At 43.0% G+C, this 47547-nt stretch carries 55 protein-coding genes, 1 pseudogene and 1 riboswitch (1 of these 57 only partly in view); of the genes and pseudogenes, 34 read left to right on the top strand and 22 right to left on the bottom strand.

Going from position 1 to position 47547, the window contains the following annotated elements:
- Together thrC and thrB are read left to right on the top strand one after the other, a co-directional pair.
- On the top strand, positions 1-234 hold the final stretch of the coding sequence (thrC, locus tag CU633_RS01030) for a threonine synthase (protein WP_101657863.1). Its footprint begins 828 nt before the window's first position; 234 of the gene's 1062 nt are visible here — the last part of the coding sequence; its start codon lies beyond the left edge, outside the window; the stop codon is at positions 232-234.
- Positions 231-1151, top strand: coding sequence for a homoserine kinase (gene thrB, locus CU633_RS01035; RefSeq protein WP_101657864.1), 921 nt, complete (start codon positions 231-233; stop codon positions 1149-1151). Before thrC ends, thrB begins: the two co-directional genes overlap by 4 nt.
- A 39-nt stretch (positions 1152-1190) precedes the next feature.
- Here the strand turns inward: thrB and CU633_RS01040 are convergent.
- Positions 1191-1521 (bottom strand): annotated as a pseudogene (locus tag CU633_RS01040) (NifU family protein).
- Between the two features lie 58 nt (positions 1522-1579).
- Between CU633_RS01040 and CU633_RS01045 the strand changes: the two are divergent.
- Positions 1580-1903 (top strand): YuzD family protein, encoded by a 324-nt coding sequence (locus tag CU633_RS01045; protein WP_101657866.1) that lies wholly within the window; start codon positions 1580-1582, stop codon positions 1901-1903.
- A gap of 25 nt (positions 1904-1928) precedes the next feature.
- Here CU633_RS01045 and CU633_RS01050 read toward each other — a convergent pair whose 3' ends face one another.
- A complete protein-coding gene (locus CU633_RS01050; RefSeq protein ID WP_101657867.1) occupies positions 1929-2996 on the bottom strand; it encodes an NAD(P)/FAD-dependent oxidoreductase in 1068 nt (355 codons plus the stop codon).
- 344 nt (positions 2997-3340) lie between these two features.
- Between CU633_RS01050 and CU633_RS01055 the strand changes: the two genes are divergently transcribed.
- Positions 3341-3580 (top strand): YuzB family protein, encoded by a 240-nt coding sequence (locus tag CU633_RS01055; RefSeq protein WP_101657868.1) that lies wholly within the window; start codon positions 3341-3343, stop codon positions 3578-3580.
- 95 nt (positions 3581-3675) lie between these two features.
- Here the strand turns inward: CU633_RS01055 and CU633_RS01060 are convergent, their stop codons facing one another.
- The gene (locus tag CU633_RS01060) at positions 3676-4374 is read right to left on the bottom strand and encodes a DUF2225 domain-containing protein (RefSeq protein WP_101657922.1); all 699 of its coding nucleotides are present in this window, start codon (positions 4372-4374) and stop codon (positions 3676-3678) included.
- 226 nt (positions 4375-4600) lie between these two features.
- On the opposite strand from CU633_RS01060, the gene CU633_RS01065 reads away from it, so the two are divergent.
- The 4 genes from CU633_RS01065 (at position 4601) to CU633_RS01080 (ending at position 6001) form a co-directional block, all read left to right on the top strand.
- Positions 4601-4963: a HesB/IscA family protein gene (locus CU633_RS01065; RefSeq protein WP_101657869.1), complete on the top strand. Its 363-nt coding sequence runs from the start codon at positions 4601-4603 to the stop codon at positions 4961-4963.
- Between the two features lie 83 nt (positions 4964-5046).
- Positions 5047-5196, top strand: a complete 150-nt coding sequence (locus CU633_RS22640; RefSeq protein WP_180954814.1) for a hypothetical protein — start codon at positions 5047-5049, stop codon at positions 5194-5196.
- Between the two features lie 102 nt (positions 5197-5298).
- Entirely contained in the window at positions 5299-5478 is a 180-nt protein-coding gene (locus tag CU633_RS01075) for a hypothetical protein (RefSeq protein WP_142383385.1), read from the top strand.
- Positions 5479-5677: 199 nt separating this feature from the next.
- On the top strand, positions 5678-6001 hold the full coding sequence (locus CU633_RS01080) for a hypothetical protein (protein ID WP_101657872.1): 324 nt from the start codon (positions 5678-5680) through the stop codon (positions 5999-6001).
- Positions 6002-6049: 48 nt separating this feature from the next.
- On the opposite strand, the gene yumC is transcribed toward CU633_RS01080, so the two are convergent.
- Positions 6050-7048, bottom strand: a complete 999-nt coding sequence (yumC, locus tag CU633_RS01085) for a ferredoxin--NADP reductase 2 (protein ID WP_101657873.1) — start codon at positions 7046-7048, stop codon at positions 6050-6052.
- Between the two features lie 389 nt (positions 7049-7437).
- Here yumC and CU633_RS01090 point away from each other — a divergent pair, with 389 nt between their 5' ends.
- The 4 genes from CU633_RS01090 to CU633_RS01100 all read left to right on the top strand — a co-directional run bounded on the left by CU633_RS01090 (position 7438) and on the right by CU633_RS01100 (position 10542).
- Entirely contained in the window at positions 7438-8655 is a 1218-nt protein-coding gene (locus CU633_RS01090) for an NAD(P)/FAD-dependent oxidoreductase (protein ID WP_101657874.1), read from the top strand.
- Positions 8656-8957: 302 nt separating this feature from the next.
- The gene (locus CU633_RS22645) at positions 8958-9083 is read left to right on the top strand and encodes a YuiA family protein (RefSeq protein WP_180954815.1); all 126 of its coding nucleotides are present in this window, start codon (positions 8958-8960) and stop codon (positions 9081-9083) included.
- A gap of 113 nt (positions 9084-9196) precedes the next feature.
- Entirely contained in the window at positions 9197-9517 is a 321-nt protein-coding gene (locus CU633_RS01095; RefSeq protein WP_101657875.1) for a YuiB family protein, read from the top strand.
- Positions 9518-9825: 308 nt separating this feature from the next.
- On the top strand, positions 9826-10542 hold the full coding sequence (locus CU633_RS01100; protein ID WP_101657876.1) for a 3D domain-containing protein: 717 nt from the start codon (positions 9826-9828) through the stop codon (positions 10540-10542).
- Between the two features lie 22 nt (positions 10543-10564).
- Here CU633_RS01100 and CU633_RS01105 read toward each other — a convergent pair whose 3' ends face one another.
- Together CU633_RS01105 and CU633_RS01110 are read right to left on the bottom strand one after the other, a co-directional pair.
- Positions 10565-11353 carry a cobalamin-binding protein gene (locus tag CU633_RS01105; protein ID WP_101657877.1) on the bottom strand — a complete coding sequence of 263 codons (789 nt, stop codon included), beginning with the start codon at positions 11351-11353 and terminating at the stop codon, positions 10565-10567.
- Between the two features lie 12 nt (positions 11354-11365).
- Positions 11366-11845 carry a divergent PAP2 family protein gene (locus CU633_RS01110; RefSeq protein ID WP_101657878.1) on the bottom strand — a complete coding sequence of 160 codons (480 nt, stop codon included), beginning with the start codon at positions 11843-11845 and terminating at the stop codon, positions 11366-11368.
- A gap of 359 nt (positions 11846-12204) precedes the next feature.
- On the opposite strand from CU633_RS01110, the gene CU633_RS01120 reads away from it, so the two are divergent.
- The 4 genes from CU633_RS01120 to CU633_RS01135 all read left to right on the top strand — a co-directional run bounded on the left by CU633_RS01120 (position 12205) and on the right by CU633_RS01135 (position 15544).
- Positions 12205-13707, top strand: coding sequence for a leucyl aminopeptidase (locus tag CU633_RS01120; protein WP_101657879.1), 1503 nt, complete (start codon positions 12205-12207; stop codon positions 13705-13707).
- A 186-nt stretch (positions 13708-13893) separates the two neighbouring features.
- Positions 13894-14103: a hypothetical protein gene (locus CU633_RS01125; RefSeq protein ID WP_101657880.1), complete on the top strand. Its 210-nt coding sequence runs from the start codon at positions 13894-13896 to the stop codon at positions 14101-14103.
- 422 nt (positions 14104-14525) lie between these two features.
- Positions 14526-15128 carry a DedA family protein gene (locus CU633_RS01130; protein WP_101657881.1) on the top strand — a complete coding sequence of 201 codons (603 nt, stop codon included), beginning with the start codon at positions 14526-14528 and terminating at the stop codon, positions 15126-15128.
- Between the two features lie 32 nt (positions 15129-15160).
- Positions 15161-15544 carry a hotdog fold thioesterase gene (locus CU633_RS01135; protein ID WP_101657882.1) on the top strand — a complete coding sequence of 128 codons (384 nt, stop codon included), beginning with the start codon at positions 15161-15163 and terminating at the stop codon, positions 15542-15544.
- A 79-nt stretch (positions 15545-15623) separates the two neighbouring features.
- Here the strand turns inward: CU633_RS01135 and sfnG are convergent, their stop codons facing one another.
- The 8 genes from sfnG to CU633_RS01175 all read right to left on the bottom strand — a co-directional run bounded on the left by sfnG (position 15624) and on the right by CU633_RS01175 (position 22876).
- Entirely contained in the window at positions 15624-16721 is a 1098-nt protein-coding gene (gene sfnG, locus CU633_RS01140) for a dimethylsulfone monooxygenase SfnG (RefSeq protein WP_101657883.1), read from the bottom strand.
- Positions 16722-16902: 181 nt separating this feature from the next.
- Positions 16903-17010, bottom strand: a riboswitch (SAM riboswitch).
- Between the two features lie 116 nt (positions 17011-17126).
- Positions 17127-17501 (bottom strand): monovalent cation/H(+) antiporter subunit G, encoded by a 375-nt coding sequence (gene mnhG, locus CU633_RS01145; protein WP_101657923.1) that lies wholly within the window; start codon positions 17499-17501, stop codon positions 17127-17129.
- Positions 17485-17754, bottom strand: coding sequence for a Na(+)/H(+) antiporter subunit F1 (locus tag CU633_RS01150; RefSeq protein ID WP_374703334.1), 270 nt, complete (start codon positions 17752-17754; stop codon positions 17485-17487). The genes mnhG and CU633_RS01150 overlap by 17 nt, the downstream gene beginning before the upstream one ends.
- 14 nt (positions 17755-17768) lie before the next feature.
- Positions 17769-18245 (bottom strand): Na+/H+ antiporter subunit E, encoded by a 477-nt coding sequence (locus CU633_RS01155; RefSeq protein ID WP_101657885.1) that lies wholly within the window; start codon positions 18243-18245, stop codon positions 17769-17771.
- Between the two features lie 6 nt (positions 18246-18251).
- The gene (locus CU633_RS01160; protein ID WP_101657886.1) at positions 18252-19733 is read right to left on the bottom strand and encodes a Na+/H+ antiporter subunit D; all 1482 of its coding nucleotides are present in this window, start codon (positions 19731-19733) and stop codon (positions 18252-18254) included.
- Positions 19726-20067: a Na(+)/H(+) antiporter subunit C gene (locus tag CU633_RS01165; RefSeq protein WP_101657887.1), complete on the bottom strand. Its 342-nt coding sequence runs from the start codon at positions 20065-20067 to the stop codon at positions 19726-19728. The genes CU633_RS01160 and CU633_RS01165 overlap by 8 nt, the downstream gene beginning before the upstream one ends.
- Positions 20067-20489 carry a Na(+)/H(+) antiporter subunit B gene (locus CU633_RS01170; RefSeq protein WP_101657888.1) on the bottom strand — a complete coding sequence of 141 codons (423 nt, stop codon included), beginning with the start codon at positions 20487-20489 and terminating at the stop codon, positions 20067-20069. Before CU633_RS01170 ends, CU633_RS01165 begins: the two co-directional genes overlap by 1 nt.
- Positions 20486-22876, bottom strand: a complete 2391-nt coding sequence (locus tag CU633_RS01175; RefSeq protein ID WP_101657889.1) for a Na+/H+ antiporter subunit A — start codon at positions 22874-22876, stop codon at positions 20486-20488. Before CU633_RS01175 ends, CU633_RS01170 begins: the two co-directional genes overlap by 4 nt.
- Before the next feature lie 326 nt (positions 22877-23202).
- Here CU633_RS01175 and CU633_RS01180 point away from each other — a divergent pair, with 326 nt between their 5' ends.
- The gene (locus tag CU633_RS01180; RefSeq protein WP_101657890.1) at positions 23203-23421 is read left to right on the top strand and encodes a hypothetical protein; all 219 of its coding nucleotides are present in this window, start codon (positions 23203-23205) and stop codon (positions 23419-23421) included.
- 208 nt (positions 23422-23629) lie between these two features.
- Positions 23630-24208 carry a YufK family protein gene (locus CU633_RS01185; RefSeq protein WP_257958367.1) on the top strand — a complete coding sequence of 193 codons (579 nt, stop codon included), beginning with the start codon at positions 23630-23632 and terminating at the stop codon, positions 24206-24208.
- Between the two features lie 45 nt (positions 24209-24253).
- Here the strand turns inward: CU633_RS01185 and CU633_RS01190 are convergent, their stop codons facing one another.
- Together CU633_RS01190 and CU633_RS01195 are read right to left on the bottom strand one after the other, a co-directional pair.
- Positions 24254-26104, bottom strand: a complete 1851-nt coding sequence (locus CU633_RS01190; RefSeq protein ID WP_101657892.1) for a transglycosylase domain-containing protein — start codon at positions 26102-26104, stop codon at positions 24254-24256.
- 102 nt (positions 26105-26206) lie between these two features.
- Complete coding sequence (locus tag CU633_RS01195; protein WP_257958373.1) at positions 26207-27415, bottom strand: MFS transporter; 1209 nt, start codon at positions 27413-27415, stop codon at positions 26207-26209.
- 247 nt (positions 27416-27662) lie between these two features.
- Between CU633_RS01195 and kapD the strand changes: the two genes are divergently transcribed.
- A complete protein-coding gene (gene kapD, locus CU633_RS01200) occupies positions 27663-28283 on the top strand; it encodes a 3'-5' exonuclease KapD (protein WP_101657893.1) in 621 nt (206 codons plus the stop codon).
- 60 nt (positions 28284-28343) lie between these two features.
- Here kapD and CU633_RS01205 read toward each other — a convergent pair whose 3' ends face one another.
- Entirely contained in the window at positions 28344-28721 is a 378-nt protein-coding gene (locus CU633_RS01205; protein ID WP_101657894.1) for a kinase-associated lipoprotein B, read from the bottom strand.
- 186 nt (positions 28722-28907) lie between these two features.
- Here CU633_RS01205 and CU633_RS01210 point away from each other — a divergent pair, with 186 nt between their 5' ends.
- Both CU633_RS01210 and CU633_RS01215 read left to right on the top strand, forming a co-directional pair.
- A complete protein-coding gene (locus CU633_RS01210) occupies positions 28908-29114 on the top strand; it encodes a hypothetical protein (RefSeq protein WP_101657895.1) in 207 nt (68 codons plus the stop codon).
- Positions 29115-29593: 479 nt separating this feature from the next.
- A complete protein-coding gene (locus CU633_RS01215; protein ID WP_101657896.1) occupies positions 29594-30370 on the top strand; it encodes a TerC family protein in 777 nt (258 codons plus the stop codon).
- A 46-nt stretch (positions 30371-30416) separates the two neighbouring features.
- Here CU633_RS01215 and CU633_RS01220 read toward each other — a convergent pair whose 3' ends face one another.
- Entirely contained in the window at positions 30417-31583 is a 1167-nt protein-coding gene (locus CU633_RS01220; RefSeq protein WP_101657897.1) for a MalY/PatB family protein, read from the bottom strand.
- Positions 31584-31667: 84 nt separating this feature from the next.
- On the opposite strand from CU633_RS01220, the gene CU633_RS01225 reads away from it, so the two are divergent.
- Positions 31668-31928, top strand: coding sequence for a DUF1871 family protein (locus CU633_RS01225; protein WP_101657898.1), 261 nt, complete (start codon positions 31668-31670; stop codon positions 31926-31928).
- Positions 31929-31990: 62 nt separating this feature from the next.
- Here CU633_RS01225 and CU633_RS01230 read toward each other — a convergent pair whose 3' ends face one another.
- On the bottom strand, positions 31991-32818 hold the full coding sequence (locus CU633_RS01230; protein ID WP_101657899.1) for an alpha/beta fold hydrolase: 828 nt from the start codon (positions 32816-32818) through the stop codon (positions 31991-31993).
- 247 nt (positions 32819-33065) lie between these two features.
- Between CU633_RS01230 and CU633_RS01235 the strand changes: the two genes are divergently transcribed.
- Both CU633_RS01235 and CU633_RS01240 read left to right on the top strand, forming a co-directional pair.
- Entirely contained in the window at positions 33066-33566 is a 501-nt protein-coding gene (locus tag CU633_RS01235) for an Lrp/AsnC family transcriptional regulator (protein ID WP_101657925.1), read from the top strand.
- Positions 33566-34735, top strand: coding sequence for an aminotransferase (locus CU633_RS01240; RefSeq protein ID WP_101657900.1), 1170 nt, complete (start codon positions 33566-33568; stop codon positions 34733-34735). Before CU633_RS01235 ends, CU633_RS01240 begins: the two co-directional genes overlap by 1 nt.
- A 118-nt stretch (positions 34736-34853) precedes the next feature.
- Here the strand turns inward: CU633_RS01240 and CU633_RS01245 are convergent, their stop codons facing one another.
- Complete coding sequence (locus CU633_RS01245) at positions 34854-35213, bottom strand: helix-turn-helix domain-containing protein (RefSeq protein WP_101657901.1); 360 nt, start codon at positions 35211-35213, stop codon at positions 34854-34856.
- 315 nt (positions 35214-35528) lie between these two features.
- Between CU633_RS01245 and yugI the strand changes: the two genes are divergently transcribed.
- Positions 35529-35930, top strand: a complete 402-nt coding sequence (gene yugI / locus CU633_RS01250) for a S1 domain-containing post-transcriptional regulator GSP13 (protein WP_101657902.1) — start codon at positions 35529-35531, stop codon at positions 35928-35930.
- Positions 35931-36166: 236 nt separating this feature from the next.
- Positions 36167-37363 carry an ornithine--oxo-acid transaminase gene (locus tag CU633_RS01255; protein WP_101657903.1) on the top strand — a complete coding sequence of 399 codons (1197 nt, stop codon included), beginning with the start codon at positions 36167-36169 and terminating at the stop codon, positions 37361-37363.
- Positions 37364-37417: 54 nt separating this feature from the next.
- On the opposite strand, the gene CU633_RS01260 is transcribed toward CU633_RS01255, so the two are convergent.
- Positions 37418-37651: a DUF378 domain-containing protein gene (locus CU633_RS01260; protein ID WP_101657904.1), complete on the bottom strand. Its 234-nt coding sequence runs from the start codon at positions 37649-37651 to the stop codon at positions 37418-37420.
- A 168-nt stretch (positions 37652-37819) separates the two neighbouring features.
- On the opposite strand from CU633_RS01260, the gene CU633_RS01265 reads away from it, so the two are divergent.
- From CU633_RS01265 to CU633_RS01275, 3 genes are all read left to right on the top strand, one after another.
- Positions 37820-38983: an iron-containing alcohol dehydrogenase gene (locus tag CU633_RS01265; protein WP_101657905.1), complete on the top strand. Its 1164-nt coding sequence runs from the start codon at positions 37820-37822 to the stop codon at positions 38981-38983.
- Positions 38984-39137: 154 nt separating this feature from the next.
- Positions 39138-40487 (top strand): glucose-6-phosphate isomerase, encoded by a 1350-nt coding sequence (locus tag CU633_RS01270; protein ID WP_101657906.1) that lies wholly within the window; start codon positions 39138-39140, stop codon positions 40485-40487.
- 75 nt (positions 40488-40562) lie between these two features.
- Complete coding sequence (locus tag CU633_RS01275) at positions 40563-40967, top strand: YugN-like family protein (protein ID WP_101657907.1); 405 nt, start codon at positions 40563-40565, stop codon at positions 40965-40967.
- Between the two features lie 12 nt (positions 40968-40979).
- Here CU633_RS01275 and CU633_RS01280 read toward each other — a convergent pair whose 3' ends face one another.
- Positions 40980-41972 (bottom strand): potassium channel family protein, encoded by a 993-nt coding sequence (locus CU633_RS01280; protein ID WP_101657908.1) that lies wholly within the window; start codon positions 41970-41972, stop codon positions 40980-40982.
- Between the two features lie 296 nt (positions 41973-42268).
- Here CU633_RS01280 and CU633_RS01285 point away from each other — a divergent pair, with 296 nt between their 5' ends.
- The 5 genes from CU633_RS01285 to CU633_RS01305 all read left to right on the top strand — a co-directional run bounded on the left by CU633_RS01285 (position 42269) and on the right by CU633_RS01305 (position 47116).
- Positions 42269-42574, top strand: coding sequence for an AbrB/MazE/SpoVT family DNA-binding domain-containing protein (locus tag CU633_RS01285; protein ID WP_101657909.1), 306 nt, complete (start codon positions 42269-42271; stop codon positions 42572-42574).
- Positions 42575-42595: 21 nt separating this feature from the next.
- Positions 42596-43033 carry a PIN domain-containing protein gene (locus tag CU633_RS01290; protein ID WP_101657926.1) on the top strand — a complete coding sequence of 146 codons (438 nt, stop codon included), beginning with the start codon at positions 42596-42598 and terminating at the stop codon, positions 43031-43033.
- Between the two features lie 294 nt (positions 43034-43327).
- A complete protein-coding gene (locus CU633_RS01295) occupies positions 43328-44311 on the top strand; it encodes a Gfo/Idh/MocA family protein (RefSeq protein ID WP_101657910.1) in 984 nt (327 codons plus the stop codon).
- Positions 44312-44530: 219 nt separating this feature from the next.
- Positions 44531-45688 carry an AI-2E family transporter gene (locus tag CU633_RS01300; RefSeq protein ID WP_101657911.1) on the top strand — a complete coding sequence of 386 codons (1158 nt, stop codon included), beginning with the start codon at positions 44531-44533 and terminating at the stop codon, positions 45686-45688.
- Positions 45689-45889: 201 nt separating this feature from the next.
- Positions 45890-47116, top strand: a complete 1227-nt coding sequence (locus tag CU633_RS01305) for a S1C family serine protease (protein WP_101657912.1) — start codon at positions 45890-45892, stop codon at positions 47114-47116.
- The last annotated feature ends 431 nt before the right edge of the window (positions 47117-47547 follow it).

Below are 47547 nucleotides of genomic sequence, written 5' to 3' on the forward strand. Positions count from 1 at the left end.
GCTTCCCGTGAAGGCATATTTGCCGAGCCGGCCTCATGCGCATCACTCGCAGGAGTTTATAAACAACTGCAAAACAATGAAATTGAACGAGGCGCACGAATCGTTGCGATCTTAACAGGGAACGGTCTAAAGGACCCGGCTACAGCAATTGATGTGAGCACTGTAAAACCGGTTGTTCTTCCAAATAGCATCGAGGAAGTTGCCCGGCATATTAAGGGTGTGGTCCAAATATGAGGGAAGATGAAAAGCTGGTCATCAAAGTTCCGGCCAGTACAGCAAATCTGGGTCCAGGCTTTGATTCAATCGGACTGGCATTAAATCTTTATTTGACCGTTGAGGTATTCCCCGGCAGCGAATGGAAAGTTGTTTATTTAACAAATGAGTTGCATGACTTTCCTGAAGATGAATCGAATTTTATTTGTGCTACGGCCATTAAGACAGCGGCCAAGTATGGGAAAGAAATGCCGGGCTGCCATCTCCGCGTAAGTAGTGAAATCCCCCTTGCCAGAGGGATGGGCTCCAGTGCAGCGGCCATTGTGGCCGGCATCGAATTAGCTGATTCCGTTTGCCAATTAGGCTTGTCGAAACAGGAAAAGTTCGAGCTTGCGTCCCAATTGGAGGGGCACCCGGATAATGCCGGAGCTTCTTTATTCGGGGGTCTCGTGATCGGCTGCCTGAATGGCGGGGAGGCTAATGCCGCAGTTTTCAACGATATTTATTTTGATATTGTCGCAGTCGTTCCAAAAGAGGAGCTGTTAACAGAAGCTTCCCGCCAGGTATTGCCGGAATTGCTTGATTTTAAGGAAGCCGTTGCGGCTGGAGCAATTTCAAATGTGCTTATTGCCGCATTATTATCCGGGAATTGGCAGCTCGCCGGGAAAATGATGGCTGCAGACCGGTACCATCACCCGTACCGCCGCAAATTGGTTCCCCATTTAAGCCGCATCGAAGCGATAGCAGCCGAAAGCGGAGCATTTGGCACAGCGCTAAGCGGAGCAGGACCTGCTGTTATTTGCTTCGTCGAGAGAGGAAAAGGGGACAAGCTCGCATCCAGCCTCAGAAAGCAAATTCCCGACATGGATGTTTTGAGTTTGGAAATGGACCGGACCGGGAGCAATGTCGAAACAGAATATTATCAGGTTTATAAATAAAAAAACGATTTCACCAGCGGTGAAATCGTTTTTAATGTCTTAAAATACTTGTTCTACCTCAAGAACTCCTGGAACTTCTTCTAAAAGGGCCCGTTCGATTCCTGCTTTTAAAGTAATGGTTGAGCTTGGGCAGCTTCCGCATGCACCGAGCAGGCGAAGCTTGACGATGCCGTCTTCAACATCCACCAATTCGCAGTCTCCTCCGTCGCGAAGAAGAAACGGACGCAATTTATCTAATACTTCCTGGACTTCAGCTTTAACATCTAGATCAGACATGAAATCGACTCCTTTCTTAATACTTATTATAATCAGTAGTCAGGGAAAAATCTATTCCTTGAATCAGAAAACCAGAATTAAACAGTATTTTCATAGGTTTTTCATTCGTGTATATTGTAAAATGAATAAAAAGACCAAACAGGGGTGGAAAAATGGCGAACAAACAAGTCGAGATTATCGTATACGGAGCAGACCAGCTTTGTCCAAGCTGTGTGAACCTTCCATCTTCAAAAGAAACGTTTGAATGGCTTGAAGCCGCAGTTGCCAGGAAATTTCCCGGTCAGCCATTTAAAATCACTTATGTTGATATATACCATCCTCCAGCTGAAGAGGCCAAAGCCTCGTTTGCCCGCCAGGTGATTGAGGAAGATATGTTCTATCCTGTCGTTGTAATCGAAGGCGAAATCGTTGGAGAAGGAAACCCGAGGCTGAAAACCATTTTTGCCGAAATGGAGAAGCATGGATATGAAGCTTAAAAAAACCTTGCCGCAGCAAGGTTTTTTATCCATTATGATACTTATACATCCAGAGTATCCCCGATTTTAACAGACGTGCGACGCGGCCGGTTATTGGCCTGTCGGCAACCAGGCCAAAACCGTGCTTTTTGCCGAGCGATCCGAGCACTCCCTTTAATTTGATCGGCGGGAAGCTTTCCGGAGGGGCTTCGCCGTTCCAGCGCTTCTGCAGCACCTGGACGATTTGCTCTGCCTGCCCTTCGGCTAATTGCGCACTCGGCGCATGTGACAGCGCCGCGCAATCGCCGACTACATAGACGTTTTCATTGCCTGGTATATTGTGCTGGGGTGTCAGCAGGACTCTGCCCTGATTATCTTTTTCAACGTCCAAATCACGGACCACCTTGCTTGGCTGAATTCCAGCCGTCCAGACAATCACGTCACAGCCAACAGGCTCATCGTGATTGTATAATAGCTTTTCTTCCACGCGCGTAATATTCGCATTATTGACGATGTCAACGCCGTGGTTGTCAAACCAGTTTTCTACATAAGTGCTCAACCGTTCGGGAAATGCTGATAAAATATGGTTGCCCCTGTCAAACAGCTTAATGTTCAAGTCACGTCGGCTCTCGCTTAATTCGCTGGCAAGCTCGACTCCGCTAAGTCCTGCTCCGACAATCGCAACCGTCGAGCCAGGGGAAAGATTGTTCAAGGCCTGATAGGTATTCCTCGATTTATCAATCGATTGAATGCTGAACGTATAAATATCGGCACCAGGAATATTATGGTATTTATCTTCACAACCCAGTCCAATAATTAAATCATCGTAGCTGACGGGGCCCTCACCGCTCAACAATACTTGTTTTTCCTCAAGGTTTAGCCCTGATACTTCCCCGTATTTGACGTGCAGGCGGGGATGTTCAGGAAAAGCAACCCGGATATGTTGATCTGAGATTGTTCCGGCAGCCAGTGCATAGTACTCCGTTTTTAAACAATGATAAGGGACGCGATCAATCAGAGTGATCGAAATGTCCTCTGGCAGTTGATTCGGTAAAAGGCGGTGAAGAATTCTCATTCCGCCATAGCCTCCACCAAGAATGACTAAATTTTTCATGCGAATTTCCCCTTTATCTGTAAGCGGTTTAATAATTCCCTCCGAATCCCTGTTAGCGAATAATAACGATACCTACATTAAAAAGCATCCCGATCATGCATTCTTATGTTTAGGACGTTTATCCATTGATCAACAATAAAAAAGACCTGAAAATTATTTTTCTGAAAAAGTTAAATAAAGATAAATTATTTTTGCCACTGTTAACACCATAAAAAGTATAACGAAATTGTCACAAAATCACAACAGATAAAGGCAAAAAAACTTGACAAAAGGGCTGAGGCAATGCTATTTGACGCGCATGGACAAAACAGGTAGGATAAAGTACTAGTAAAGAGGTGAGAGTGTTGATTAAGCCGATCATAGAATTCTGCATCAGCAACCTGGCAAGCGGTGCACAGGAGGCACTTGAAGAGCTTGAGAGAGATCCGAATCTGGACGTGATTGAATATGGTTGTCTTGGCTATTGCGGAAAATGTGCGCAATCATTGTATGCGCTCGTGAATGGAGAGGTGGTTACCGGCGATACGCCGGCCGGCCTGGTAAAAAATATATATCAATACTTGGAAGAAAATCCGATGTTTTAACATAGAAAAAACCAGCCGCCATCCTGGCCGGCTGGTTTTTCACTGCTGAGTTCACACCAAAACGTAAACTCCTCAAAACAATTATTTTCAACTTTTTATATTCCTTCAGCCTGCTTTCGGGCATCCCTGATCTCATGCCATCGTTCCCGGGCCATTTCAATTATTGTTGGTTCCGTCGTTCCGCTTTGTTTTTCAATTACTTTTGAGAAATACTTGACCGCCTGGTCTTCATCGCCAATTCTTCTTGACAGCTCACCGATCAAATACAGCAATCTCGTCTCGGAAACCTGGGTACCTTGAAAATCGTCGGCTGTAAAGGATTCTTTATACTCATGGACTGCCAGTTTCATAAAACGCTGTTCCTGTGTGCCATTATTCAGAGCGCGGTATAGCCAGGCAAGCCGCATGTATATCCCGGCAACGATGATATGCTTTTCTTTCTTGAGAGTAGCACAATATGATCCGAGTTTATATGCATTAATCGAAGTGCCGATGCTGCGCTGATGTCCAAATTCATGCGGTACCCACTTATTCGATACCTTCTCGGTAATTGTTTTTTTTGCCCCGGGCGGGAAAAAAGGAGAAAAGTCGTCTGAAAAAGAAAAGCCGCAATGTGGGCAGACATTTATGTAGTATAGGAGCGGATTGTTTTCAACGGACTCATAGACCGGCTTAAAATCGCTTTCATACTCTTTCACTTTGACAAAACGGGAACGGATCTTTTTGGTGGTAAATGACTTTTTACACATCATACATTGGCAGCTTTTATCATACAAGGGAGTTAACTCAGTCAAAGCAAACACCATCCATCCGATTTCTTATTTTAGAATATAGTTAAAATTATACCGTATATGATGATAAAAGGGATTCATTTTCACTTATTTTTAACTGATATTTACGGAGGGACGGCTCATTCAGTTGAGTGTTGGAACTCAAGTGTATATACTATTTATAGATAGGTTTTTATTAACGAATATAATGTCCATCTTTATTGGACAACAGGAAAGGAGTATCGTGAGCATGAACCAAGTAGTGGCGATTACAGAAGCAGCGGCACTTCAAATAAAAGATATGATGAAGCAAAATGAAGAAGAGGGCTCTTTCTTGAGGGTGGCAGTCCGGGGTGGAGGATGCAGCGGTCTTTCGTATGGGATGGGCTTTGAACAGGAAAAGAGCGAAGATGATTATCTTGATGAGCAATATGGTATCCCTGTTCTCGTCAATAAAGAAGATGCGGCCATCCTGAACGGAACAAAAATTGACTTCAAACAATCGATGATGGGCGGCGGCTTCACAATCGACAACCCAAACGCAATCGCCTCATGCGGCTGCGGTTCATCGTTCCGCACTGCGGTAAACGCCGGGACACCGGAGGAATGTTAAAGTTTTTTGGACAGATTAGGCAGTCTTGTGCATATGAATGGCTATGCCATAAACAATGGGATTCAGCAGGAGGCTGGATCCCATTGTTATATTCGATTAAAAGTGATGTAGTAGTTGAGGAGAGCCATTTGAAAGCACATGCAACACGTATAAAAAAGGCATATAATACTCAAAATAGGGAAAATGGATACTCAGGAGCGGGAAAATCGGTTGTCGCGATTGCTAATACGTAGTATAATAAGTAATGATATGTTGCTTATATACTCATGGAAACTTAGGGACAATACTAAGAATTCGGTGGTGCTAATATGGGCGACGACAGGGAGGATATTGAAATGGCTACGAGTACATTGTATGAGCGTTTCACTCTAAACGAATCAGAAGTAAAGCAAATTATTTCGACTCCACGTACACAAATTACTGAAATAAATGTTTTTAATGATGTTAAACTTACAAAGGAAGAAAGAGTCGCTCACTCAGCGAACATTCTTAAGTCTCGAAAATGCAGATCGTAAGTTTATCAAGTTTAATTGAGGCGGCTACTGAAGAGGGTGAGGTACAAGAATATCTCTCCTCTTTTTTATGCAGAAATAACAATGATGTGGAGTCATTTTTACATAATAATGCCATTGAAAATGAACAGCGTTCGTTTACTAGACAAGCTTAGTAATTGATGAAAAAAATAATAACGAGATAGTAGGTTACTTCACTCTTATGATAAAGGCATTTTCATTTTTAGAAGATGTGTCCGGTGAAATGAAAAAAAGAGTAACTAACAATAAAAAAGCGGAGGTCTTTAACTCAATATTAATTGCTCAACTAGGGCGGTCAGATAGATATAAAGGTGTCATTTCGGGTAGTGTAATATTGAGTTTTGCGTTGCAAAATTGTATCTTGATTTATAACTTGGCCGGGTTGCGCTTAGTGTGTGTTGAATATGATCCAATAACTGTGCTGAATGATTTCTATTTATCGAATAAATTTAAGCTTTTACAAACAAATCCTTCTGGTAAACTCTTAGCTTATCTTAAGTTGTAAAAAAAGTAAAACATAAAAAGGCACCAAATCAGGTGCCTTTTTACATTTTTATTTTTCAAACAAAGATGTGCTGTGCAGCGGCTGGACCCTTGCTTTTGGATCGAGGTAAGCTTTTGCATTATTTACAGCAGTCGGTGCTTCCCCGAATCCGCACGCAATTAATTTAACTTTGCCATCATATGTGCAAATGTCACCCGCAGCATAAATTCCCGGAATATTCGTTTCCATTTTTGAATTGACAACTATCGAATTTTTCTCTATGTCCAATCCCCATTCCTTGATTGGACCTAACGAAGAAACAAATCCGAAGTTCACGATTACGGCATCGACATCAATCGCCTCTTTGCTGTCACTGTTCGCCTCCTGGAGAACGATTTGTTTAATCTCATTATCATCACCAATCAATTCAACCGGGATGTAAGGCGTTTTTACCTGGACCTTTGAGTTATGAAGATTTTCCACGCTGTGCTCATGCGCCCGGAACTTATCACGTCTGTGAATAATCATTACTTCTTCCGCAATTGGTTCAAGCATAAGCGCCCAGTCGACTGCGGAGTCCCCGCCGCCGCAAACAGCAACTTTTTGACCGGCAAACTGGTTTAAATCATCAATAAAGTAATGAAGATTCTTTCCTTCGTATTGAGCCGCATTTTCCAGTTCAATTCGGCGCGGCTGGAAAGCACCGTTTCCAGCTGTGATAATGATCGTTTTCGAATAATGAATTTTTTTATTTGTCGTTAATTTAAAGACATCGTCTTCTTGCTTTTCCAATTTCTCGACCGATTGTTCGAGGACTACTTCGGGCTCAAATTTAGCCATTTGTTCTTTCAGGTTATTGACTAATTCCTGGGCGCGAATTTTTGGAAAACCTGCAACATCGTATATGTATTTTTCCGGATAAAGCGCTGAAAGCTGACCGCCCAGCTGAGGCAAACTCTCGATAATTTTTACTGAGGCTTGTCTCATACCCCCGTAAAAAGCCGTAAACAGTCCGACAGGCCCTCCGCCAATGATCGTAATATCATAAACCTTTTGATCTTCTTTCACACCAAATCCCCCCATCTGATAATAAAACCCTTTTCCTATCATACCATAAACGAAAGAAATCCTCACTTAAAAGCCAGGAATTGCGATTGAAAAAAATGTCTTTGATGTCCAGGCAAAGCCAATATTGAAAATCCGGCAATTTTTTTAAGTCTATTATAAATTTTCTTAATTCGTTTTAATAGCTTGAAAAGTAGGGTGAAAAAGAATAATATGTAATATAGACAATTGTTAATATTCTATGACAAATTTAGCACATTTTTTTGTCTTAGTTCGTGAATTACATCACAAACTTTTTCTTGAAACTTAAAATAATTACCTATAAAGCAGCGGAAGATAAGAAAAAGTGTTTGCAGATGAAAAATATATAGAAAAAGGTGGAAGTGATACTTTTGAGAAAGCCAAAAATAGTAATTCTTGGAGCAGGCTACGGTGGATTAATGACTACTGTCAGGCTGCAAAAGCTAGTCGGGGTGAATGAAGCTGACATCGTTTTAATCAACAAAAACGATTACCACTATGAAACAACGTGGCTGCATGAAGCTTCTGCAGGAACATTGCATCATGACCGTGTCCGCTATGACATCAAAAATGTGATCGATACGAACAAGGTCGAGTTCATTCAGGATACGGCCGTTGAAATTAAAATGGAAGAACAAAAGGTCATCCTCGAAAATGGGGAAGCAGCTTACGATTATCTTGTGATCGCATTGGGGGCGGAGCCTGAAACATTCGGTATTAAAGGCTTGAAGGAATACGCTTTTTCAATCGTCAATGTCAATTCTGCCAGACAAATTCGTGAGCATATTGAATACCAATTTGCGACGTACAATACAGAAGCTGACAAAAAACGTGAACGCCTTTCTATCGTAGTGGGCGGGGCAGGATTTACGGGAATCGAATTTTTAGGCGAACTGTCAAACCGCGTCCCTGAATTATGCAAAGAATATGATGTTGATTTCCATGATGTTAGAATCATTTGTGTCGAAGCAGCACCGATGGTTCTTCCTGGCTTTGATCCAGAGCTTGTCCAATATGCCGTTTCCCAATTGGAGAAAAAAGGCGTTGAATTCATGATCGGGACAGCCATCAAGGAATGTACTCCCAATGGAATTATTGTTGCAAAAGGCGAAGAAGAAGTGGAAGAAATTAAAGCGGGAACTGTTGTTTGGGCCGCTGGAGTCCGCGGTAATTCAATCATCGAAAAGTCAGGAATCGAAGCAATGCGTGGCCGCGTTAAAGTTGAGCCTGATTTGAGAGTGCCAGGTTCAGATAACGTGTTTGTGATTGGCGACTGTTCCCTGATCATCAACGAAGAAATCAACCGTCCTTATCCGCCAACAGCGCAGATTGCAATGCAGCAGGGCGAAGTATGCGCCAGAAACCTGGCCGCCCTTATTCGTGATAAAGGCGAACTTGAAAGTTTTACACCTGATATTAAAGGAACAGTTTGTTCCCTTGGCGAAGACGATGCGATCGGAGTTGCCTTCGGCAAGAAAATGGTAGGCGGAAAAGCATCCTTCATGAAAAAAATGATCGATAATCGTGCCCTTTACATGATTGGCGGCGCGTCACTCGTCTTTAAAAAAGGGAAATTTAACATTTTATAAAAAGGTAGGCGGACTGAAGTCTGCCTGCTTTTTTTTGCCCTTTTCTCCGCTGCTCCATAAGTTGGAGGCCGTTTGACAGGTTAAGCAGCAATCGACGGCATAAATCCGGGCAGTCACTTCAATTACGCAGCATATAAATTATTTTTATAATTTTCAGAAATATTGAGTAAACAAATGAAATCAGGAGAAAAAGGACCATGTATGCGTTTACACCATCGTTTTTCGATGATTTTGCTTCTTTTCTTTTAAAATAAATTTTGATATATTATCAGAACATTCAGTAATATAAGGAGATGATTCAGATGACAGCAAAGAAGCTGGATTCAAAAGATTGTCCGTATTGTGCAGGAAAAGGGTATTTTCAGCTTTTGCTAGGTGGGTCTGAAACATGCTCCTGCTGCGGCGGCTCGGGAAAAAGCAAAAAATAAACGATCTTGAATCAAAGAACTTCACAAATGCGGAGTTTTTTTCTGTTATTTAAATTGACGGGTTATCTTCCTTTCAGTACACTTAAAATTGATGTGTTAAGGGAGGAAATGGAATGCTGACGATTGTTACATTAATCATATCAATGCTTTTATTCTTTGTGCTGTTTTTTGGCATTGGTTTTTTATTAAATATGCTACTCCGTATGTCATGGATAATGGCGATTGTTTATCCCCTTATCGCGATCTTTATCGTCGACGATGTTCGTTTGATAGAATATTTCACAAGCAGCAAAGCAGCATTTGCAGAGTTGGGTGTAAGGTTTTCACGGCTCGCTTTAGCGGATATCCTCATTTTAAGCAGCGGCCTGGCCGGAGCGATTGTGGCCGGAATCGTCATCAAACTGCTTCGTAAAAAGGGCTATCAAATGTTTTAGAATCTTCTCATTTTGAGAGGGTTCTTTTTTTATCCCCTGATTTCTTGCATTGGGAAAATGCGGATAGTCATACAAAATGAATTAACAAAGAAGCCAAAATTCCAACTGAATTTATCAAATTTTAACGATCGTGGGGAAGGGGCCGCTCAGGAGCTTTTCCTTATTCAATATAAAATCTTCATAATACATAACTTGCTAGTAAATTGCAAAACTTTTAGCTTATAGCCTTATTTTCCTATGTTTTTTCTCCTTTTACGAATATTTCTCTGAAATATGGGAAATGAATAGTCTTGGGAGGAGTGAAAAATTTGAAGAAAACAAAAGTTTGGATTAAGCGTTCAGTAATGACGATTTTATGCTTGGCAGCTATGTCGACAACATTTCAATCTATTTCAGGTGTTGAAGCCAAGACGTTTGTTGCGATGGCACAAAGAGGGCATGATGGACAAAATGAGGTTGAAGACAGAAACTATTTTGATCATAATATAAAAACTATCGGGCTTGCATTTAAGTTTATTCAAAAAGTAGCACAGGTTGAACCGAAAATCTCTTCAACCGATGCTGTAGCTGGAACTTTGCCATCATTGGAGGACACGATTGATTGGAGCCAGTATCCGAAACAGACCGTTGTGGCGACAGGCTACACAGCCGGCTATGAGTCTACCGGAAAAGGTTCTGACCACCCTGCGTATGGAATTACATACTCCGGGGTGAAGGTGAAAAGGGATCTCTATTCGACCATAGCAGCAGATTTAAATGTATTTCCGATCGGAACCATTTTGTTCATTCCCGGTTATGGATATGGTGTTGTAGCAGATAAAGGCGGAGCGATCAAAGGCAATAAACTCGATCTCTATTATAAAACAGTCGACGATATATTCAAGCATTGGGGCAAGAAAACACTTGATGTCTTTGTTGTTGAGCGTGGAGATGGGAAACTGACCGAAGAGGAATTGACCGCATTGAACGAAGCCGAACCGATGCAAGTTTTCAGGCAGCAGTATATAAGCACAGGTGAAAAATAAACAAAAAACAGGCAGCTTTTTGTTACACGCTGCCTGTCTTTTGTTTGCCATGAATCAACTGGAAGAGTTTTTCGGCCCCTTCAAGCAGTCTGGGGGATGGGCGGCAAAAAAGCTCTTCCTCAAGAACAAAGATCCGGTTTTCTTTTACGGCTTCAAGCTCGGTCCATCCAGGCCGCTTTTTGACGATATCGGGATTTACCTTTCCCCGCCTCACACCAACCCAGGCAAGGCAAATATAATCCGGGTTCCGATCAAGCACATCGTTCCAATCAGTCTGGACGCTTGCGAGCTCAACATCGTGAAAGACATTATAGGCACCGGCCGCTTCGCTGATTTCAGTCAGCCAGTTTGTTTGCCCCGGTGTAAATACAGGCTTCGGCCACCATTCCCAATAAAGAGATGGCCGCTGGTGAACTGTTGAGGCCGCCTCCTTCAACTTTGCAAGCCTGAGTGCAAAATCGGCTGCGGCTCTTCTGCCGCGTGCCGGCACATTTAAAGCTGCAGCGGTGTTCAGGAGGTCTTCCTGGATATCGGCAAGGCTTTGCGGATTTAAAACGATATGCGGGATGTTCCGTTTTTTAAGCTCTACCACATTTTTTTCCATTCCTGGTACGCTCAATGAGGCCAGCACCAGGTCCGGCTTTAATTGTTCAACCTTGTCAATATCAATTGACAAATCGGGCCCGAGCTTCGGGAGGTTATGAACACAATTTGGCCAGTCAGAAAAATCATCAACCCCGACTAGAGAGCCGGTCAGCTGTAAATAAGCAACGATTTCTGTATTACTTGGACATAATGACACGATTCGCATGATGACGGCCTCCTATACGACAAAAAGAAAATAAAGAAGCAAGGTAAGGAGCACTCCGGTCAGTCCGCCAAAAAAGACTTCGATCGGCTTATGACCGAGCAACTCCTTCAGCTCTTTCCGCTTCTCCTGCTCCGGTTTTTTCTGCCACATTTTTGCTTCCTCCATAAACTTGGTAAAATCAGCAACAAGCTGGTTAAGAACAATCGCCTGTTCACCAGCCTGGCGGCGGACACCGGTTGCATCGAACATCGTAATGATCGCAAATATAGCTGCTACTGCAAAGACTGCGGAATGTAAACCTGTCTCGAGCGCCACACCAGTAGAAAGAGCCGTAACAGCTGCAGAATGGGAGCTGGGCATTCCCCCGGTGCTCGTCAGCAAGGACCAGTCAAGCCTTCTCGTTGCGATGAATTGAATCGGGACTTTCACAAACTGGGCGAAAAAAATCGCTGCCAACGATGCCCAGAAAGGAAAATTCGTAAGTAATTCCAATTAAAAAACCACCTTTTTATTTATCGTCTATTACATAATATAAAAGAAAAACAAATGAATTGTTCGCCTTGACGAAATTCATAAAATAAACCGTCTATTATTATGTAATAACCGCTATGAGAGATTGGAAACATTTAAGTGGGTTGCTGCTTTTGTTAAGATAAAAATGCAGTGAAATTTATGTGCAAGACTTTCGTGACAGGATTATTATACCAAAAGATATCGATCGTGTTCCTTTTTCACAAACGGATTCTTTGCCGAAGCTTCCAAAACTCTATTTGTTCTTGGAAGATGATTAGAAACTCGAAATATCTGTTTTTTTTCGTTATAATAAATCCTATACTTTGGGGGTGTTTGGAATGTTTCATATAAAAAAAGACTTTAGTTTTGCAAATGAGCATGAATGCCTGGTGATTGGCATTTTTGAAAAACCTGACAAGCTTGAAGGAATCATCGCAGATGCCGATGATGAATTTGCAGCTCAGCTTGCTGAACTTGTAAAAAACGGCGACATTTCGGCAAAGAAAAAAGCAATCTCTAAAATACATACTTTTGGCAAAATAGCTGCAAAACGCATTTTTTTCGTAGGTCTGGGCAAAGAAAAGGATTTTACATTCGAACTGCTCCGCAAAGCCTTCGGTGCTGCATTTAAAGCTGTCGAATCAGCAAAATATCAGGAAGCAGCTGTTTATTTGGATTCTTTTATAAATGAGGAAGTTGACCGACAGGACGCGGCCCATGCTTTAAGTGAAGCTTTCGCTTTGGCGACATACTGTTTTGAAGGCTATAAGCAAAAGTCGAATGAACCGGAAAAGAAAATTGAAAGCATCTCCGTCTATTCGGAATTGGCCGATGAAGAGGATATCCGCGCGTCATTATCAGTTGGCGCCGCATTCGGTCAGGGAACGAACTCCGCCCGTACGCTCGTCAACCTGCCCGGCAATATGCTGACGGCGACAGATATGGCAAACTACGCAAGAGAGCTTGCCGCCAAATATGATTTTGAAGCAGAGATACTGGGAAAAGAAGAGATGCAGAAGCTTGGGATGGGAGCGTTATTAGCTGTAAATCAGGGATCGTCCGAACCGCCCCAAATGATTGTCCTTAAATATCAGGGAAAAGAAGAGTGGAAGGATGTTATTGGCCTTGTAGGTAAAGGAATAACGTTCGATACGGGTGGTTATTCGCTTAAACCGAAGGATGGCATTGTCGGGATGAAAATGGATATGGGGGGCGCGGCAGCTGTCCTTGGCGCAATGGAAATTATCGGTGAACTGAAACCCGGGCAAAACGTCGTTGCAGTTATTGCTTCGACCGATAATATGATTAGTGGAGCGGCATTTAAACCGGATGATGTGATTACCTCGATGAGCGGAAAAACAATTGAGGTCCTCAATACCGATGCGGAAGGCAGGCTTGTCCTTGCAGATGCGGTTACTTATGCAAAGCATCATGGTGCTGATTATTTAGTTGATGTTGCAACGCTAACAGGCGGAGTGATCATTGCCCTTGGAACAGAGACAACCGGGGGGCTGACGAATAATGAGAAGCTTTTTGAGCAGGTGCTTGAAGCCTCATTAGAAGCGGGAGAACGGATTTGGCGCCTGCCATTATTTGAAGATGATAAAGAACGGGTTAGAAGCAGCAAGATTGCCGATTTAAACAATTCCCCGGGCCGTGAAGGCCATGCAATTATGGGCGGAGCGTTTGTCGGTGAGTTTGCAGAAGAGACACCGTGGGTGCATCTTGACATCGCAGGTACGGCAACGACGAAAAGGGAAAGCGATCTCGGCCCTGCCGGTGCGACAGGAGTTATGGCGCGGACACTTGCCTTGCTTGTCGAACGTTTTGAAATAAAATAAGAGTAGATTAAACTCCGGAACCCCAGCCTCCGGAGTTTTTGATTGGCGTAAAAGAATATAATATTTTGCGTGAAACTCGACAAGAGGGAAAGAACCCATGCAAATACTGGATTCGCCCACTCAATGTAAGGGCATTTTGCATATGAAGTAGTGTAAGCAAGTTTTACAGGAGAAGGAGGTACCCAAATGCATGATTACAGACAACCGTATTATGGATATGGAAGAAGAAGGTTCTTCTTTGGCGGGCCATTTCTCGGTGGGCTATTAGGCGGCCTTGTCGGCAGCGCTTTATTATATCCGCGTCCGTACTACCCATATCCTTATTATCCTCCATATCCATATCCTCCGTATGGCTATGGTTACGGCTATGGTGGATATGGCGGTTATCCGTATTAAGTAATGCAAGCAGACAGCTCTTTGGTGCGAAAGAGCTGTTTTTTTTGTGTCAATGTGGAGTGGTATTCGAGCAGATCGCAAAAAGAATATTACCACAACATTCTATAACCGTTGGTGTATCAGGCTTACATTTTCTTTTTGCCAGAGTAGCTTTTTTCTGAGCAAAAAACAAAAGCCTCGCTGTTTTTAACATTGATCTGAAGTCCGTATGATCATCAGTCGGCAGAAGTATGACAGATTGAAACAAAAAGCTTAATATAATAACACAGGCATATTTTTAACGGGTGTGTGTTTTTAACGATAACCGCTATGTGATTATTAATAAATGAAAACATCAGCAACACATCGAAATGATTAGTACAAGATAGAGAGTGCTAGAAGCCCGCATGCCCCAAAGGGAATTGCGAGGGGAGGGAATGCGAGTGGATCTGGAGTTTATACTGAATATTATTGAAGAGGGCGGTTACTCAGGGCTTTTCCTGTGGCTGTGGTTAGGCATTTTTGGAATGCCGGTTCCAAACGAGGTAATCGTCATGACCGTAGGCCTGGCAACATCCCAAGGTGTTCTGAATCCAATTTTGACCTTTTTTGTTGTTTACATTGGGATTCTGACGGCATTAACAACGATTTATGCGCTCGGGCATTTTCTTGGAAGGCCGCTGCTCCGCATGTTCGCAAAAAAGAAGAAGTTCTCCAAGTCGATCGAAAAATCATTGTATTTAATAGAAAAATATCATGCATTCTCTCTATCATTCAGCTATTTTCTGCCCGGTGTCAGAAACTTCGTCCCCTTTCTGTATGGCTCAAGCCGGCTGCCTTATAAATCGTTTGCGCTATTCGCATATTCAGGCGCTTTCGTATGGCTGTTGATCATGTTCACTTTAGGATACATGTTCGGCGAGGAGATTGACACGATTATGCAATATGGGAAAGAACTGTTGTTGATTTTGGGGGTATGTGCAGCCATATATGTATCGTTTAAAATGTATAGAAAAAAGCGAAGGGAAAAGATGCAGGCAAGTTAGTTTCAAAATAGCGCGTCTGGAGGGGAATTGGTTTGAACATTGAAAATACTTTGATCAGCACACTCGGGATTGAGATCATTGAACTCGAAAAGGGGAAGGTAACAGCGACAATGCCAGTCGATGAAAGAACGAGACAGCCTTTTGGCCTGCTCCATGGCGGAGCTTCTGTGGCCCTTGCGGAGACGGTTGCCAGTATAGGTGCGTATGAGTTGGTTGACAAAGAAACAGAAGCGGTTGCAGGACTTGAGATTAACGCCAATCATGTCCGCGGTAAAACGGATGGGGTTGTTACAGCAAGAGCGACTGTGCTGCATCATGGAAAAACGACGATGGTGTGGGATATTAAAATTGTGGATGAACAAGAAAAGCTGATCTGTGTCTCAAGATGTACAATGGCAGTGCTGCAAAGAAAATAACATTATCAACGTTTACGAAGAAGGGAACAATGAAGCACCCTTCTTCGATCAATCAACAAAGGCTTAGCCAAAGACATAATTACGAAAATGATACGGCAGGCTCGTCTTTGTGCAATAGCTGTTCTTTTTCCTTGACGAGAGGAATGACTTCTTCACCAAAACGCTGCAAATCTTCTTCGTAGTGAAAATGCCCGGTTAAAACGAGATCTATGCCAATTTTCTTTAACTCAATGATTCGATCAGCGACCTGTTCGGCTGTACCGATTAAACCCGTCTTAAATCCATCATTATATTGAACAAGATCCTCGAACGTGGAATTCGCCCACATTCCCTGTTTATCTCTCGTCGATTGCCCAGCCTCTTTAACCGCTTCTTTAAAGCCGTTAACTGCTTCAACATCAGCGTTTGCGACAATATCCCTTAATAATTGAACTGCCTCTTCCTCAGTATCCCTGACGATAGCGAAGCCGTTAACCGCAAACTTTAAGCTCCGCCCTTCTTTTTCAGCAAGCTTTTTTACTTCATCTATTTGGCTTTTAAAGCCTTCAAGTGTATTTCCGTTCATAAAGTAATAATCAGAAACGCGGGCCGCCATTTTCTTGGCCGCCAAAGAATTCCCACCCTGGAATATTGGCAGTTCTGCTCCCTGAACCGGTTTCGGTTTGAGAGGAGCTTCATTTATGCGGTAAAAGTCTCCTTTAAAAGTGGTTGTTTCTTCTGTCCACAGCGATCTTAACACTTGAATAAACTCTTCAGCCCTCCGGTATCGTTCATCATGTTCAAGCCATGGCTCTCCATATCCGATGAATTCCTGCTTGAACCATCCGCTGACAACATTGACGGCGGCGCGTCCATTGCTTATTTGATCCAGAGTAGCCAGCATTTTTGCGTATACACCAGGGTGCCATAAGCCCGGATGAACAGCAGAAATCAATTTTAACTTATCTGTGACTGAGGCGAGTGCAGAAGCAAGCGTGATTGCCTCCAGCTGGTTTTCTGCTCCATAGCTTGCAAAAAAGCGTGTTTGCAGCAATGCGTAGTCATAACCGGATTGTTCCGCAATTTGCGCATATTTTTTATTTGATTCAAAATTCCATCCTGTTCTTTGAGGCTGTTTGGACACAACAAGCCCGCCGCTGACATTTGGTACCCAGTATGCAAATTGCAGATTTCCCATAAAGTAATCGTCTCCTTTTTTAAGTAGATTTCACCTTGTCTTGTTTAGTTTGGTGCACGCGGCTTACATAATTGATTTACTCTTTTTTTATTAAAAATTTGCACATTTCTTACGGAAAATCAAAAACCCCCTCACTCAGGAAGAGAGAAGGGGTGTGGATGAATACATTCAACGATCCGCCTTCTCATCTTCGGAAATAATGATGTTTCCTCTGAATTTGGCACCGGGCAAATGAATGCTGGTTGCCGAGGCTTCGCAGGGTCAGTCCCTCCACCTCTCTTGATAAGAAGAATAGAAATATTAACTTATAATGAACATCATAAACACTGCGCACTAATTCGTCAACCTTTTTCGAATTTTTAATCAATTCAAACAGACTGAACCTATATTAGAGGCCAGGGGGCTTTAATGATCTCTTTGCCTCACACGGCTTTCGCGTCTCCAGACTGCTTCCTTTAAATCATCCTGAACGCTTTTCTCCCACAGTTTAACTCCAGAATTGTAAGCAGCTCGGCTGATCAGATGTCCGGCGACCGGAGACGTTATAAAAATAAACACAATCCCAAGGATGATTCTCGAATTGAAGTGGTCTTGTTCGATATAAAAATAAATAAAGGTTCCAAGCAGGATGGACATTACCCCGAGAGTGGCGCTTTTGGAAGCGGCATGGTTCCGGGTATAAACATCCGGCAGGCGGACCACCCCAAAAGCTGCTACCAGGCTTAAAAATGCCCCAATAAGAATGAACGCTCCGCTTATAAATCTAAAGATCTCGATCACTTTCAATAATGACCCCCTTTTCAAGATATTTTGAAAAGGCAACGGTTCCAATAAAGGCAAGAATCCCAATTAACAAAATGACTTCGAGAAATGCACTTGTCCTGAGGATAATCGATACAATCGCGATAATCGCAACGAGATTAATGCCGATCGCGTCAAGTGCGACAACCCGGTCAGGAACACTTGGTCCTTTAATGAGCCGATATATGAGCCCGAGCATTGACAGTGAAATAAATAGGAGCGACAACTGCATCACGACATTAAACACTAGCGGCTCACCTCCATGATTGCCTTTTCGAACGTGTTCTTAATACTGCTGATTGCGTCTTCAACATCGTCAATATCCATTGCATGGACATAAAGAATTTTGTTGTCTGGCGAAACATCAACAACGAGCGTTCCGGGCGTTAATGTGATCAGATTGGCCAGCACAGTGATTTCCCAATCCTTTTCGAGTACGGTAGGCAATGCAAAAATCCCCGGCTTCATGTCGAGCTTTGGCCTTAAGACGACCTTTAAAACCGCGATGTTGGATAACACAAGCTCTTTTAAAAAAATAAGCAACAGAGCAATCACTGCGTTCACCCGGTGTAAATAAAAACGGGAGTTGAAAAACCGCCTGAAGGCAAAAATAATCAAGAGCCCGAAGAGATAACCAACAAAAAATGTGACCACGTCAAAAGACACGGTGATAAACATCCATGTGAACGCTAATAGAAAGTTTAATAAAATTTGAAATGCCATAGTCCATTACTCCTTCAATACAGCTTCAATGTAAATGGACGGATCGGATAATGTTTCTGCAGCCTTGATAATGTAAGGCATCAAAACCTCTGTGCCGATTCCATATAAAACAGATAATCCCACCAATACGAATGGAGCAACCATCAGGGCTCCGACGGGCACTTTATCCTCACCTTCAAACGTCCGCGGATTTCCCCAAAAACCATGAATAAATACTTTCATTACGGAAAACAGCATAAGCAGGCTTGACATAAGGACAATGGCCGCACCCCAAAATCGCTCTCCTTCAAATCCCCCTTGGACAATTAACAGTTTTCCGGCAAAACCGCTTAGTGGTGGAATCCCGGCGAGCGCAAGGGAAGCAAGGAAAAAACTCCAGCCAAGACCGGGATACCGTTTGATCAATCCGCTAAAGCCGCGTAAGTTGCTGGTCCCAGTTATGGCAATCATAACACCTGCGAGGAAAAAAAGGGCTGCTTTGATAATCATATCGTGCATCAGATAAAAAATTGAACCCGCTAAAGTAGTCGGCGTCATCACTGATACGCCAAACAAAATGATCCCGACAGCAACGATAATATTGTAAATAATGATCTTATTGACATCCCAAAAGGCAATCGCGCCAATTACTCCGAAGATGATCGTCAAAATCGCCAAAACACTTAAAATTTGGTGTGTGTAACCTGCGTCATGATTGAAAAACAATGTATATGTGCGCATGATCGAGTAGACGCCGACTTTTGTGAGCAATGCGCCAAACAGCGCCGTGATCGCTGACGGCGGAGCATAATAGGATCCGGGGAGCCAAAAATAAAGCGGGAAAATGGCGCCTTTTAATCCGAAAACAATTAAAAATAATATGGCAATCACGGTGAGAATTCCGGACTGGTTCGCTGCGTTGATGCGCTCTGAAATATGAGCCATGTTCAGCGTGCCGACAACGGAGTACAGAAAACCGACAGTAATAACAAACAATGCGGAAGAAATAACATTCACGAGAATATATTTGATCGATTCACGAAGCTGTATCTTTGTGCCGCCATGGACAATTAATACGTAAGATGCCATCAGCAGGACTTCAAAGAATACAAACAGGTTAAATATATCACCGGTCGTAAACGCCCCATTGACACCGACGATTAAAAATAAAACGACCGGATAATAATAAAACCTTTCTCTGTCTTCTCCAATCGAGCGGAATGAGTAGATGATACAAGTAAACGCTATAATGCTGGTCGTTAATACAAGCATAGCGGAAAGCATATCGGAAACAAGCGTGATTCCGAACGGGGCTTCCCAATTGCTTACATCCATCGTTTGGATGCCTTCGGTTTTGACTTGTTGAACCAGCATGACCGAGACAATCATTGTAATAAATGAGGACAGGGCGGCACCCCATCGCTGGATTTGGATGTTTTTGCTGAAAAAGATCAGCAGGACCCCTGATATTAAAGGGATCAATATCGGCATTATAATCAAATTATTCATGTCTTTCGGTACCTCTCAAACGCTCCATATTATCCGTCCCCAGCTCTTGGTAAGCCCTGTAAGCCAAGACAAGGAAAAACGCGGTAACTCCAAAGCTGATCACAATCGCTGTTAAGATGAGAGCCTGTGGAATTGGGTCAGTATAAGTTTCAGCATGTTCACCCAATAATGGTGGAGCCCCCCGCTTAAGACCTCCCATTGTTAAAAGCAAAAGGTGGGCACCATGGCTCAATAATCCTGTCCCGATGATGATGCGGAGCAAGCTTTTTGACAGCATTAAGTAAGTGGCAGACATAAACAAAATTCCGATAACAAAAGCCATTAAAATCTCCATTATTCATCCTCCCCTATCGTTTGAATAATGGTCATTGTTACACCGATAACAACAAGAAACACACCAGTATCAAATAAAACGGCTGTATGGAGTGAAGTTTCGCCTAACAGCGGCAAATTCACACTGGTAAATGCATGAGTCAGGAATGGGACATCAAACAAAAGACCACCTAATCCAGTACCAACAGCAAACAACAAGCCAAGGCCGATTAGATGCTTATAATCAATCGGCAATACATTGGCTACCGTTTTCATGTCAAACGCCAGCAGCAATAAGACGATCGCACCGGAAGTCATTAATCCGCCGACAAATCCGCCACCTGGATAATAATGGCCGGCGAAAAACAAATGGATAGAAAAAAGAATAATAACGAAAACGGTTATTTTTGTAACAGTCTGTAAAATAATGTCATTTGTTTTCATCCCTCTTTCCTCCTTGCCAGCCGAAGCTTAATCATTGTAAAAATACCTAGTGCGGCAATGCCCAGCACCGTTATTTCAAACATCGTATCAAAGCCTCGGAAATCAACAAGAATTACGTTAACCATATTCTTTCCGGCAGCTTCCTCATATGTGTTTTCAACATAGTATTCGGCAATTGACTCAAACAGCTTAGTGCTATGTGCGGATAAAGCAATCATCGTGACAATGGCTCCGACTCCAATTGATATAACGGCGTTCGTCAATTTAAAGCGAATCCGTTCTTCAGTCCGGCTTATTTCAGGCAAATGGTAGAAGCAAAGCAGGAACAATGAAACAGAGACGGTTTCAATAACAAGTTGAGTTAAAGCAAGGTCAGGTGCACGGAAAACAACAAACAGCAAGGAAACCGTATATCCAATAGCCCCAAGTACAATGATTGATGTCAGCCGCGATTTAGCGAAAAGAATCGACACCGCTGAAATAGCGACGACCAGGACCAAAATTGCTTCATAAAACCGGATAGGAGATACATCTGAGGCGTCTATAGCGAACGCATTCTTTACAAACAGTGTCGTCCCGACCACGATGGTGAAGAAAGCGAAAATATAGACTAAATATGTGCGAATATACCCGTTCATATATGTACTTGTTAACCGGAAGGAGCCGTATTGGGCTTTTTCCAGTCCCTTGTCATATAACCTGTTTAAAGCAAGCTTGTCCGGAAGCAAGCCGTAGACGCTTTGCCATTTTGCCAGAGTGAGATAAAGAATGGTCCCCAGTATGACGACTCCCAATGTCATGAACAATTCCGGCGTAGGTCCATGCCAAAAAGAAATGCGCACATCAAAGGCAAGGCCCGGCAATATGGATGTCATCGCTGGCGCAATCAGTGTCTCTGACAGGATATTTGGGAGTACCCCGAAAATAATGACAAGAGAAGCGAGAACCAAAGGCGGAATCAGCATCCCCAATGGTGCTTCATGTGGCTTACGATCAAGTTTCTCAGGCTGGTACTTTCCGGCAAACGTTTTAAATACGATGATCATGCTGTAAACAAAAGTGAAAATGCTGCCGATCCAGGCGATAATCGGAAACAGCGCACTCCATGTATCAAGCTTAAAGATATTCATCTCCATAACCCTGAGCATGCCGGTGAAGAACATTTCTTTACTTAAAAACCCATTAAACGGCGGCAATCCGGCCATTGAAAATGCTCCGACCAGCGCCAGTGTAAATGAGATAGGCATCAGATTGATTAATCCGCCAAGTCTTCGTATATCGCGTGTTCCTGTTTCGTGGTCGATAATTCCGACAACCATGAAAAGGCTGCCTTTAAAGGTAGCATGATTGATAAGATGGAACACAGCAGCTGTTACAGCAACCGTAAAGTAGCTGTTATCCAGCTCTTCAAAATGGATAGCTGCAGCTCCGACGCCCAGCAGCGACATGATCATGCCGAGCTGGCTGACTGTAGAAAAAGCAAGAATCGCTTTTAAATCCGTCTGCTTTACCGCAGAAAAAGACCCCCAGAACAATGTCACGATTCCAACACCTGCGACAAGCCATAACCATAGGCTGTGTTCAGCGAATATTGGCGAGAACCTCGCAACAACATAAATACCGGCCTTAACCATCGTCGCTGAATGAAGGTAAGCGCTGACAGGAGTAGGTGCTTCCATTGCATCAGGAAGCCAAATGTGGAAGGGGAATTGTGCCGATTTTGTAAACGCCCCTAAAAGGATACATAACAGTGCAGGCACAAATAATGAATGAGTAAAGATCTCCCCGGACCGGCCGATCATTTCCGTAATGCTAAAAGTTCCAGTCATTATATAAAGCAGAAGGAAACCGCCAAGCATGGCGAGACCGCCGAATACCGTGATAAGCATTGACTTTTGTGCACCATAACGTGATTCTTCCCGATGGTACCAGTAGCCGATCAGCAAAAAGGAAGAAAAGCTTGTCAGCTCCCAAAACGTATACAGAACGATCAGATTGTCCGATAGAACTACCCCGAGCATCGCTCCCATAAACAATAGCATATACACATAAAAAGTATTAAGTTTTTCTTTATCCTTTGATAAATAGTAGATCGAATAAAGAACGACGAGGGAGCCAATCCCGGTAATTAACAGGGCAAACAGCAAACCAAGCCCGTCTATTTTTGCCGAAAAATTGATGTCGAGTGATGGAATCCATGCAATCGTCTTGATAATGGAGGAGCCATCTCGTGTCAGAGATATGTACTGTAAAAAATAAGTGAAGAGAACGATAGGCAGAGGCAGTACAAACCAGCCGGTATGGATTTGCCGAAAGTACTTATGTAATAAAGGTATGGCTATCGCCAGCAATAGCGGTGATAAAATAGCAAGATGAAGCAATGACAAAACATAACCCCCTTAATCGAAATTCCAATGAGCTTGTCTCTGTGAAACATGAATGGATTTAAGTTCTTTATCACTATTTCCAATTACTGAAATATAATCCTCCATGCAATACATCCTTTGAGACACAGTAAATGTAAAAATCCCTCATTTCGATCTTTAGAACAAATTATAACCTAAATCAAAACGGCATGCATGCAAAAGCGCTAGATTGGAACAGAGTTTGGACCTCATTATTAAATATGTAAAAACCCGTTGTTTTCAGAAAAAATTTTTTTATGAATAATACTTTGGTAACGTATGCACACTAATACAAGGTGGTGTGCAACATGTTGAAAAAAGCGATTGTTTGCCTTTTTGTCTTTTTGCTAATGTTCTCAAGTGCGTGGTTTTTAAATCAACAAACAAAAAGGCAATCTTATGTTCCAACCGGGGATGAAGAACATATCGAGATCATCCCAATTCATGATCAGGGTGGAGTAAACGAAAAATTTGAAGTTCAAAAAACGTTTGGTCCAAGGGAATATGTAAGAGTCCGGGCCTCGTAGAAGCCGCAGCGAGTCATTAATAATGTGTATTGAGTGACTCTTAAATACAGTGTTCAAAAAGACTGGACACGCAAATTATAAACAGTATCATACCAGGAGCTGGATCAAAAGAACCAGCTCCCTTTATATGTTTTCATAAAGCGCATATTGTTTGATTAAAGGTTGTGCAAAGCCGGGATTTCAATCATAATAGGTCTTGTTAAAGGAAATGAAACCGGGAGACCAACATATGAAGAATACTTACTTAACAAGCTATTTCCCGCTTATGTCGATTATTTTGTTCAGCCTTGCTCTTGCGATCCGTGCCGAGTTATGGCTGCTCGATTTTTTAAAGAATATTGGTATTTATAAAGGGATGCTCGAATTCTTTTCGGAAGGGGGAATAAAGCTTTCCCTGCTGGTTTTATTGGTGGTCGTTTTTTTTATGGTGTTTGCTGCGTTAAAATTGGTAGCTGATACAATCAACGGATTATCCCTGCTGTTTTTTTCAAAGGATTCTGAGGGGGACAGCTTGAAAAAGATTCGCAGCGGTTCGGTTATTTATTTTGCCGGCAGTGCATTATCAATTGCCAGCATGTACAGCTTTATCGGGATCGGTGCAATCCTGCTGCTTACGACAGTCATTTATTTTATTTATTTTGTACATAAAATAAGCCAGGACCTCTCTGTTGCCGGGATCATTGGAATTATTTTCTTTCAGGTTGTTGTTTGGGCATCACTCCTGACAGGTGTTTTCTACTTATCTATTAAAATTTATAACAGTGTAATGGCAAGTTTGCCAGTTTAAAAGGCGGAAGGGATTAGCCCTCCGCCTTTTTCATAATGCCATCATTTAATTCACAATATCCCGCCAGATCATCAGCTGTGGCGCCTTGTTTTGCAGTGATTCAATGCTTTTCGGCTGGTCCTTGCCAACCCAAACACCGGCGGTTAAATCGTCCGTATAGCCGACAAACCAAAGATCTTTAAAATTATTGGTTGTTCCGGTCTTCCCTCCTGCTCTCCGGTTTGGAAGGAAGGCTTTGCGTGCGGTCCCGGAGGACACCGTTTTTTGTAAAAGCTGATCAACCGTTTGGCTGGTTTGTTCACTCCAAATCTGTACGGGCTGGTCATTCCATGCATAAAGGATTTGTCCGTTTCGGTCGGTCACCTTTCGAATCGCTCTCGGGGTCCGATATTGGCCGCCATTCGGGAAAACAGTATAAGCGCCCGTTAATTCGAGCGGTGTCATCCCATACGTAAAACCGCCAACAGCGGCGGGCAACACGTGGTCTTCGCTGACTACTTTTTGAAAATGAAAATGACTAATATCGGCAAAGCCCTCGTTAATGCCGATTTTCTCAAGCAGCCTGACTGCCGGAGTATTATAGGAATGGATAAAAGCCTGTTCGATTGGGACCCGCCCATAGGTGGCCCCATCGTAGTTTTCCGGGCAATAGTTTTTGTTGCAGTATCGGCCTGCATCGACTTTTTCCGCAGCTGAAGCTTTTGTTCTTTCAAAGTATGGGGCGTAGACGAGCAGCGGCTTGATGGCGGACCCTGGCTGCCGATATGCTTGATAGGCGCGGTGAAAATCATATTTTTGATAATTTTTGCCGCCGGATAAAGCGATAATTTCCGTGTTGTAATGGCGGACCACCGCTGCTGCCCCCTGGGCATCGACATTCCCCAAATGATTCTCGACTGCCCGTACCGTTTTCTCCTGGATTCCAGGGTCCAGCGCAGTGTGGATCATAATACCGGAAGACAGCAGATCGTCCACTTTTGCGGCCAGCTCCTCGCCGATCATTGCCTTTTCTTGTTCAGATGCGTTGGCAAATCGGGCTTCGTATCCGTCCTGGTGGGCGACAAGTCTATGCAACTCATCTTCTACATAGGCAGTATAGTCAGGAAATTGGTCGGCGCGCTTTTTTATATGGAGAACGATCGGCTCCCCTTTTATTTGCTCCGCCTCCGGCCCGCCGATAAGTCCGCTTTGCCCAAGCTGGTCAATCAGCCTTTCCTGGCGCTGTTTTGTCCGGTCAAAATGTTCAATGGGATCGTAAAAGGAGGGGTTGTTCGGGATGGCCGCCAGAAAAGCTAACTCGCCCTTTGTCAGCTGGGCAGTGTTTTTATTGAAATACAATTCTGCAGCTGCTTCAATTCCGTATGCCCCGTTTTGAAAATAAATAGCGTTTATATATAGCTCCAGTATTTGATCTTTTGAGAAGGTCCGTTCGAGTTGGTATGCATATAACATCTCGCTGAGCTTGCGGTTATACGTTTTATCATGGCTTAAATATAGGTTTCGCGCTACCTGCTGGGTAATCGTGCTCCCGCCCTGCTCGATCCCGTCTGCTTTAATATTGACGGTCAAAGCCCGGCCAATTGCAGTTAAATCAAACCCTGGATGTTCATAAAAATTTTGGTCTTCACTGACAATAAAGATATCTTTTAGAAAGGGCGGGATCTGTTCAGACGGCAAAAAAATCCGGTTCTCTTGCTTGTAAAGCTCGGCTGCGATGCCGCCATTTCCGTCCAGGATCAGGCTGGTTTGCTTTAGATTTGTTTGTTCCACTTGGATATCTTCCAAGATTGTGTCCAGGCTTTTTGCCTTCTTTGCTTCTTGTGTAGCATAAAATACCGTACCAACTAATAAAGGGAAAAGAATCAAAATGATCAAATAACCGCTGAAAGTCCGCAAATTGTTATCCCGTTCCTTCTGTATAAGAATATGTATGCCGCAATGAAAGCTCATTTTCAAAGTAATGATCAGCCCCGGCACTTTTCTTATAAACTATTAATCTCAGGTAGAGGACTGGGCCAGCTCTCCCGATTTTCTGACACTCCACCATAATAAGCCAAAAGCAGCGAGGAATAAAGCACTTGTTACAAAAAAGACGGTGGAAATGTCAAATAATCCGGAGACCAACCCCCCCATTGCCGGCCCTATTACGTTTCCCATAAATTGAAACGAAACATTGTAGCCAAGGATTTCTCCTTGCATCGCAAGCGGTGCCATCTGGCGGATGTAGGCGGTGATGCACGGAATCACCCCGCCAATTACCACGCCAAATAGAAATCTAAACAGGATAAGCTGCCATAATGACTCAACAAGTCCCTGCGGAATAAACAGCAGGGCTGAGAGGCTGAGCAGGATCATCAACACCCGGTCATGCCCTGCTGAATCACCGAGCTTCCCCCAGCCCCGGGTAAAAAGCAGGTTTCCAAAGCCGGTTGCCGAAAATGCCAGCCCGGCCAGAAAAGCGATATTGCTGGAATGGTTTAATTCATTGACGTACAGGGCAAGCAATGGCTGGATACTAAAATTGGCTGTGTTGACAAGCAAAGACAATATCATAATGGTCAGCAATATCCGGTTATGAAAAATAAGGCTGACGACGTCCTTCCGTGAAAAAGTTTTGCTGCGCATCGCTGCTATTTGCTGCCGTTTCTCCTTTATGCCGACTGTAACTAAACCCGTTGCCAGAGCGATTACAACCGAGGTGATCAAAAAAGTATATTGAAACCCGAAGATATCGGCCATAATTCCTCCGATCAGAGGACCCAATAAGCTTCCTGATACTGTTCCCATTTGCAGGGTTCCCAACGTTTTCCCGGCAACTTCCTTTCTCGTTTGCGATGAAATCAGTGCAAGCGATGTCGGGATAAATCCAGTGACAGCCCCCATCGCAAGCCGCAGTATAAATAATCCATGTACAGAATGAACCAGGCCCATTAAAAAGATACATGTAGCAATGCCAAAGCCTGTAATAACAAGAATTGGCTTGTAGCCGTGCTTGTCGCCAAATCTTCCCCATAATGGCGAAATGAAAAAAGCAGCTAAAAATGTAACGCCAAAGACGAATCCGGACCAGCGTTGTACATAATCATCGCTAAACGTTCCCATCGTCTCAATGTATAAAGATAAAAACGGCAAAATCATCGTTGCACTTGCTGCGACTAAAAAATTGGCAAACCACATAATCATCAAGTTTCTTTGCTGTAACTGAATCGTAAACACCTTCTTGTTCGAGTTTTTCCCAAACTAATCAACGAGTGAAAATTTATTTCGACTATCTAAATATTAATTTTATAAAAAAAAACCTAAAATGGAAAGTCTGCAATGAAAAAATAGGGATAAATAATGCAGAAAATTTAAAAATTTAAAATTGAACATGATATAATGGTTAAAACAATCGCTGTAAGGAAGTTTTTATTCACGGAATTGGTTGATTCACAAGGGGAAAGCAGGTGAATAAGTGAAGGAGAAGCACCGGTATTTATTTATTGATTTTGAGTTCACAATGCCAGACCGAAAAGGGAAGTTAACAGGGTTTTACCCGGAAATTATCGAAGTGGGTATCGTCAGCGTCGAAGAAGATAATATTTGCGAGCAATTTTCTTCATTTGTTATCCCTTTGCGTTTCCCCAAATTAACAGACCGCTGCAAATCGTTTCTACATATTTCGCAGGAACAAGTTAATCAGGGAATTTCTTTTTATGAATTGATTAAAAAATTGGAACAATTGGATCGGGGAGCTTCAAGCGAGATTGTCACGTGGGGAAATATGGATATGAGGGTGCTACGGCAAAACTGTGCAAAGGCAGGGTTGCAACTTCCTTTTTCCGGCAAGGAAATCGACTTATCGATGGAATATAAACAATTCTTTGGAGACCAAAACCAGACGGGTTTATGGAAGGCGGTCCAGGAATATGGAAAGGAAGGGACTGGCAAGCACCATCGCGCTTTAGATGATGCCATGACCACCTACAGCATTTTCCGTTTAGTCGAAAAGGATAAGCAATATTTGCAGAAGCCGACTCCTGTGACGATTGGTGACCGCGTTGATTTTTCCAAGCTATTAAATAAGTTTGCCTAAAAAGCCAAATCCCTTTTCATTGGAGATTTGGCTTTTTAGTTATTCAACTTGCGGCATTGTTTAATTAAAGTAATCTTGTTCTAATGATTCAAGATTTTTTAAACTCAGTTCGGCCCATTTGGAGCTGTCATTGGCCAGCTCCTCCTTCATTTTCAGGATTGCCGCCCGCAACGACTCATCATAGTCGGGCATGTCATCGGAAAAAGGCTTGACCATTTGCTTCGTAATGTTTGCTTGTTCCCGGTAGGCGAGCGCACGTCTTTCGTGGAAAAAGACTCCTTCCACTTCGTTCGGGCTATGTAAATCTCCCTGCTTCGGGTGCTTTAAAACAGCAAGGACTCTCACCAAGTAATGCGCTGGCCGAACATCCGTAATCTCCCCTGCATATTTTCCCGACTTATAATGGACGGTTACCTTATCGCCTATTTGTAATTCCATGACTGCACTCCTCCTTTGATTTTAATCTCTAAAAGTGTTATTGGCCTAATAATATGTTATCATAAAAACCTGAATCCAGAGTTTGCAATATTCGGAACGGTCAAACAGGAGTTTCCTGCCGCACTTTGTAAAAAAGACCCGGAGCCTATTGTAAACCCAGCTCCGGCAGAAAGGAAGAAACAAACGATGCTATGGTATGTGCTTTCCCTCTTTTTATATTTTCCCGAAGATAAATCTGAATATATCCCGTCGGTTATTACGCTTGTGATCTTTTTGATTGCGGCAATTTTAACGATGAGATTCATCATCATCGTCTCCAAACGGGAAGCCCGCAAAACGGAGGAGCTTGAAAAAAGAATAACCGGGCAAAACCAACGAAAAGAAGAACATTAACAGGGCTATTCTTCTGTTAATTCCCCAAAAACAAGACGAAAGTAGCTAAGCATAAAGGATAGCTCACCTGAGGAAGTTGAGTTTCTAATATCATATAAATAAAAAAGAATTGACTTTTAAGAGCAGTTTCCGTTATATTAATATTAATTCAATATTCCTTATTAAAAGGGGAGTAGCTGGACAATAAAGTCGTCATTTCGGGATACATATCTCCGGCTTTATTGGCAACCTTACCGTTGTTAGCAAGACCTTTACAGACGTGTGTAAAGGTCTTTTTATATGTTTCGGGGCCTTTACATGAGTAAAGGCCTTTTTTCACTGCTTGCGATCGCAAACAATGCTTTGTTTTCACGGTATAGGGTAATAGAGTATAGGTTCATCCCGCTATTAAACTCGCATAAGAGTTTGCGATTTTGTATCTGCCAGGCCGGTGAAACTTTATTGTCTGCAATTAATAAAATTCAAGGAGGAATTCGTTTATGGATGTATCAATTTTACTGGAATATGGCTGGGTTTTGCTTGTCCTTGTTGCGCTCGAAGGACTGCTGGCTGCTGATAATGCATTGGTTTTGGCTATTATGGTGAAACACCTTCCTGAGGAGGAACGAAAAAAAGCTCTCTTTTATGGTCTCTTTGGCGCTTTTATTTTCCGTTTCGGATCGTTGTTTATCATCTCGTTCCTTGTCGACGTTTGGCAAGTACAGGCCATTGGAGCTCTTTACCTTCTCTTTATCGCCATTAACCATATTGTCCGTAAATTCGTCAAACATAAGGACGGGGCTGAAGTGAAAAAGGAAGAAAAGAAGGGGTCTGGCTTCTGGGCGACTGTTTTTAAAGTTGAATTGGCAGACATTGCATTTGCGGTTGATTCGATTTTAGCCGCTGTGGCGCTGGCTGTGACGCTTCCGGACACGCCACTCCCACACATTGGAGGACTTGACGGCGGGAAATTCCTTGTCATTTTTGCCGGTGGTTTAATCGGTTTAATCATCATGCGCTTTGCGGCCAACTATTTTGTGACACTGTTGCAGCGCAGGCCAGGCCTCGAAATCGCTGCATTTATGATCGTGGGCTGGGTCGGGGTGAAGCTTGCCGTTTACACTCTGTCCCATCCGGCACTCGCTGTTCTACCCGAAGCTTTCGCGAAATCTTCCGAATGGAAAATCAGCTTTTACGTTGTCTTAATCTTAATTGCGCTTGGAGGCTGGTTTTTATCAAAGGATAAGCAAGTCCAGGCCAGTGAAAGAAGCTTATAAAGCATAGTTAAAACCCAAAGGCGCACTGGCCTTTGGGTTTTTGAATTTATGCAAAAGCTTTACTAAAACGCTCTAATCCTTCGATCAGAACATCACGTTGGCAGCCGATGTTCATCCGGACGAATCCTTCCCCGCCCTGGCGAAACTTCGTGCCCGGGTCAAGGGCAAGTTTGCCCTTTTCCAAAAGCCGCTCCCGTAATTGTTCATCTGTTAATCCGAGAGAACGGCAATCAATCCATAACAGGTATGTAGCCTGCGGCTCGATTAATCGAAACCGGGGCAGGCGTTCCTGGAAATACTTTTTGGCGATTTCAACATTTTCCCGCAAATAGTCAAGCAAACTATTAAGCCATGGCTCCCCGTGGCGAAAAGCGGCTTCCATCGCAAGGGTCCCAAACGTGTTTAAAGAGAAAAACCCCTGGCGCTGCTGGGCTTCTTTAAATTGCTGTCTCAGTTTTTCGTTCTTGATGATAATGGCCGCTGCTTGCAGTCCCGCTAAATTAAACGTTTTTGAAGGGGCGATGCAAGTGATGACATGGCTGCTGAATGGCTCAAAGGATGCAATCGGAATATGGCGGTGCGGTGAGAAAACCAAATCGGAATGAATTTCATCGGAAAGAATGAGGCAGCCGTATTTGGCACATAGTCTGCCGATCTCTTTTAGTTCATCTTCATTCCAAACCCGTCCACCCGGGTTGTGCGGGCTGCATAACAGGAATAACTTCACTCCCTGTTTTAAGCATGCCTCAAAATCAGTAAAATTGATCTCGTATTGCGAGCTTGTCAGCTCAAGCGGAGAGTTGACGACGATGCGCTCATTTTTTTCGACCATTTCAAAAAAAGGATAGTATACAGGTGACTGAAGCATCACTTTATCACCGGGAACCGTAAAGGCTTGAATCGCCGTGCTGATTGCCGGAACAACTCCGGATGCATATAACAGCCACGACCGGTTTATTTTCCAATCGTGCCGTTTGTCGAGCCAGCTTTGGATCGCTTCCGAAACAGAAGGCGGCACATAGGTGTAGCCGTAAATACCATGTTCAATTCTTCCTGCCAGCGCTTCCTGGACCTCTTCGGGCGGGCGGAAATCCATATCGGCTACCCACATTGGCAAAAGATCATCCGCACCGAAAACTTCCTTGGTCATTCCCCATTTTACAGAAGCGGTATTAGCCCGATCGATTTTTTCATGAAAATTATAGCCTGCCATCTTGTCACTCTCCATTCAATATTTATCCGCTGATACTAATATGATAAGATATCAACATAAAAAGTGAAAATAATAGGTGATCAAATGCAAACCCAACAAATAAATTTACAGCTTGTTGACGCTTTAAACAGCTGGGATCCTTTTCATTGCGGTGAGGGCGGATATGAGACGGAGATTGCCGATGTAGTCCAGGCCGTTCATGATGAAGATGATGCCAATAAGCTTGCCAGAAAAATTCAGGGCATATACGAGTTTTCCTTTGAACAAATCATTCCGCTCAACGACTGCAAAAAAATTGCAGCCGAATTGCTGGAAATTAAGGGCCGGGGATCCTGCTCAATTTAGTTGCGTAAAAGGCTGACCGGATCGAACGCCGGCCAGCATTTTTGCATGCAAAACGAGAATCTTCAACCCGTAAGAAACTTCTTAATATGATGATAAACCTCGGCGGGTCTTTCTTCGGGAACAAGATGCCCGGTATCTTTTAAGACGATCAGCTTGGAATGCTGTAAATCTTTATGCAATTTCCTGCCGACGCGGAGCGGAACAACCTTGTCATGCTCACCCCAGATCAAAAGACACGGGGTCTCAATTTGCCTGAGAACATTGGATGTTAAATCACCTTCCCGGTCGCGGATCATTCTCGTTAAAGCTTTGAAAATATTTTCGTCCAGGAAAGGCTGGAGATATCCGTTCTCCATTTCCTCATCAATCAGCGATCGGTTATGGACGACATTCTCCAAATTGTTTCTCAGTCCCGATTTTTCAAGGCGCCGCTTCACAAATACATGGAAAAACGGAAGATAGCTGGAAAATATAAGCGGCATTTTTGAAGGGCTGAGATATCCGGAGCTGCATAGCAAAACCGCTTTTTCCGCAAGACCCGGGCGGAAGTGCAGCATATTTAACGTGATTTGCCCGCCCATCGAGTGGCCAATAATGTTGAATTTATCAATATTAAGCGACTCCAGCAGGCCGACGATCGTCAGAGCGATATTTTGATACGAGTAATGAAAGTTGCGCGACTTGCCGCTTTTTCCAAACGGGGGGAAATCTATGGAGATTACGCTGTAATCATTCTTCAGCAGCGGGACTAACCTGCGAAAGCTGAAACTCGAAGAGAGAAACCCGTGCAGCAACACGACGGTTTCGCAAGACTGTGGATTTCGGTAATACTCATAATAAACGTCATTTCCGTTAATTCTTTTTGTTTCCGCTGCAGCAGTTGGTACCATTTTGATCTTCTCCTTGGAAATCTTTTTACCGTTAATTTCCCTTAGCTTTTCCACTATACACATAAAAGATTATCATTTTCTAAAATAATTACAGTAGTAATTTAAAAACATCATCTGGAGAGTATTGTTTTTACAAAAAATAAATACATAGTTTATTTTTAAAAAATAAATAAAAGGAAGCTATTTTTGAATGGAAATTTTGCTATAATGAACATATTTTATAAAGCAGAATTGAGGGATGGTTTCGATGCATTTAACCGATAAGGAATTGGAGATTGTCGAAATATTGGAAAAGGATGCGAGAACGCCGGTTGCTGACCTTGAAAAAATGGTTGGTTTGAAAGAAGGGAAAGCAGAAGAACTTCTTGCTAAATTAGAAGAAGCGAAGGTTATTGTCCGCTATGCGTCCGTCATCGACTGGTCGAAAGTGCAGGGCCATGAAGGTGTAACAGCGATGATTGATGTAAAGGTAACGCCGAAGCGGGGAGTCGGATTTGACGGGGTAGCCGAGAGGATTTACCGCTTTAAAGAGGTGAAATCGGTTTATTTAATGTCCGGGGCCTATGATCTGTCCGTGATTGTCGAAGGCAGGTCGATGAATGAAGTAGCCGGATTTGTATCGGAAAAGCTGTCAACTTTGGAATCCGTCATTTCGACGACGACGCACTTTATATTGAAGAAATATAAACATGATGGCACGGTATTTGAACAACAAGATGAAGATAAGCGGATTGTGGTGTCGCCTTGATGAAGCAAAAGACTGCATTTGTATCGAAAACCGTCGGACAGTTGAAGCCTTCTGGAATCCGCCGCTTTTTTGATCTTGCCGCCGGAATGGAAGGAGTCATTTCACTCGGGGTCGGGGAGCCGGATTTTGTTACCTCATGGTCTGTAAGAGAAGCAGCGATTCTTTCTCTTGAACAAGGCTATACTTCCTATACAGCCAATGCCGGGTTATTGGAACTTCGCGAAGAGATTAGTTTTTACATGGAGAACCAATTTGGAGTTCGCTATGCTCCCGGTTCAGAAATTATTGTGACAGTCGGAGCAAGCCAGGCTCTTGATATTGGGCTGCGGGCGGTGCTCGATCCCGGTGATGAAGCGATCGTCATTGAACCGTGTTTTGTTTCCTATGCGCCGCTGGTGACAATGGCTGGAGGAGTGCCTGTCCATGTCCAATCATTGAAGGAAAATGATTTTAAAATCCTGCCTTCCCAGCTGGAAGAGGCGGTCACGGAAAGAACGAAAGTCATCATGCTATGCTCCCCAAATAACCCGACGGGAACCTTGTTAAGTCCAAGTGAGCTTGAAGGGATTGCTGCTTTTGCGGAGAAGCATGATTTGCTAGTTTTGTCCGATGAAATTTATGCTGAGCTTGTTTATGATGAAAAATATGTTTCGATGGCTGCCATCAGTCGCATGCAGGAACGGACGATCGTTGTATCCGGCTTTTCAAAGGGGTTTGCGATGACAGGCTGGCGGCTCGGATTTGTCTGTGCCCCTGAAGAAATATGTGCGGCGATGCTGAAAATCCATCAATATGCGATGATGTGCGCTCCAACGATGGCGCAGCATGCGGCAATCGAAGCATTAAGAAATGGCAGCGGAGATGTTGAAGAAATGCGTAAAAGCTACCGGCGCAGGCGCAATTACTTTGTCCACTCCTTAACGGAAATCGGCCTTGACTGCCATGTTCCAGGCGGAGCATTCTATGCTTTTCCATCAATAGAAAGAACGGGGCTTTCTTCAGAGCAATTCGCAGAGCAGCTGCTGCTAATGGAAAAGGTTGCTGTCGTTCCGGGCAATGTGTTCGGGGAAAGTGGGGAAGGACATGTGCGCTGCTCATATGCTTCTTCAATGGAACAGCTCCAGGAAGCACTGAAACGAATCAATCGCTTTGTCAGCTCGATTTGTTAAGTTTAAGCAAAAAAAAGAGGCTTAACCATTCAGGTTAACCTCAACAAAAAAGGGGGGAATACTAGAAAGCCTTACGGTATCATGCTTTCCAGTCCCTCTTTTTTTTATACGTCGTTTTTTATTTTTTGTATTTGATCTCATAAAGCATTTGCATAACACGAAGAAAATCATCTTCAGTGAATTCCTTAGCTTTTCGAAGAATCAGCTTTGCTTTTTTTGTGCCAATTTCTTTTACTAGCTGTTCTATTTCATGATCGATGCCGGAAGGATTTGTTTGATAGGCTTTTTCAAGCAGTTCCGATGCGGGCACATCAAGGGCTGTAGAGATTTTTAAAATAGTTTGTATGTCGGGAAGCTGCTCCCCTGCTTCATATTTTTCAATTGTTGCCGTTCCCACTCTGACCTTGATTGCGAGCTCCTTTTGACTTAAATTAAGTCTTTCCCGGCATGTTCTAATATTTTCACCAATTGCGGACATCGCTCTCTCTCCTTTCAAGGACCTGTTCTAAGTTTATTTTATCATGAAGGCAACCGGATTCCGGATGTTCCAGGTGAACATTCAGTTACATAATCCTGCACGATTTTCATAACCGGTGATTCTTTTGGAAAGTCCGGTATTTCTGCTCATATGGATGTAGAGAGGCGGGAGTTTTTTCGAATGGATCATTCGCGTTTAACTCAGCGGAAAATGTGGAAAAAACTTAATATCCTTTTGATAACAGGTTCCTTCTGTGATATAATTTTTAATTGCGTATAAAAAAGAGTAAATAAATTTATATCTAGGAGTGTTTCCATGTCAGAAAAAATTGAAACAGGAAGTGTCGTAACAGGAAAGGTCACTGGTATTCAACCATATGGTGTGTTCGTGGCACTGGATGAAAATACCCAAGGACTTGTTCATATTTCAGAAATTACGCACGGATATGTAAAAGATATTAACGAACATTTAAAGGTGGGAGATGAAGTAAAGGTTAAAGTGTTGTCAGTCGACGAAGCGGCAGGCAAAATCGGTCTTTCAATCCGTGCAACAGAAGAAGCTCCTGCCGAACAGGCTGCCAAACCGAAAAGAACACGCAAGCGCCAGCCTGCTCTGCAACAGCAAACAGATGAATCACCGCAAGGATTCAATACGTTGAAAGACAAGCTGGAAGAGTGGATCGAGCAGTCACAGCGCGAAGATTTAATTAAAAAGTAAGTTGGAAAAAACCGGGGATAACCCGGTTTTTTGTTATGAACAAGGCTGCATTTTACCGTTTAATAAAGCTTATTTTCGCATAAATCGCTATTTTTTTGCTTAAAACCCATCTTCAAACAAAAGACGGTCTGCGTTACAATGAGATGGAGAGATTAACGCCGGGTCGACAAGCATACATGGCAGACTGAAAAGTTTTTCGGCAGGCTAAGCGAAGAGGGGAATGGAGGAATTCAAGAATGACAGAAACGAAAAGTCAGGAGTTAATTGAACAAACAGAAAAATATGGAGCCAACAATTATCATCCACTGCCAATTGTCATTTCAAAAGCGGAAGGTGTCTGGGTGGAAGATCCGGAAGGCAACAAATACATGGATATGTTAAGTGCTTATTCAGCTCTTAATCAGGGACACCGCCATCCGCGCATCATCAAAGCCTTAAAAGACCAGGCGGACAAGGTAACCTTGACTTCGCGCGCATTCCATAATGATCAGCTTGGCCCGTGGTATGAAAAGATTTGTGAACTGACAAATAAAGAAATGGCGCTTCCGATGAATACGGGGGCAGAAGCGGTTGAAACCGCGATCAAAGCGGCCCGCCGCTGGTCTTATGATGTGAAAGGCGTTGCTGAAAATAAAGCTGAAATTATTGCCTGCACCGGGAATTTTCACGGCCGGACCATGACGGCTGTTTCACTTTCATCAGAGGAAGAATATAAACGCGGGTTCGGTCCGCTGCTCCCAGGCATAAAACTAATTCCTTACGGTGACCTGGAAGCGCTCAAAAATGCGATTACTCCAAACACAGCCGCTTTTTTAATTGAGCCGATACAGGGCGAAGCAGGAATTATGATTCCGCCGGAGGGCTTTATGAAGCGGGCATATGAGCTTTGTAAACAAAATAATGTCTTACTTATTGCAGACGAAATTCAGTCAGGCTTAGCCCGCTCCGGGAAGATGTTTGCTTGTGAATGGGAAGACGTCGTCCCTGACATGTACATTCTCGGAAAAGCACTTGGCGGCGGAGTCTTTCCTATTTCATGTGTCGTGGCAAATAAAGATGTGCTTGGAGTATTTAATCCAGGCTCGCATGGTTCAACTTTTGGCGGAAACCCGATGGCTTGTGCGGTTTCAATAGCTTCACTCGATGTCCTGATCGATGAGAATTTGGCCGAACGCTCGAAAAAGCTTGGCGACTATTTCATATCAAAGCTAAGAGAGATTCATAATCCAATCATCAAGGACGTTCGCGGCCGGGGCTTATTTATCGGAGTCGAACTAAAGGAACCTGCAAGAAAATATTGCGAGCAATTGAAAGAAGAAGGTTTGCTCTGCAAGGAAACCCATGATACAGTGATTCGCTTTGCTCCTCCGCTAGTAATCAGCGAAGAAGAGCTTGACTGGGCAATAGAGCGAATTAAAAAAGTTTTAAGCTAACATAAAGAAAACGCCTGGCAATTTTGCAAGGCGTTTCTTTATGTTTTTAAAAGGTTAACGGCTGGGACTTGTTCCTGCCTGGCGCTCGGCCTCTTCACTAGGGGCGAAAAGAAGACCCAGATTGATAAGACCGGCAATCCCTACTAAACCGTAAATAATTCGTGATAAGGCAGAATCCTGACCGCCGAATATAGCTGCAACTAAATCAAATTGGAAAAAACCGACTAAACCCCAGTTGATCGCACCAATGATAGTAAGTACTAGAGCAATACGTTGAATCGTACTCATGAAAGGTTCCTCCTTTTTATTGGATTCTTTTATAGATTGATACAGCCTTACATAAATTATTCATATACGGCTTTGTTTTTTGTTTACCCGGGGTGATGAGCAGAAAACGTCTTTTTTGCATTGCGGGCACAATGGGGGGATAATAGAAAAAAAGGAGGTTGAATTGTTTTGCAAAACTTTACATATTGGAACCCTGTAAAATTAATTTTTGGGAAAAACCAACTGGAGCAGTTAAAAAATGAGATTCCCCAATACGGAACAAAAGTGTTGCTTGTATATGGCGGCGGAAGTATTAAGAGAAGCGGATTATATGACAGAGCGGTCAAGCTTTTGAATGAAATTGGTGCAGATATTCACGAATTATCTGGTGTAGAACCCAATCCACGCCTGTCCACCGTTCATAAAGGCGTAGACATTTGCAAAAAGGAAAAAATTGATTTCATATTGGCTGTTGGCGGCGGCAGTGTGATCGATTGTACAAAAGCGATCGCAGCAGGTGCAAAGTACGATGGAGATGCATGGGATCTTGTTACGAAAAAAGCGGCTGCTGAAGATGCGCTGCCGTTTGGAACTGTACTGACACTTGCCGCAACTGGATCTGAAATGAACTCCGGCTCGGTTATTACGAATTGGGAAACGAATGAAAAATATGGCTGGGGCAGCCCGGCTGTGTTCCCAAAATTTTCTGTTCTTGAACCGGAAAATACTTTTACAGTGCCGAGAGACCAAACGGTTTACGGGATTGTTGATATGATGTCGCATGTGTTCGAACATTATTTTCATCTCGAGGAAAATACGCTTCTCCAGGATCGCATGTGTGAATCTCTATTGATTACCGTGATGGAAACAGCGCCAAAACTTTTAGAAGATCTGGAAAACTATGAGCACCGGGCAACGATTCTCTACTGTGGAACAATGGCATTGAACGGAATGCTTTCAATGGGTTATCGCGGCGATTGGGCAACCCACAACATCGAGCACGCTGTATCTGCCGTATATGATATTCCTCATGGCGGCGGACTCGCTATTTTGTTCCCAAATTGGATGAAGCACAATCTTAAAGTCAAGCCGGAACGCTTTGCCCAGCTCGCTGTTCGGGTGTTCGGCGTCAATCCTGAAGGAAAAACGGCTGAAGAAACAGCACTCGAAGGAATTGAAAAGCTTCGAGAATTCTGGAACAGCATTGGCGCTCCTTCCCGCCTGGCCGATTATGATATCGATGACAGCCAATTGGATGTGATGGCAGACAAAGCAATGGTTAATGGGGAGTTCGGCAACTTTAACAAGCTGAACCGGGAGGATGTCCTCGCAATTTATAGAGCTTCTTTATAAGTATTCTCTGGAAGGATTCAGCATCGATGCTGGGTCCTTTTTTTAGAGTAAAAAATATGTCATAATTGGATGCGCTTACATTATCGGCTGTTTCTTGATATTCCGAACAGCATTCGTTAAAGTGGTAAATGAATAAATACGAGGAGGATCATATATGACTCACGTTCGTTTTGATTACTCGAAAGCATTAAGTTTCTTTGGCGAACATGAACTTACATACTTAAGAGATCAGGTAAAGGTTGCCCATCATTCCCTTCACGAGCAAACGGGAGCGGGCAGCGACTTTTTAGGCTGGATTGACCTGCCTGTTGATTATGATAAAGAAGAGTTCTCACGCATTCAAAAAGCGGCAGAAAAAATTAAAGCGGATTCCGACGTCTTGCTTGTGATCGGCATCGGCGGTTCCTACCTGGGCGCCCGGGCCGCAATCGAGATGCTGCAACACAGCTTTTATAATGCACTTCCAAAAGAAAAAAGAAGCACGCCGCAAATCTTGTTTGTCGGCAACAACATTAGCTCCACGTATATGAAGGATGTTATCGATCTGCTCGAGGGCAAAGACTTCTCAATTAACGTCATTTCAAAATCGGGCACGACTACGGAACCGGCGATTGCCTTCCGGATTTTCCGCAAGCTTTTGGAAGAAAAGTACGGCGTCACGGAAGCCCGTAAACGCATCTATGCGACAACAGACAGAGAAAGAGGTGCGTTAAAAACTCTGGCCTCTGAAGAAGGATACGAGTCCTTTGTTATTCCTGATGACGTCGGCGGCCGCTACTCGGTACTAACCGCTGTAGGTTTGCTGCCGATTGCCGCAAGCGGGGCAGATATTGAAGCGATGATGCAGGGTGCTGCGAAGGCGCGGGAGGATTTCAGCCATTCCGAGCTTGAAGAAAACGCTGCTTACCAATACGCGGCTGTGCGCAATATCCTTTATAACAAAGGAAAATCGATCGAAATGCTCGTGAACTATGAACCGGGGCTTCAATATTTCGCAGAATGGTGGAAGCAGCTGTTTGGCGAAAGCGAAGGGAAAGACCAAAAAGGAATTTTCCCTTCATCCGCCAACTTTTCTACCGACCTTCATTCGCTGGGACAATATGTACAGGAAGGGCGCCGCGACCTGTTTGAAACGATCATTAAGGTTGAAAAACCGCGCCATGAACTGACGATTGAAGCGGCAGACAGTGACCTGGACGGCTTGAATTATCTTGCCGGCAAAAGCGTTGATTTCGTCAACAACAAAGCGTTTGAAGGAACGATGCTTGCCCATACAGATGGAGGCGTTCCAAATTTAATTGTTTCAATTCCGCAGCAGGATGAATACACTTTCGGCTACCTTGTCTATTTCTTTGAAAAGGCTTGTGCAATGAGCGGCTATTTATTGGGGGTCAATCCATTCGACCAGCCCGGTGTGGAAGCTTATAAAGTGAATATGTTTGCGCTGCTTGGCAAGCCGGGTTTTGAAGAAAAGAAAGCGGAGCTTGAAAAACGCTTAAAATAACGTGCTTAGAAAAAGTTCATGAAAACCACCCAATTGGAGAACCTAAGGGAAAAGCTCCGAAAGGGTGGATTTTTTATGATTGAAATTCCGTCCAAAGCCGAGGGAATGCATGTTGACCTATATAAGCTTGAAAGGCTGCTAAAGCCGCTCGGCTATGCGATTGGCAGTGGCTGGGACTACGACCATGGCTATTTTGATTATAAAATTGATAATGACGGCTATCAGTTTTTGCGCGTGCCATTCCGGGCGATTGACGGCCAGCTTGATTCAAACGGCTGTACGGTGGCGATAGAAAGGCCGTTCCTTCTTTCCCATAAATACCAGCGGGATATTGATGATGATGGCGTCGCGGGCAATATGACAGCGGCATTCAACCAGTTTTCCGAGCCTGTCGACAAAGATGCGGATTTTCCCGAAAAGTATGTCGATATCGGAAAATCGCTCGTGAATGAGCTGGAATCGACCTTGCTTGCAGAATAGGCATCGATGCGGCTAACTGATAATCTCAAGCAGCTGATCGTTATGTTCAATTGTAAAAGGATGGGGAGGGTTAATAAATGTTTCTTTGCCTCTTTTTACTCCCACGATTAATATCCCTTTAGCGAGCATTTCTGCCGCAGCTTCCAGAAATGTTTTGCTGATTAAATCGTCCGTTGCCCTACTGAAAGTCAGCCTGCTTCCTTCAAGCTCGCTGAGCAGCTCGAGGATGGAGCCCATTTTTTCCCGAGAGGTCAGGCTGTGGATCATCACAAAGCTTGTCAGGTTATTTGTCCGGATAATTTCATCAGCTCCGGCGCGTTTTGCATTGGCAACTTGTTCCGACGTTAGAATCTCGACAATGCACGTCAGCTCGGGGCGGATCCCTTTTATCGTCAATAGAGTTAAAATTGAATTCATATCAGCTTGAAGCTCATCTTTATTTTGATCAGCTGTAATTAACACCTTGTCAGCGTTATTTATATTAGCTCTATGGAGAACCTCATCCTGGTGGGCCCTTCCCTTTATAAAATGAAGCTGCCTCATGGATAAAGGCTTTTTCTTCAGTGTCTCATCAATCAAAATGATGTCCATATGTTTGTCAGTGTTTAAAATGCTTTGAATGATTTCCCTTGACCGTTCATTCCAGCCAATCATGATAATATGTCCCATGCCCCGATATACTGCCTTCCCTTCGATATATTCATTATGCTTTTTAACGGTTGTCGCCGTAATCGTGACAAAATAGGATGACAACAAACCCGCCCCGATGAGAATAAGCAGGATGCCGACGATTCTCCCACCAATACTTTCAGGTGAATAATCACCATAGCCAACAGTCGAAGCGGTGATAATCGCCCACCAAATTCCATCAAAAATGGACGGGAAATTTTGCGGCTCGATCAAATGAATAATTGCGCCAAAAGTAATGATCACAAGCAGGGCGATCAGCAAAATCCGGATAATGAGCGGCAGACGTAAAAAATTCGAATAAAAATGATGCTGCAAGCTCCTTCACCTCGAAAAAGGGATTATGAAACCATTATTGACGAAAAGCATCAATAAGATAATCTGTACCCGGTTTTTATAATCCGAAACAGTTAAAGTTCCTTTTTCCTTGAAATAAACGCAAAATAAGTTTTTTTATGAAAAAAGTAAAGATAACGATCATTCCTTTACTTATTATTAAGGTAAAGGTACAATAATTGTAAAGGCATTAAATATTCTTAAACAATACAAGAAAGTACAATGAGAAGGTCAATAAATGGATAACGAAAAAGAACTTAAACAGGAGGCGAGATTATATGGCGGATAAGAAGAAAGTAAATCAAAAAGGCGTCACCGGTTACTCAAAATCTTATTCTTCAACACTTTCCTCGAAAAATCAGGTAACCATTCCGATGACAATCAGGGAGGCTACAGGAGCCGAGCCAGGAGACCAAATCATCTTTGTTTTAGGAGAGGATTACGAGGTTCGGGTTGAAGTGAAGAAGAAAGATTCTCTCTTATCGCTATTTGGTTCAATGCCTCCGAAAGAAGGCACTAAACCTATGGAGTGGGATGCGATAAGAAAGCAAGCGCGAGAGGAATTGGTTTCTCCCGATAACTAGGGTGAAAGCGGGTTGATGGAAATGTATCTTCTAGATACAAATATTATTGTACGATTTCTAACAAATGACGACGAAAAACAATCGCCTGCAGCATATAGCCTGTTTGAAAAAGCGGTAAATGGAAAAATAACATTGCTATTGGAGCCATTAGTAATAGCAGAGTGCTGCCGGGTCCTCGAATCTAAAAGATACAGTTACGCAAAAAAGGATATTGCCGATAAATTAAGCCAGTTAATTTCAGCTCCGAGTGTGAAAATGAACAATGAGGCTATTGTCCAAAAAGCGCTCTCCGATTTTAGTGAATTTGGAGTTGATTTTGTTGATGCTTATATGGCAGCGTATGTTTATTTTTCAAGTGGGATTAACGCTGTTATTACCTGGAATGAAAAGGATTTTAAAAAAATTAACGCTGAATTTCTTACACCTGATATGATCATAACAGTTGATGATGAAGCCTAAAAGATTATTCTCTTTCAGGCTTTTTTTTGTAAATTACAGTTTTAAATTTTTTACCTAATAGAGTCATTTTGAAAAATTTTATGAACGAAAAGGATAAACGAGATATTTCGACGATTCTTCATTAATAATGCTTTGAATCGGACGATTTAAAATGTTTGAAATGGCGACCTTCGGCACATCCCGGAGGTTTTTCTTTTTTCTTTTGCTGCAGAGGTGGAAAAGACAGCAAAGAACCTGTTATTCTTATTAAGGAATGGCCTTTACATAATTGAGGATGTCTGAGGAGGAACCGAAATGGTACGATTTGGAGTTATCGGTACAAACTGGATTACAGAAGAATTTATTAAAGGGGCAAGCGAAGTAGAGGATTTTGTTTTAACTGCGGTGTATTCGCGGACAGAAGAAAAGGCTAAGGAATTTGCAGGGAAATTTGGGGTTATCCATACTTTTACTGATTTAGAAACAATGGCGTCAAGCGGGGAAATTGACGCAGTATATATTGCAAGTCCGAACGCACTGCACGCAAAACAGGCGATCACCTTCATGAATCATGGCAAGCATGTGTTATGTGAAAAGCCGATTGCTTCGAATAGCAAGGAGTTAGCAGAAATGGTGACGGCCGCAAAGAAAAACGGCGTGCTGCTTATGGAGGCGTTGAAATCGACACTGGTCCCGAATTTTAAAGCGGTCCAGGAAAACCTTGCTCAAATCGGCACAGTCAGAAGGTATTTCGCCAGCTATTGCCAATACTCATCCCGATATGATGCCTACAAATCAGGAAATATTTTAAATGCATTTAAGCCCGAATTTTCGAACGGGGCGATCATGGATATAGGCATTTATTGTGTTTATCCGCTTGTCGTATTGTTTGGAAAACCGGATGAAATAAAGGCAACCGGACTGATACTTGAATCAGGAGTCGATGGTGAAGGCAGCGTGGTGCTGAAGTATAAAGACATGGACGCAGTGATCATGTATGCAAAAATCACGAACTCCACCCTTCCGACCGAAATCCAGGGGGAAAATGGCAATATTGTCATTGATAAGATCAATATTCCCGAAAAAGCAGAAATCCACTATCGAGATGGCTCGATCGAAAATATTACCAGGAATCAGGATAACCATTCAATGTACTATGAGGCCAAGGAATTTATTGACTTAGTCCAAAGCGGAAAGACAGAATCTCAAACAAACTCCCTGGCAAACTCTGTGGCAGTGATGGAAATTCTTGATGAGATCCGGCGCCAGATCGGTGTCGTCTTTCCTGCTGATAAATAGGCTGGCTTGAATGTAATAAAGGCGGCCTCCCTCCGGGGGGACGCCTCTTACACACATTTTCAGGCAATGCTTAGCGGTTGATCAACTCATATATATCTGCCGGAACAAACAAATATCTACGAAATCGACAGCACATAACTAAACTCCAACTATTCATGCCTAAAGCTATAACATTTATCACTAAATGGCAGTGCTTTTTAAAGAAATGGGGAATTGCATATGGATGTCCGTCAGACAAGGATGGGGGTTTTCCGCAGGTTCGTCCTGAATAATCGATTCGTGCTTTTCTTGTTGGTTTTACTGTTAATCGGGTTAAATATTCTCGTCTTTACGAAAGTATCGTTTATTTTCACTCCTATTGTGGTGTTATTAAAAACGGTCCTGCTGCCCATCATAATGACTGCTGTCGTCTATTACTTATTGAATCCAATTGTCGATTTCATGGAGAGATTCAAGATAAAACGGGTTTATTCCATTCTCATGCTATTTCTGGTCATCATTGGGGTTCTGACGATTTTAATCGTATCTGTTATCCCTTTCCTGCGGGATCAGGTGTTGAGCCTTATTTATAGCTTCCCGCAATATGCCAGAGATGTTGAATCACTGACAAAGCAAATTCTCGGCAGCGAATTTGTTAATCAGGCGCAAAGGACATTAAATATAAATGTCGCTGATTTGTCCAGCAATCTTTCCCGCCAGGCAACGACGTTAATTGAAAATACGTGGACAGGGATCGGAAGCTTTGTCGGAGCGGTTAAGGATTTTATTTTAGCGGTCATAACCCTGCCGTTCATCTTGTTTTATTTATTGAAGGATGGAGATAAGCTGCCAGAGTATATCCGAAGCTTACTGCCTGTATCGCTGCGCAAACAGACTGCAACGGTCATGCAGGAAATGAATAATAAAATCAGCTCCTATATCCGCGGGCAGATCATCGTCAGCTTCTGCATCGGGATTCTGCTGTTTATCGGGTTCTTAATCATCGGTCTCGATTATGCATCCGTATTAGCCCTTATCGCTGCTTTTACAAGCATTGTCCCGTATCTTGGGCCGGCGATCGCGATTACGCCCGCCTTGATTATTGCGATTGTCACATCCCCATTCATGCTTCTTAAGCTCATCATTGTTTGGACAATTGTACAATTAATCGAAGGCAAGTTTATCTCACCACAGATCATGGGCAGGAATCTTCATATCCACCCAATTACAATTATTTTTGTGATCTTAACGGCCGGGAACTTGTTTGGCCTGGTAGGAATCCTGTTGGCAGTTCCGGGCTATGCGATTTTAAAGGTGATTGTCACCCATCTTTTTGAGTGGTTTAAACACCGCAGCAACCTTTATGAAAAAAAAACTGGATCGAGTTCGGACATTTAATCCCGAGCGTCAATATAGGGAAAAGTACGATTTTTGCCTTTATCGGAATGATAAAGGCAATTTTGCTTTAATACATCCCGACTTTCTCTTTGTTTATTCTAACTCCCTTCAAAGATTGTTAATAATTTTGTCATAAATTATGGATATGATAAAAACAGAAAATAACAATATTTGTGTTAGAAGATAGAGGAGGAAATGAGCATGACAGACTTTAATGATTCACGCGAAAATGATAATAGCAAAAAGAAAAACATATTCAACAAGGCAAAGATAAAAAATGTATTTTCGCTGTTATCAGCAGGGGTGGCAGGCTCAATGCTGACCTTGACATTGGCTGCCAATACGGATCTGCTTCAGACCCTGGATTTAGCCGAAAATCCTCAAGCAGCAGCGAGCACTGAAAAAACTGAAACCAACCAAGACAACAGCAATATTGTCCCGGTAGCTGCAAAAAATTCATCAGCTTCGATTGCCGATATTGTCGAAAGCTCATCGAAGGCGATTGTTGGAATCGTCAATCTGCAGGAACAGCAAGGTTATTTTGCAAATACCCAGGAAAATGCCCAACGTGGTTCAGGTTCGGGTGTCATTTTTAAAAAAGATAAAGACAGTGCCTATATCGTCACCAATAACCATGTGATAGAAGGAGCGGAAGAAATTGAGATATCTTTATATGATGGGGAAAAGACAACGGCGGAATTAATCGGGGCCGATGCCTTGACGGACCTTGCCGTCTTGAAAATGGATGCCAAGTATGCCGATTCCGTTATTAAATTCGGTGATTCATCAACATTAAGACCGGGGGATCAAGTGCTGGCGATAGGAAATCCGCTCGGTCTTGATTTATCCCGGACAGTTACCCAGGGGATTGTCAGTGCGGTCGATCGAAGCATTTCTGTCCCTACCTCAGCAGGTGAATGGGATTTAAATGTGATCCAGACAGATGCTGCGATTAACCCTGGAAACAGCGGGGGAGCACTGATTAACACGCAGGGCGAAGTGATCGGGATTAACAGCCTGAAAATTTCCCAGAACGGTGTGGAGGGGCTGGGTTTTGCGATCCCGAGTAACGACCTTCTCCCAATTGTCGAAGAAATCATCGAAAACGGCAAGGTGGTACGGCCATATCTTGGAGTCGGCTTGGCCGATTTAGAAGAAATTCCAAGGCATTATTTGCAGAATGTGCCTGAGAGCGTTAATAAGGGAGCGATCGTTGCCAATATTGATCCAGACTCTGCAGCTGCCAAAGCAGGCCTGCAAGTAGAGGATGTGATAGTTGCCATCAACGATACAGAAGTGACAAATTCGAAAGATTTAAGAAAATACTTATATACAAATCTTAAGGTCGGCGACAAAATCGAGTTAAAAGTTTATCAAGCAGGAAGCTTAAAAACCATTCCAATAACGTTAACAAGTAACAACAAATAATTTTTAACGAGCGTAACAGGAAGCAAAGGTCCGCTTCCTGTTTATTATCATTTTTACGGTTTGTTCACATGCCCATCAAGCTAAGATAAATCATTACCAGTAAAATGAAACGCTATTCTTTCTGTAATATGATGGAAGGGATGGTGTTTTTTATGTGTGCGAGGTCCCAAATGAACTTACTCTGTTTTCTCAGGAATTACAACGCATATACTCCCACAGCTGATCACAGTATTAAATGCGTTTAAAATAACAAAGGTTTGCAATAAGCCCTTTTTATACTATAAAATTTAACACTATTGTTTAATAAACCCATAAAAACCCGTTTAATATTTGTCTATATTTAGACATTTCTGTTAATTCAAATAAATATATTCGTAAATTGCAATATTAAATGCAACACTTAGTGAAACCGCACCCCATTAAGGGATAGG

It is taken from the genome of Bacillus sp. V3-13 (genome assembly GCF_002860165.1).
In the GTDB taxonomy this organism is placed as follows: domain Bacteria; phylum Bacillota; class Bacilli; order Bacillales; family Cytobacillaceae; genus Bacillus_BJ.

What these genes read in the sequence shown, in the direction of transcription:
- thrB (WP_101657864.1), top strand. Translation starts at nt 231, where the DNA reads ATGAGGGAAGATGAAAAGCTGGTCATCAAAGTTCCGGCCAGTACAGCA.
- CU633_RS01045 (WP_101657866.1), top strand. Translation starts at nt 1,580, where the DNA reads ATGGCGAACAAACAAGTCGAGATTATCGTATACGGAGCAGACCAGCTT.
- CU633_RS01050 (WP_101657867.1), bottom strand. Translation starts at nt 2,996, where the DNA reads ATGAAAAATTTAGTCATTCTTGGTGGAGGCTATGGCGGAATGAGAATT.
- CU633_RS01065 (WP_101657869.1), top strand. Translation starts at nt 4,601, where the DNA reads ATGAACCAAGTAGTGGCGATTACAGAAGCAGCGGCACTTCAAATAAAA.
- CU633_RS01075 (WP_142383385.1), top strand. Translation starts at nt 5,299, where the DNA reads ATGGCTACGAGTACATTGTATGAGCGTTTCACTCTAAACGAATCAGAA.
- CU633_RS01080 (WP_101657872.1), top strand. Translation starts at nt 5,678, where the DNA reads ATGATAAAGGCATTTTCATTTTTAGAAGATGTGTCCGGTGAAATGAAA.
- CU633_RS22645 (WP_180954815.1), top strand. Translation starts at nt 8,958, where the DNA reads ATGACAGCAAAGAAGCTGGATTCAAAAGATTGTCCGTATTGTGCAGGA.
- CU633_RS01095 (WP_101657875.1), top strand. Translation starts at nt 9,197, where the DNA reads ATGCTGACGATTGTTACATTAATCATATCAATGCTTTTATTCTTTGTG.
- CU633_RS01105 (WP_101657877.1), bottom strand. Translation starts at nt 11,353, where the DNA reads ATGCGAATCGTGTCATTATGTCCAAGTAATACAGAAATCGTTGCTTAT.
- CU633_RS01120 (WP_101657879.1), top strand. Translation starts at nt 12,205, where the DNA reads ATGTTTCATATAAAAAAAGACTTTAGTTTTGCAAATGAGCATGAATGC.
- CU633_RS01125 (WP_101657880.1), top strand. Translation starts at nt 13,894, where the DNA reads ATGCATGATTACAGACAACCGTATTATGGATATGGAAGAAGAAGGTTC.
- sfnG (WP_101657883.1), bottom strand. Translation starts at nt 16,721, where the DNA reads ATGGGAAATCTGCAATTTGCATACTGGGTACCAAATGTCAGCGGCGGG.
- CU633_RS01150 (WP_374703334.1), bottom strand. Translation starts at nt 17,754, where the DNA reads ATGCAGTTGTCGCTCCTATTTATTTCACTGTCAATGCTCGGGCTCATA.
- CU633_RS01155 (WP_101657885.1), bottom strand. Translation starts at nt 18,245, where the DNA reads ATGGCATTTCAAATTTTATTAAACTTTCTATTAGCGTTCACATGGATG.
- CU633_RS01160 (WP_101657886.1), bottom strand. Translation starts at nt 19,733, where the DNA reads ATGAATAATTTGATTATAATGCCGATATTGATCCCTTTAATATCAGGG.
- CU633_RS01165 (WP_101657887.1), bottom strand. Translation starts at nt 20,067, where the DNA reads ATGGAGATTTTAATGGCTTTTGTTATCGGAATTTTGTTTATGTCTGCC.
- CU633_RS01170 (WP_101657888.1), bottom strand. Translation starts at nt 20,489, where the DNA reads ATGAAAACAAATGACATTATTTTACAGACTGTTACAAAAATAACCGTT.
- CU633_RS01180 (WP_101657890.1), top strand. Translation starts at nt 23,203, where the DNA reads ATGTTGAAAAAAGCGATTGTTTGCCTTTTTGTCTTTTTGCTAATGTTC.
- CU633_RS01185 (WP_257958367.1), top strand. Translation starts at nt 23,630, where the DNA reads ATGAAACCGGGAGACCAACATATGAAGAATACTTACTTAACAAGCTAT.
- CU633_RS01205 (WP_101657894.1), bottom strand. Translation starts at nt 28,721, where the DNA reads ATGGAATTACAAATAGGCGATAAGGTAACCGTCCATTATAAGTCGGGA.
- CU633_RS01210 (WP_101657895.1), top strand. Translation starts at nt 28,908, where the DNA reads ATGCTATGGTATGTGCTTTCCCTCTTTTTATATTTTCCCGAAGATAAA.
- CU633_RS01215 (WP_101657896.1), top strand. Translation starts at nt 29,594, where the DNA reads ATGGATGTATCAATTTTACTGGAATATGGCTGGGTTTTGCTTGTCCTT.
- CU633_RS01220 (WP_101657897.1), bottom strand. Translation starts at nt 31,583, where the DNA reads ATGGCAGGCTATAATTTTCATGAAAAAATCGATCGGGCTAATACCGCT.
- CU633_RS01225 (WP_101657898.1), top strand. Translation starts at nt 31,668, where the DNA reads ATGCAAACCCAACAAATAAATTTACAGCTTGTTGACGCTTTAAACAGC.
- CU633_RS01230 (WP_101657899.1), bottom strand. Translation starts at nt 32,818, where the DNA reads ATGGTACCAACTGCTGCAGCGGAAACAAAAAGAATTAACGGAAATGAC.
- CU633_RS01235 (WP_101657925.1), top strand. Translation starts at nt 33,066, where the DNA reads ATGCATTTAACCGATAAGGAATTGGAGATTGTCGAAATATTGGAAAAG.
- CU633_RS01240 (WP_101657900.1), top strand. Translation starts at nt 33,566, where the DNA reads ATGAAGCAAAAGACTGCATTTGTATCGAAAACCGTCGGACAGTTGAAG.
- CU633_RS01245 (WP_101657901.1), bottom strand. Translation starts at nt 35,213, where the DNA reads ATGTCCGCAATTGGTGAAAATATTAGAACATGCCGGGAAAGACTTAAT.
- yugI (WP_101657902.1), top strand. Translation starts at nt 35,529, where the DNA reads ATGTCAGAAAAAATTGAAACAGGAAGTGTCGTAACAGGAAAGGTCACT.
- CU633_RS01255 (WP_101657903.1), top strand. Translation starts at nt 36,167, where the DNA reads ATGACAGAAACGAAAAGTCAGGAGTTAATTGAACAAACAGAAAAATAT.
- CU633_RS01260 (WP_101657904.1), bottom strand. Translation starts at nt 37,651, where the DNA reads ATGAGTACGATTCAACGTATTGCTCTAGTACTTACTATCATTGGTGCG.
- CU633_RS01270 (WP_101657906.1), top strand. Translation starts at nt 39,138, where the DNA reads ATGACTCACGTTCGTTTTGATTACTCGAAAGCATTAAGTTTCTTTGGC.
- CU633_RS01275 (WP_101657907.1), top strand. Translation starts at nt 40,563, where the DNA reads ATGATTGAAATTCCGTCCAAAGCCGAGGGAATGCATGTTGACCTATAT.
- CU633_RS01285 (WP_101657909.1), top strand. Translation starts at nt 42,269, where the DNA reads ATGGCGGATAAGAAGAAAGTAAATCAAAAAGGCGTCACCGGTTACTCA.
- CU633_RS01290 (WP_101657926.1), top strand. Translation starts at nt 42,596, where the DNA reads ATGTATCTTCTAGATACAAATATTATTGTACGATTTCTAACAAATGAC.
- CU633_RS01295 (WP_101657910.1), top strand. Translation starts at nt 43,328, where the DNA reads ATGGTACGATTTGGAGTTATCGGTACAAACTGGATTACAGAAGAATTT.
- CU633_RS01300 (WP_101657911.1), top strand. Translation starts at nt 44,531, where the DNA reads ATGGATGTCCGTCAGACAAGGATGGGGGTTTTCCGCAGGTTCGTCCTG.
- CU633_RS01305 (WP_101657912.1), top strand. Translation starts at nt 45,890, where the DNA reads ATGACAGACTTTAATGATTCACGCGAAAATGATAATAGCAAAAAGAAA.